This window comes from Pseudomonas sp. R5(2019) (assembly GCF_009905435.1).
GTDB lineage: Bacteria > Pseudomonadota > Gammaproteobacteria > Pseudomonadales > Pseudomonadaceae > Aquipseudomonas.
Genome location: NZ_JAAAMT010000016.1, coordinates 57,672 through 107,951, shown reverse-complemented (window position 1 = coordinate 107,951; position 50,280 = coordinate 57,672). Strand labels below are relative to the sequence as shown.

Here is a 50,280-nt window from a genome sequence, read left to right as displayed (position 1 = left end):
AGCTACCGCCCTACGAGCTGCCGAAACACAAGACACGGATGACCATCAAGAGCGCAACCCACAAGGGCAAGGGCTTCAACGAACTGCGCTTCGAGGATGAAGCCGGGCAGGAAGAAATTTATATCCATGCCCAGAAGGACCAGAACCTCCACGTCAATCATGACGAAACCACCTTCGTCGGTCATGACCGCAGCGAACAGGTCGAACACGATGAAACCCTCACCATCGGCCACGACCGCCAGGAGACCGTGGGTAACGATGAGCAAGTCCATATCGGCCAGGACCGCCGCCACGACATCGGTCAGGACGAATTCCTCACTATCGGCCGCAACCACAGCATCCGCACCGGCAAGGACCGCACCGAGGAGGTCGACAACAACCGTCGCGACAGCATCCAGGCCAATCACTGGGTAACCATCGGCGGCAACCTTGAGCAGACCGTCGCAGGCCATGCCGAAACACAAGCCGGACAGGCCATTCGGCAGCGGACGAAAGTCTACGAAATTCAGGCTTCAGACACTTTGTTCATCAAGGGGCCAGGAGGCAGCCTGCGCATCGATGACGCTGGCATCACCTTCGATGGTCTCTTGCTTCAGGTGAAAGGGCCCGTGACTGTTCAGGGCGGCAGCTCCAGCGCCATTGCGCCACCCGTGGCAGCTCTGGCAGAAGACCTGCCTTTTGATGTGCTGTGCACGAAACGCAGCGATGGCAGTTGCCCTCGAGCCGATTGCCCATGCGGCAACTTCCAGGGAGCCTGACCATGATTGAAGCCCTCGAACACCCCGAATTGCCGGAGGTGGAAGATGAATCACGCGCGACCTGGCTGCTGCTTGAAAGTGAAGTGCTTGAAGAATGGTTGTGCCAACAGCCCGACGCCGTCGAGAAGCCTTCGATCGCTTCCGAAGTACGCAAGACAGACTACGCCTGCTCTTTGAGTTGGGTGTGGAGTGAAACCGAGTACGACGGCCACGAAAGGCGCGGTCCCCTGCTGGTTCGGTATTACCCAGGCTCCGCTCTCGCAGCGCGCTTCCAGCATGACTGGTCCGAAACGGATGGTGCCGTATCTATCGCCTCTCAATCACCTCCCGAGCAAGTACTGGCGCACCTGCGAGCCATCCTCTTCGTCTTCATGCCCAACGGCAACCGGGCTCGATTTCGACTGCAGGACACGGCCGCCCTGGCCAGCGTGCTGCATGCATTGAGCCCATACCGCGCCGCTACGCTGTTGGGTCCCCTTGAACAATTGCAATGGCGCGAGAACCTGGGGCCGGCCCACCAATGGTGGCGCTATGTTCAGCCCCATGGCCCGCACCCGGTACAAGGCGAGTTCCAGTTCACCGACAGCGAAATGGCCCTGATCGATGCAGGTCAGATGGACCATCACCTTCGCAAGCAAGTCGCCCTGACACAGCAAGCTCCTCACAGCTTTCACGACGACGCTCGAATACAGACCAAGGTGTGGCTGCGCCAGCTCAGGCAATGGGGTATTCAGGCGCGTCCCCACCTGGACATCGGCCTGGAAGTCTTTCGCCACCCATCTTTCCGCACAAGGGCAATGGCGGTGATCGCCATCCTGGAAGCGGCTCACCTGTCCCCGGGTGCCCGCGTGACCCAGGCGCTGAATCATCTGATGACAGAGGACATTTGAACCATGACAGGAAGCACTCAATATTTCAGCGCCAATGAGGGTTGCCAACCGCGGATACCATTATTTCCCCTGCGTTATTCGGCCCACCCGCGCCCAAAGGGCGGTGGCGCTTACGCGTATGAGCAATCCGGTCTGAAGCTGCAACAAGGCTTCAGGAAGCTCGACCATGCCCAATACGGCCTGCGTTGTATCGGCGCTGGTTTCATCTATCTATTTGATGAAACCGAGGGCGATATCTTCGTCTGGCGCGTCAAGGAGAACGATGGTCAATTCATCGAAATGAAGTCCAGGTACCGCTCACTCGACAGCGCCATCAAGGGTTACATACCCGGCCATACCGTCCGCCACCTCTGGGCCAGGAAGTGCTCGCGGGTGCACCTGCTGCTGACCGACACGCTGCTGACCGAAAGAAAGATCCGCGAGATTCAGACAAACAAGGATGGCGTGCGCGACAGGCTGGCGACAACATTGGACATGAACACCTGGAATCCCGAAGCGCCCGCCGAACATACCTTTGCAGCTGAACACATCCATGAATGGGTGGAAGAATACAAAGGCACCGACCTTGACTTTTCCCCCTGGAAAATCAAGCCCACCCTCTCGGCCAATGCCTTGCTACAAAGCATGAGGGCTGTCGCCCCGGCGGCGCAGCTAGCGGTGGTCATGCAAGACCACATTGCTTTGGTTCAGGATCTTGGGGGCGTGTTCCAGGAGTCGCGCAAAGCCCTGGAGCACTACACCACCGCCCCAGACAAAACCCACAACAACACCGGCGCCACCCAGCGCTACCGCAAGAAGCTCATCGCCGATTTGATCGGACGAATCTATGAGTCGGAATATGCCGAAAATGCGGGCGTAGCCGGCCAGGGCGAGCAAGCGCTGGAAAAAAAGCTCAAACGCGACATGGACGTGCGAGAGCAGAACCGCCAGTTTCAGGCTTCCATCGCCACTCAGCAGACGGGAAAATATCGTCCCTCATCCTACCCTCTGACCACCCCACCCAGCTTGGCACCCGCCGACCCCATCGCCGCCCGCGCCGAAGCCCTGGCGGCATCAGCGCCTATCTACTCGCGGCATATCAAAGAAGCCGAACGGGTGAAATTTCTGCGTGACTTCGACAACGAGGTGACCAAACGACATGCCAGCGTGCTGGACCGCAAGAACGACCGCTGCCGCTGGCTGGAGAGTTACCTGGCCGCATCACCCTGCGACCTTGGCGCCGCCTTCATGCGCTACGACACCAGCGACCCGATGTCCTCGACCAGCCATGCCATCGCATTTATCGCCTGCACCGAGGGCATGATCTGGGGCACGGAAACAACGCCTTCCGGGAAAACCGACAAGGAACGCGAGCTATTCCAGTTGTGGTGGGAAATGCCCTGGCAGACCAACCCCATTCTGACCAACATCGACCACGACAAGGGCCTTGGCGACACGATCTGGGATAACAAGATGGACGTTACCCTGGATGCCGCGCTGAGCAAGGGCGCGGGGCAACTCCTTCGCTATGTGGCCGTGCATTTCCTGATGGAGCAGGTCAGCGTCTATACCCTGAGCCGCTTCCCGAACACCGGAAACGGCCGAGCCTGGCACGGGGCTGCGCGCGACGCGGTAGCCAACCGCATTCATCAACTGGCGGGGATGGGGACCGTGGAGGACGCGAATCGGCTGGTGCAGATGCTTGAGACCCGCTATCAGGACCGCCTCACGACAAGATCGCTTACCCCCATCGAAGCCGTCCAGGCACTGGAAGATGCTGCAGGGTTTCCACGTGGGACGGTGGCGGTGGGATCCCTTGCGTCGAATGCGGGGGATGTAATGGAAGTCTTCGAATGGTCGCGGTTGAAGCCGTTGATGCGGTCTGCGAGTCCGTTTTTGCAGGTGTTTGAACGGGGGGTGGCGGGTGGGGTGGCGTTTTTTAGTTTTCTGAATTTGAAGGCGGCGGTGGGTGCACTGACTGCATCGCCAAATTGGGAAACGGTGTCGAACTTCGCTGCAGCCTTAATGGGAGTGGGCAGCGCACTGAACGGAGTACTTGTTACCACAAGAGCATTAATGCCCCAGGTATATTTGCGTGTATCGATTTCTAGCATGATGTTGGAACGGCTCAGCAGAGTGTCCGCATTAGATCGTTGGTTTGGTTATGGCGGGGCGCTATTTGATGCCTTGACCAACTGGTTGAGAGCCACTGGACAGCGACGACTAGGAAATCATGACGCGGCCACCGCCTACGCTCTGGCTGCAGTTGGCTTGAGTCTGGGCGGGGCCGCAATGACTACTGGTGGGGCAGCGCTTGCATCAGGATTAGGCATCGCTGGTACTGTAGCCACGGTACCTGTTTGGGGATGGATTGCTGCAGGTGCAATTCTATTGGGGGTTGGTCTCTGGTGGCTGCTTGAGGCTGAACGGGGGCTATTTACCGCACTCAACTACTGGCTCAATGACGGCAGCTTTGGAAAGCATGAGTTACTTGGCCGGAAGGCCATAACCAAATACGTCAACCTTGATGATGAAAACAAAGCGTATGTTAGTGCCCTCTATGCGCCGCGATTGGTGGGAAACGAGTGGAAAGTTTTCGGTACCGAGCAGGCCCCCATACATCTACCGGGTAGAGGGGGGGTGGCAGTCAACTACGATCCTCGCTTCGTCATGCGCATTGCATATCCCTTGGCGGGCGAGGTAAAGCGGCCTGCTGCGACATACGAGAGCAAATCCTCCGACGCGCCGCCACCCAAATGGGTCGAAGAGGGTCCAGCAGAGCCTTTGAGTAGCGGGGGAAGCGTCCATACTTATGTAGTGACCGGTTTGAGCGAGAAAGCTGTAACGACCTTCACGCTACAGACCGCATACAAACCCACTCTTCTGGAAGAGTCTTTGGAAACCAACTTTCAAATCTCCGCCACAGACGCCCCGTTTTACTATGGAAAGTAAGTGAACATGTCTCAACATCACGTACCCAAAAAAGAACGCAGCATCTTCTACACCCGCGTCGAAGCCCTCCGCACGAACGCCCCACCATTGAACGTAGAGCCGGCTGCCGACAACAATGTAATGAAAGTCACCGAACACTCTCTGTTTATGCGCACCGCAAATGGCAGTATGTATGGAGGACGACACAGCATGAGTTGGTGGGCGGCGGCAACGACTCCGGTTATATTCGCTTTCTTTTCTTTAGGCGGATATTGGATCTATCTCCATGATCGCAACCAAAACGGCTATAGCGCAGGCGCGGTTTCCCATTATCTTGAGAGCTGGTACTACCCCATCTGCATAGCCGCTTTTTCACTTCTATCCTGTTTCTGGATGTTTATTCCGTGGCGTATGCAACTACCGATTATCTTCAATCGAAAAACCCGCCAAGTCACTTGTGTGATCCAAGGCAAGCTAGTCAGCCAGCACTGGGACCAGCTGGAAGCCTACATCAAGGACGTCACCAGTTTCGCAGTCGGAAGTGGCCCCATCAACGAAGGTGTACTCACCCTCGCATTTCCTTACGTTGACCCGGACAAACCCAATGGAGAGAAATGCCTGCGGGTTGGTATCTACGCCACGTTGGATCATCGGCAGGCTGTAGTAAATCGAGGTATATACGGTGCTGCCCAAGTCTGGGAGTACATTCGCCTGTACATGCGCGAGGGAGCTTGCGCTGTTCCTCCTTCGTCCGCACTTGATCGCTACGCCATAGCTAGTGCACGTGAAGCCGTTCAGCAATTCAACCCGCTAAAGGTACTTCGAGTTCAGCACCCGGGCTGGCTCGTCGTGGCCGTTCCATTCTTCTTGTTCATCGCACTGCCCATCGCGCCGCTTGTGATGCTGGGCGACATTTTCTACATGTGGCTCAACCGCATCCTGCCGCGCCGCAAATGGCCACAGCAACTGATCGACGCCTGCGACGGCGTATGGGACGGCAAGGGTGACTAAAGTTGGAACAGAATCTCCGTCCCCACAGGCCATGCATCGCAACCGCTAAGGTCTTTGCCCCACAAAATAATCCACATCCTGCTGCAGCAAGCGCTCACCCAACACACCCATGGCCTGCCGGCTGTCCTCCAGCAACAGGCAGAGGCAGTCGGCAACATGGGAAACGTCGCAGTCGTCTGTGTCTTCGAGTTTGATGCGGGAAAAGGTTTCGAGCAGATTTCGAGTGGCGTTCATGCGCCGGGTGATGAAGGTGTGCAAGGCCATGTCCGAGACAGCGGGATTGATCTGCAGGACTGATGTTTCGGTACGCACATCGGAATTTTGATTCAAGGTTCAAGCTCCTATTGATAGTGAGCCGACACCCTTGTCGCCAAACAATGGTGGCAGCTGTACGCAGGTTGGCGAACCAGGCAATAGGTACCCGGCAGATCCGAAGATCTCCCGCGCACAGCTGCCATAGCACAACCCTGTGACCGCCAAAGAGGTCTCATGGTGCTTATGTGCGCTGTCGCGCCTATTGCTGCGGGTCGCCAAACCCGGTCGTCCTGTGGGACGACGGGCGGACTATAGGATGAGGTTCAAGTCAGTGCAAGCAAGATATGGGCTGTTGACGTCCGCCTGAACCACACCGCCATCAATGGCCGAGCACAGATCCATGTAGGAGCTGGGCTTGCCCCAATGCCAGTCAGTTAAGGCGAGATCCATGTGGGAGCGGATTTACCGGATCGCCGGACCGCCGCGAATGAAGGCACCGCGCAATGCCAGAAAAACCGCGGTGTCTGGATTCGCGGATAAATCCGCTCCCACAGGTTTTCGGCGCTCCATTCCTTAACTGACTGGCATTGGGGCTTGCCCGCGATGGCACCAGCACGGTTCCTGCATGTGCACGAACAGCTGCGTCTACCTAGGCAAGATCTAGGGTGTATCTGCTGACGTCATCGCGAGCAAGCTCAGCTCCTACATCCTTGTACATCGCCATTTTTATGGCAGACATCTCACCGCTTGAACCGGTAAAACAAATTCGGCTCGCTCACCACATACACATTACCCACATCATCCATCGCCACGCCTTCGGCCTGCATCACGTCGGCCTTGAGGCCCTGGTGGCCGGCGCGCAGGGTCAGGGTGCTGACCGGGCGGCCGGATGTGTCCAGTTCGATCAGCACTTTGGACTCGTCCGAGAGCGCCAGCAGGTGCTGGGACGCCGGGTCGAACCAGAGGCTGGAGAGATCGGTCAGAAACAGCCGGGCGTCCCGCGCAGGGTTGCTGGTGACGTTCGGGTTCAGGGGTTCGATGCGCTCACCGAAGAAGCCGCTGATCTCGAGAATCTGCAGCGGATTTTTTTCCTTGGCCACATACAGGCGCTGGTGGGCCGGGTCATAGGCCAGGCCTTCGAAGCCCTTGTTCTCGGTGTCCTGGTCGCTCAGGCTCAACTGCCGGGCATTGAGCGGGTCGGCGATGTCGATGGATTCGGTGTCGGCACCAATGTGAATCTCAGTCAGGCGCTTGCGTCGCTCTTCGACCACCACGTAGGTGCCCGGGCGGATGTATTCGATGGCTTCCGGGTCCTCAAAACCAATCATCGGGATGCTGCGCAGCAACTTGCCATCCAGTGACAGTTCAATGAACTGCGGGTTCTGGTTGGTCAGGCTGACCAGCGTGCGCCGATCGCTGTCGAAAGACAGCGCCGAGAGGTTGTCGAAGCCGGTCAGTGGCAAGGCCTGCACGTCCGCCCGGTAGCGCGACAGCTTCACCCCGTCGGCGTTACTGCGCTCCACTCGGTCACGCTGGACCCAGTCAAACCAGATGCGTTCATATAGACGCTGCTGCTGCCCATTGACGGCCAGCACCAGCACCGCCATCCCTACGCATAACCAAAGCCCCTTGAGGGAAAGCGCCCGCTTCATTTTGTCTGCCCGTGTCCTGAGATCCTTGATCAGCCTAACGAGCGAACAGTGATTTTTGATGACGCTGGCAACGCCGCTTCCGTCGACACGACTTTCACTGCAAGAAACCGAGAGAGCACCCGCCGGACCATGGCGTAAACTCACGCCCTGCCCAAAGGATCTGGAGTCCACCGTGAGCCCCATCGCGCTGTTTCGTTTGTTGTTGCTCGCCGCCATCTGGGGGGCGAGCTTTTTGTTCATGCGCATTATTGCCCCGGAACTCGGCACGATCCCGACCGCGTTTTTTCGCGTGTCCATCGCCGCCATCGGCTTGCTGGTGATCCTCGCGCTGATGCGCATCGACTGGAATTTTCGCGGCAAATTCGGCGTATGCCTGGTGCTGGGCATGATCAACTCGGGCATACCGGCCACGATGTATTCGGTAGCCGCTCAGGTATTGCCGGCTGGCTATTCGGCGATTTTCAATGCCACCACACCGCTGATGGGCGTATTGATCGGTGCCCTGTTTTTTCGTGAACCGATGACCAAAGCCAAGCTGTGCGGCATATTCCTCGGCCTGCTCGGCGTCGCGGTGCTCAGCGGCGCCGGGCCGGTGGCGTTCGATGCCCAGTTGATGGGCGGCGCGCTCGCCTGCCTGGCCGCCACCGCCTGCTATGGCCTGGCTGGCTTTCTGGCCCGGCGCTGGCTGGACCAGCAAGGCGGCCTCGACAGCCGACTGTCCGCTTTGGGAAGCATGCTCGGTGCGACGCTGTTGCTGGTGCCGCTGTTCGGTTACAGCGCCCTGACACACCCGCCTGCCAGCTGGGGTGGCTGGCAGGTCTGGGCATCCTTGCTCGGCCTGGGACTGCTGTGCACCGCCTTCGCCTACATCCTGTATTTCCGTTTGCTCAGCGAAATCGGACCGATCAATTCCTCCACCGTGACTTTCATGATCCCGATCTTCGGTGTGCTCTGGGGCGCCTGGCTGCTGGATGAGCCGCTGTCGATGGGGCATGTGTACGGCGGCGTGCTGATCGCCCTGGCCGTGTGGCTGGTGCTCAAGCCGGCAGTGGTGGCCAACCCTGCACCGAGCCAAAGTGCAGACAAGGCCTGAGGACGACGGACAAGGTCACTCAGAACAGCGGCAAGGTGTAACTCAGAGTCAGGCGGTTCTGATCCTGATGACGCGAGGCCTCGCTGCGGGATACTCCGTTGCGCCAGGCAAAACCGACGCCTTTGAAGGTGCCGCCCTGAATCACGTAATCCAGCATCAGGTCACGCTCCCATTCCTTTTGCCGAGGACCGCTGAAGGTCTCGATCCGGTCGCCGTACAAGTACATGACCGAGGCCTTCAGGCCAGGGACGCCGAGGGCGGCGAAGTCGTAGGCGTACTGCCCAAACCGGGTGCGCTCGCCGGCACGGGTGAAGTTCTGGATCAGCCGGTCGGTATAAAGATAAGTACCGGCCCCCCCGGCGCCTTTATCGGCGAGGCTGCCCTGGTTCAACTGGACGAAATTGCTGTTGTCTGAAACCTGCTGATAGCCCAGCGTGAAGGCGTGCCCGCCGAGGCTGTAGATAAAGGCGGCGCTCCAGGTATCGTTGTCTATTTCGCCACGGCCACCGCGGCTGTAGCCCCCCACCTTGTAACCTTCGGCGCGCCCTGAAGCACTGGCATTGGCGCCGTCCGAATCGGTCTTGAAGTAACGCAGATCGGTTTTCAGCGAGCCGTATCCTCCCAGGGAAAGGTCATGGGTCAGGCCGGTGAAATGCTGGGTGTAGTAGTCCTCCAGATTGGCGTAGTAATACTGTGCGAGCAGCCGCTCGGTGACTTTGTAATCGCCGCCGGCAAAGTAGAAGTGATTGCTTTCCCGGGTGCCACCGCTGACCGCCAGCCCCGTTCGATCACTGGAGCCGCGACCGATTGCGTGCTCGATCAACCCGGCGGTCAAGGTCAGCCCATCGATCTCATTGGACACCACTTGCCCGCCTTCGAAGGTCTGCGGCAGCAGGCGCCCGTCAGTGGGCATCAGAATCGGCAGCTTGGGGATCAGGGTGCCGTAGCGCAGTTCAGTCCTGGATACCCGCATTTTTGCCGTCAGGCCCAGACGACCGAATGACTGCGCCGCCTCATCACCGTCATCGGGAAACATCGTACTGCCTACATGACGGCCCTGGCCGCTGTCCAGGCGAATGCCCAGTTGCGCGAGCACATCCACACCCAAACCCACGGTGCCATCGGTAAAACCCGATTGAGCATTGAGTATGAACGCCTGCCCCCACTCCTCGGTTTTCGAGGGCGCGGCGGAGCCGTCGCGGTTGTCGTTGTTGAAGTAGAAGTTACGCAGGTTCAGGCTGGCTTTACTGTCACCGATGAAATCGGCGCAGGCCCAGGGACTGGTCATCAGAGTACAAAGTCCGAAGGTTACAGCGGGGTGGTTAATCTTCATTCAAGCGCCTCTAGCCTTTCAAATGGGCGGCAGACCAAATAGCAACGGCATCGTTATTGTTTTAAGTGCAGCCGGCCGCTTGGCGACCGGCTGCGATACAGACTTCGGTCAGGCCTTGACCTGCAGCACCTGCTCCACCGGTTCGCCTGTACGCAGGCGTGCCAACAGCTCGGGTTCGGCAAGGTCAGAGGCCAGCGCACGATCGATGATCCCGCGCGCCACCGACGGGTCGAGCACCAGTACGCCGTTGTCGTCGGCCAGCACCAGATCGCCGGGGAACACCGTGACCCCACCACAACGGATGGGCTGGTTGATCGCACTGCTGCCTCGATCGACCAGCTTGGTGGTGAGCACGCTGGTGCCACGGGCGAACACCGGCAGCCCGGTTTCTCTCAGCTCCTTGATGTCGGTGACCACGCCATCGACCACAACGCCGCGGGCCCCACGACTCTGAGCGGCGCAGGCGGTGACCGCGCCGACACAGGCGTGCCGAGGGTCATTGCCGGTGTCGATGACCAGCACATCGCCCGGTTGCAGCAGCGCCAGCGCGCGGTTGACCGGGATCGCCTCGCCCTCGGCAATGCGCAGGGTCACCGCCCTGCCCACCAGCTTGATGTCCGGCACCATCGCGCGAATGCCCGGGTCGATAAAGCCGTCTTCAAGAAAGTGCCCAAGGGTCGGGAAGCTGACTTCCATCAAGCGCTCGATCAGGCCTGGCTCAAGAGCAGAATGCATCGTTGCTCTCCTGTTGACGGGGGATCAGTTCGGCGATGCAGTCGATCTCCAGCGCAACGCCCCAGAGCGCAACGCAGACGGTGGTGCGAGCCGGCGGCGCATGCCCGAGCACCTCGCGATAAACCCGATTGAACGGCTCCAGTTGAGCCACATCGGTCAGGTAGGCATTGAGCTTGACGATCTGGCTCAGGCTGGAGCCGGCCTCGAGCAGAATGGCTTCGAGGTTCATCAAGGTTTGCCGCACCTGCTCGGTAAAACTGGCCGGCTGCTCGTCGAGCGCGCCAACGGCCGGGATTTGCCCGGCGGTAAAGACCAGGTTGCCGCTGATCACGGCCTGTGAGTAAGGCCCCACGGGGCCAATGGTGCCTGGAGCTGCCTGAATTCTGAGCATGGCGTTGTCTCTGCGATTGAAAGGAAAAAGAGTCAGGCGCGGGCCGCGTTCGAAGCCCCGGAATTGACCTTGGCGATGTCTTTCTTGAAGGTTTCACTGAGCAGCAACAGCGCCAGCAATGACACGACCGCGCTGCCGATCAGGTACCAGGCCACGGACGAGCCCTTGCCGGTCGCCGACAACAAGGCGGTGGTGACAATCGGGGTCGCGGCGCTGCCCAACAGGCCGGAAAGCATGTAGCTGATCGACAGGCCCGAGTAGCGCACACCCGTGCCGAACAGCTCGGCGAGGAAGGTGGCGATGGGGCCGTAGTTGGCGGCAAAGGCGGTCATCAGCAAGCCGTAGCCGAGGATCACCAGCGGCAGCTCGCGTGTGTCCATCAGCCAGAACAGCGGGAAGGCCACCAACGCCTCGCCGACGATGCCGGCGATGATGATCGGCTTGCGTCCATAGCGGTCAGACAGCGCACCGAACACCGGCAGCAGCACCACGCACAAAGCGCACGACAACAACACCACAGTGAGCATGACGCTGCGGCTGAAACCCAGGGTCTGAGTGCCGTAAGTCAGGCCGAAGGCAACAATGATGTTGTACGAAGCACCGGTGGACATGGTTGCAATGCCGCCCAGCAACACCTGCTTCCAGTACTTGCGCATGACTTCGGCCAGCGGCAGTTTCACTTGCGTATCAGATTTTTTGACCTTGTCGAAAGCCGGCGTTTCGGTGATGTTCAGGCGGATGTACAGGCCCACGGCGATCAGCAGCACACTGGCCAGAAATGGCACTCGCCAGCCCCAGCTCAGCAGGTCTTCCTGTGGCAGCACGGCAGCGATCACCAGGAACGCCAGGTTGGCGATCATGGTCCCGGCCGGCACACCAATCTGTACCCACGAGCCGTAGAGCCCGCGCTGGTTGGCAGGCGCATGTTCGACGGCCATCAACACCGCCCCGCCCCACTCGCCACCCAGGGCCAGGCCCTGAATCACCCTTAAGGTCAGCAGCAGGATCGGTGCCCAGATACCGATGGTTGCGTAGTCCGGCAACAAGCCGATGGCGAACGTGGCCGCCCCCATCGTCAGCAATGACACTAACAACATCGACTTGCGCCCCAGTCGGTCACCGAAATGACCAAACAGTGCAGCGCCGATAATGCGGGCCACATACGCCGAGGCAAAAGTGCCGAACGCCAACAAAGTGCCAATCAAGGCATCGAAGTCGGGAAAGAAGATTTTGTTGAAGACCAGCGCCGAAGCAGTGGCAAACACAAACAAGTCATACCATTCAACGGTGGTGCCAATCACACTGGCAACCGCCACTTTCTTCATATTGACGGTTTGCTTGGGTTCAAGCGTATCACTGCAAGTAGTTGTGGAATGACTCATGGAGTTCTCCTGTGGGCGCGTTTAAATACGCGGCACGGTTTTAGTTATTGTGTTTACTTGGCAGTACTGAAATCGCAGGCAAGTTGGCCCTGACGCCTGTTTTCAGGCGCAAGCGCTCGCTGGCGCCGTTCAAACGGCGTCAGGGTGTTCACTTGTTATTGTTAAGCGTTGCTACTAACCGGCGATGTGTTCCGCTCGAGCCCATACGGCATTGAGCAAGACATCGGCGCCTTTGGCCACGTCATCGGGCAAGGCCATTTCCGCTTCGTTGTGGCTCAAGCCGCCAACGCAGGGAATAAATACCATGGTGGTCGGGCAATGCCGGGCCAGGTGAATGGCGTCGTGGCCGGCTCCACTGACGATATCCTGATGGTCATAGCCCAACCCTTCGACCGCCGTGCGCACCGCCTGGATACAGGCTGGGTCGAACGGTGTTGCCGGGCTGAACCAATGCCGGCTGACGGTCAAGTTCAGGCCGCGCTGTTCGGCGATGCTGACCAGCACCTCGCGCGCCGTGCGCTCCATGGCGTCGATCTGCGTGTCCAGGTGATGGCGCAGATCGACGGTGAAATTCACTTTCCCCGGGATGGTGTTGCGCGAGGAGCGGGCGATGTCCAGCTGGCCGACGGTCACCAGGCCTTTGGGGGCGAAATCGTCGGCCAGTTGCTCCAGTGCCGCGATCATCTGTGCCACCCCGAACAAGGCGTCCTTGCGCAGCGGCATCGGCGTGGTGCCGGCATGGGCGGGAATGCCATCAACCTGCACGTCCAACCAGCAGATGGCCTGGCCACCGGTGACCACACCGACCGGCACGCCGTTGTCTTCCAGAATCGGCCCTTGTTCGATATGCGCCTCGAAGTAGGCATCGAACGGGCGCCCCAATGGCTCGCTGCCGGCGTATCCGCTCCGTTCCAGCGCCTGGGCCACGCTGACACCGCTGGCATCACTGCAAGCCAGACCGGCGGCCAGTTCAAGGTTGCCGGTAAACACCGCCGAACCGAGCATGGCCGGGGTGAAACGGGCGCCTTCTTCGTTGGTCCAGACCGCGATTTCCAGTGGTTTTTGCGTCTGAATGTCGTCGTCGTTCAAACGGCGCACCACTTCAAGCCCCGCCAGCACGCCATAGATCCCGTCAAAACGCCCGCCCTTGGGTTGTGTGTCCAGATGGCTGCCCATCACCACCGGCAATGCCTCCGGGTCCAGGCCCGGGCGGCAGGCGAACAGGTTGCCGATACGGTCGACCTTGACACTCATTCCCGCCTCGCGGCACCAGCCGGCGAACAACTCACGTCCGGCACGGTCTTCCATCGACAGGGCCAGCCGGCAATTGCCGCCCTTTTCGGTTGGCGCCACCTTGGCCATTTCCATCAGGCTGTCCCACAGCCTGTGCGCATTGATTTTCAACATAGGTGTCACCTTGCTTGAACGAACGGGCTTGCGAACCAAGCCCGGTGTGGTTATCAGTAGCCCAGGGCAACACTGACGGTGTTGAGCAGCGGTTCGCCCTGGCTCAAGCGTCGGACGTTTTCCGCGACCTGGCGGGCAATGCAGTCATGGCTGGCGGCTGAAGCCATGTGCGGGGTCACGATGACGCCGGGCAAGGTCCAGAGCGGATGCTCGGCCGCCAGCGGCTCTTTTTCGAACACATCGAGCATCGCGCCCCGTAACTGACCGCAGGCCAGGGCTTGGGCAAGATCGTCGGCCAGCACATGCTGGCCGCGACCGCAGTTGACGATGGCCGCGCCAGGCGCCAGTGCCGCGAAGGTTTCACGACACAAAATGCCCCGAGTGGCGTCGGTCAGCGGCAGCAGGTTGACCAGCAGATCGAGCCCATCGAGAAACGCTGCAAAATCCTCCTGGCCCTTGTAGGTGGTGACCTTTTCCAGATGCTTGCCGGTGCGCGCCCAACCACGAACGGTGTAGCCGGCGCCGGCCAAATCGCTGGCTATCGCACTGCCCAGCGAGCCCAACCCCATGACGCCGACCTTGAAGCTGGCCGCTGCGCGCTGAACCGGCCGCTGCCATTGCTGTTCCCGGTGCTGGCGCAGGACCTGGTCAAAACCCCGGTGATAGTGAATCACCGCCCAACGCACGTACTCGGTCATGCCCTGGCGATGGCCCGGATCGACCACGCGACACACCGGCAACGCCGGGCGTTGCGGGTCGTGCTGCAGGTGATCGATACCGGCCGCGACCGAATGAATCAGTTTCAGGTTCGGCAACCGCGCCAGGCTGCCGGCAGGCGGAAACCAGCAGGCGGCGACCTCGGCACGCTGTGCACCCGGCTCATCGGCCAGTACCACTTCAAGTTCCGGCGCTTCGCGTTGGAAAGAGCGCTTGAGCGAGGCCAGCAAACCCTCATCGGTCGCCAACAGGACCACAGTGTTCATGAGCAGTACGACTCGCGTTGGGATTGGATCAGGGTCAGTGCGGCTTCCCAGCTCAACGCGACGATTTCTTCGGCATCGTCACGCTCGAATTGCTCGGCGGTATGACGGCAGACGCTTTCGCTCGGGTAGTGCAACTCGCTTCCCCCCGCCAACGCCTGGACCTGGGCCTGGCAGGCACGCTCCAGAAAGTGGATCTCATGGAAGGCCTCGGCGACGCTCCTGCCGCCCACGAGCAGCCCGTGGTTGCGCAAAATCATGGCCTTGTGCGGGCCGAGATCGGCGATCAACCGCTCACGTTCCTCCAGCGATAGGGCGATGCCTTCATAGGTGTGATACGCCAACTTGCCATAGAACTTCAGCGCATGCTGGCTGATCGGCAACAGCCCCTGCTTCTGGGCGGCCACTGCCATACCGGCGGCGGTGTGGGTATGGATCACGCAGTTCAGGTCCGGGCGCGCCATATGGATGGCAGAGTGGATGACGAAACCTGCGGCGTTCACCCGTTGCTCACCACCGTGACTGTCGATCACCCGGCCCTGCTGGTCGATGCGGACCAGATCCGAGGCTTTCATGCGGTCGAAAATGACCCCGTAGCGGTTGATCAGGAAATGATGCTCCGGCCCCGGAATACGCAGGGTGATGTGCGTATCGATCAGGTCGGTCATGCGAAAGTGCGCAATCATCCGGTACAGGGCTGCCAGTTCGCAGCGGGCCTGCCATTCGGTATCGCTGAAGGTGTACGGCTTGCTCATGGAAACTCCTGTTTTAGTGTGCGATGGCGGGACGGGCTGCAGGCGCCGCGTTGCCACGCAGGCGGGCCAGGCCACAAATCCCGATCAGGGAAAGTACCGAAAGGAAGGTGAAGAACACCGCCAGCGGTAACCATTGACCTTCAAAGCGGGTGGCCAGCAAGGTGCCGATCAAGGGGGTTGAGCCGCCGGCAAGGGTGCTGATCAACTGATAGGACATCGAGATCCCCGAGTAACGCAGCCGGGTCGGAAAGGCTTCGCACATGTAACCGGCAATCACTGCATACAGCGCCGACAAGGTCACGACCGCCATGGCGATACCGAGGGTCATCAACACCAGGTTCTGGGTGCCGACCAGCATGAACATCGGGTAAGGCACGAGCATGCACAACAGCGCCACACACTTGAGAAAGCGCTCGGTGCCGACTCGCTCGGCGAGCAACGCCGCCAGTGGCTGGGAGAGAAACTGCAAGACAGTCACCAGAAACAGACAGTCGAGAATCGTCGAGCGAGCGATGCCCTGATATTGGGTGACATAGGTGATCATGAAGGTGTTGGTGAAAAAGAACCCCGCCGAGCCGATGGTCACCGCCAGGGCGGCGAAAACGATCTGCCGCCAGCAGGTACGCACCACTTCCAGCACCGGGTATTTCGCCGTCTGATCCTGTTCGCGGACCGCCTTGAACTCGGGCGACTCCTCGACCCCGAAGCGAATCGCCAGACCCACCAGCATCAACAGGCCGCTGACCAGGAACGGCAGGCGCCAGCCCCAGTCGAGAAAATCAGCCTGATCGAGTGAAGACACCAGCCGAAAGGCGATCAAGGCCAACAGCAAACCCGCCGGGCTGCCCAATTGGGCAAAGGAGGCGTAGAAAGTCTTGCGCTTGGCCGGCGCATGTTCGCTGGCCATCAACACCGCACCGCCCCATTCGCCGCCCACGGAAATGCCCTGAACGATACGCAGCGCTACCAGCCCGATCGGGGCCCAGATGCCGGCGCTGGCATAGCTGGGCAACAGGCCGATGCAGGTGGTGGCCAGGCCCATCAGCACCATGGTGAACAGGAGCATTTTCTTGCGCCCCAGACGATCGCCCAGATGGCCGAAAACCATGCCGGCCATGGGCCGGGCGATAAAGCCCACGGCGAAGGTGCCGAATGCCGCGAGGGTGCTGACCCCTGGAACTGTGCTTGGGAAAAACACCTGGCCCAATACCAGTGCCGCCGCCATGGCGTAGATATAGAAATCGTAGAACTCGATGGTGGTGCCAATAAAGGCAGCCGCCGCCGCTCGGCGTGGCTGGTTGGAAGACGTGTGCATCGCAGGGCCCTTTTTCGATTACTTGTAAAGGCAGTCAGAACTTGGCTAGTCCGGTTGCGCTCTGATGGCGCTCTTGCGTCTTTATCGCGCCCGGCCAATAATTAGTCAATTTTCTAATTCTTATGCACTATATTAGCCACGCTAATATTCATAAACCTCAACTCAGGCGTTGGCTAAAAGCTGACGGACTGATCAACCGGCAAAAACCGCCAGGCAGGCCGGCGGTGCAGCCTCCATCAACGTTTTTCAGTCGTTATTCGCCTTCCCCGAACAGGACCGATTCAATGAGCCAGACACCCGCACCCTCGGAGCCTCAAGCCGCAAAATGGGACAGCCGGCGCTTTCTCAATGACCGACTGGACTGGAACCTGCTGCGCACCTATCTGGTGATCGGCCAGGAAGGCAGCATCAGCCGGGCAGCGGCACGCCTGCACATCACCCAGTCCGCGGTGAGCCAGGCCCTCAAGCGGCTGGAAGAACAACTGGAGTGCACACTGATCCAGCGTCGCGGGCCGCGCTTTGACCTGACCGAAGCCGGTGATGAGGTGTATCGGATCGCCTCGGATATCTATGGCAACGTCTCGCGCCTCAGTGCCGCCATCGAGACCCGGCAGGACGATGTGATCGGCAAGATTCGGCTGCTGACCATCAGCTGCGTGCAGTCGACGCGCTACGACGATTTTCTCGCCGAGTTCCACCACCGCCACCCACGCGTGGAGTTCGAGATAGAGGTCATGCGCAGCTCCGACATCATCAGTTCGCTGCTGCAAAAAACCGCAACGCTGGGGGTGGGCCTGTGTCGAATTCCGCAACCGAAGCTGGAACAACGCTGCCTGTTGCACGAGCGCTATGCCTTTTTCTGCGGGCAACGGCACCGCTTTTTCGGGCGCAAGGATTTGACCCTGGAGTCGCTGCAGGGTGAGAACTTCGTCAGCTTTACCAGCGATCAGATCGGTGGAAACCTTTCACCACTGGCCATGTTTCGCGATCAGCAAGGCTTTACCGGCAAGATCGTCGCCTCCTCCTCAAGCTTTGAAGAGATTCGAAGGCTGGTGTATGCCGGTTTCGGTATCGGTTGCCTGCCCGACCATGCGGTCGAGGCGGAGGTACAAAGCGGACAACTCTGGCGCCTGCCGCCCGAGGAAGGGATCGTCGACGTGGACATTCATCTGCTCTGGAACCGCGACCAGAGAATGACCCACGCCGAAACGATATTTCTCGAGAGTTTCCAGCATGCACTGGCTACTCCCGAAACCTGATGGATGCGACGCCAAGCGCTTAGCCGAACAGCCAGCGACCGATCACATAGAGGACGATGACCGCCAGGACCGGCCGCAGAATCCGATACAACCTGGGATTGGCGCGCTTGAATTGCTTGACCTGGTCGCTGACACCGTTGCTGAAGTTCTTGCTCCAGGCGTAGGCCTGGTTGATGCCGCCAACGCGTTCGTCATCCAGGTTCTGCGGCGCCGTGGCACGACCCAGGAAGGCGCTGACACGGCGGTTGATGCGGGTCATGAAGCCGTTGCTCAGCGGCCGCTCGATGTCGCAGAACAGGATCACGCGGGTGTGTTCGGTTTCGTTCTTGACCCAGTGCACGTAGGTTTCATCGAACATCACGTCTTCGCCATCTCGCCAGGCGTAGACCTGGCCGTCGACGTAGATGCGGCAGTCATCGGAGTTGGGCGTGGACAGCCCCAGGTGATAACGCAGGGAACCGGCAAAGGGGTCGCGGTGTGGGTTCAGGTGGCTGCCACCGGGCAGCAGCGCGAACATGGCACCCTTGACGTTGGGAATGCTGCTGACCAATTCGACGGTTTTCGGGCACAGCAGGTTGGCCGAAGGCAGGGGCTTGTCGTACCACTTGAGGTAGAAACGCTTCCAGCCTTTCTTGAAGAACGAACCGAAACCGGCGTCGTTGTTCTTCTGCGCTGCGCGAATATAGCCCTCGTCGAACAGGTGCATGGCCTCTTCGCGGATGACTTCCCAGTTGTCCTTGAGCAGGTCCAGCTCAGGGAATTTGCTGCGGTCCAGATAGGGCTTGGATGGCACGCCGGAGAACAGGTACATCAGGGCGTTGTAGGGGGCGAACAAGGCAGAATGGTTGACGAACTGCCGCAGCAGCGGCAAACGCGCCTTGCCGCGCAAATGCACATAGAGCGTACTGCCGAGAAACAGGAGTAGAACCGAGGCCTTGGCTACAAAAGAAAGGGTCATGCAACAACACTCCTTGATGAGCAATTGGCCATGATAAACCCTTCCCGTATCAGTAAAAACCGATGGGATCCAACATTGTGAGTTGAGGATTATGTAACAAACAGTCGGGAGTGTTATTGCCGCGGATCATCTGGCGAGCAAGCCACATGACCCGCGCTTGAGCCCTTACTGCTGGTTTTCCTGTTCAGTGAACAGGTCACTGAACAACATGCTCGACAGGTACCGCTCACCCGAGTCCGGCAGAATCACCACGATGGTCTTGCCCTGCATCTCCGGTTTCTCGGCCAGGCGCACCGCCACGGCCATGGCCGCGCCGCAGGAAATACCACTGAGAATCCCCTCCTCCTGCATCAGCCGCAACGCCATGGTCTTGGACTCCTCGTCACTGACCAGCTCCACCTGGTCGACCATCGACAAGTCGAGGTTCTTTGGCACAAAACCGGCGCCGATGCCCTGGATCTTGTGCGGGCTTGGCTTGATTTCTTCACCGGCCAGTGCCTGGGTGATCACCGGCGAGGTGAGCGGCTCAACCGCCACCGACAGGATCGGTTTGCCCCGGGTCTTCTTGATGTAGCGCGACACGCCGGTGATGGTGCCACCGGTACCGACCCCGGCCACCAGCACGTCGACCGCGCCATCGGTGTCGTTCCAGATTTCCGGGCCAGTGGTTTTTTCGTGGATCGCCGGGTTGGCCGGGTTATCGAACTGCTGCGGCATGAAGTAGTTGGCCTTATCGCTGGCAACGATTTCAGCGGCTTTCTCAATTGCGCCTTTCATGCCCTGGGCCGGGTCGGTCAACACCAGTTCGGCACCCAGCGCCTTGAGCACCTTGCGCCGTTCGATGCTCATCGACGCCGGCATGGTCAGCATCAGTTTGTAGCCTCGTGCAGCGGCCACAAAGGCCAGGCCGATGCCGGTATTGCCGGAGGTTGGCTCGACAATGGTCATGCCGGGCTTGAGCCGACCGCTGCTTTCGGCGTCCCAGATCATGTTCGCGCCGATCCGGCATTTCACCGAGTAGCCCGGGTTGCGCCCTTCGATCTTGGCCAGCACGGTCACGCCACGGGGGGCAATGCGGTTGATCTGCACCAGCGGCGTGTTGCCGATGGAGTGGGCGTTGTCAGCAAAAATACGGCTCATGAAGGGTCCTTTGCACACCATCTGAAAACTTCAAGGGTAAGCCTGCCCCCTCGGCCAGTCCACCCCCGTCGAACCCCTGCGCGCCCTGGCAGTCAACACTGTATAGACCGTTTGGGACCAAACCCATGAAGTGTCGTTACCGTTGGCCATTGATCAGCCTGGCAGCCCTGATCGTCGTGCTGCTCGCCATCCACCTGACCCTGCCGTGGATGGTGCGCAACTACCTCAATGAGCGCCTGGCTGACATGGGCGACTACCGGGGCCAGATCGTCGATGTGGACCTGGCCTGGTGGCGTGGCGCCTACAAAATCAATGGCCTGAAGATCGTCAAGGTGAACGGCAAGGTCCCGGTGCCATTTCTCGATGCGCCGCTGATCGACCTGTCGGTCAGCTGGCATTCACTCTGGTATGACCATGCCGTGGTGGCCGAGGTGGCGTTCTTCGAGCCCGAACTGAACTTTGTCGATGGCAAAAGCAAACAGACCACCCAAACCGGTCAGGGCACTGACTGGCGCGCCCAGCTCGGCAAGCTGTTGCCGATTACCCTCAACGAAGTGCAAATCGACAACGGCATCATCACTTTCCGTAATTTCAGCTCAAAACCACCGGTGAACTTGAAGGCCACCCGGGTCAACGCGAGCATTTTCAACCTGACCAACGTGGTCGACCTCAAGGGCCGTCGCGATGCCCGCTTCGAGGGTAAGGCGCTGCTGCTGGGGCACGCGCCGCTGGAAAGCACAGCAACCTTCGACCCTCTGGGCAATTTCGAGGATTTCGAGTTTCGCATGCGCACCACCGGCATCGAACTGCGCAAACTCAACGATTTTGCCAGTGCCTATGGCAAGTTCGACTTCAATTCCGGCAGCGGTGACGTGGTGATCGAGGCCGAGGCCAACAAAGGCAAGCTCAGCGGCTATATCAAGCCACTGCTGCACGATGTGGACGTGTTCAACTTGCAGCAGGACGCTGAAAACAAGAACGAGGGGGTCTTGCGTTCGATCTGGGAAGCGCTGGTCGGTACCACCGAAAACGTCCTGAAAAACCAGCGCAAAAATCAGTTCGCCACCCGGGTGGCGCTCAGCGGCAACGTGCACCAAAGTGATATCAGCGCATTCGAGGCGTTTTTGCAGATCTTGCGCAACGGCTTTATCCAGGCCTTCAACGCCCACTATGAACAGCCGCCGCCCAAGTCTGACTGAGTCAAACCATGACGCCCCATTCAGAGACTGAATGGGCCGTCTGCGTTCCCAGTCGACTGGGGCCCGCGTTATAGTCGCGCATGACATTTTTCCGCCCGCAGCCTTTGTGCGGCGAACGATCGAGGATTGGCAGATGAAGTTCGAAGGTACCAGCGCATACGTCGCCACAGACGACCTCAAGCTTGCGGTCAACGCCGCCATCACCCTGCAACGGCCGCTGCTGGTCAAGGGTGAGCCCGGCACCGGCAAGACCATGCTGGCCGAGCAACTGGCCGCATCCGCAGGTGCACGGCTGATTACCTGGCACATCAAATCCACCACCAAGGCCCACCAGGGCCTCTACGAGTACGATGCGGTCAGCCGCTTGCGCGACTCGCAGCTGGGCGTGGACAAGGTCCACGATGTGCGCAACTACCTGAAAAAAGGCAAGCTGTGGGAAGCCTTCGAGGCCGATGAACGCGTCATTCTGCTGATCGACGAAATCGACAAGGCCGACATCGAGTTCCCCAACGACTTGTTGCAGGAACTCGACAAAATGGAGTTCTACGTCTACGAGACGGATCAAACCATCAAGGCCAGGCATCGCCCGATCATCATCATTACCTCCAACAACGAAAAAGAACTGCCGGACGCCTTCCTGCGCCGCTGCTTCTTCCACTACATCGCCTTCCCCGACCGCGTCACCATGCAGCGCATCGTCGACGTGCACTACCCCGACATCAAGAAAGACCTGGTCAACGAGGCGCTCGAAGTGTTTTTCGACGTGCGCAAGGTGCCAGGCCTGAAGAAAAAACCCTCCACCTCCGAACTGGTCGACTGGCTCAAGTTGCTGATGGCTGATGACATTGGCGAAGCGGTATTGCGCGAGCGCGATCCGACCAAAGCCATTCCACCGCTGGCCGGTGCCCTGGTGAAAAACGAGCAGGACGTGCAGTTGCTTGAACGCCTGGCGTTCATGAGCCGCCGCGGTAACCGCTGATCAACCCGCTTGCCCGGAGGGACGACGGCCATGCTGCTCAACCTGTTCAATGAAATGCGTGCAGCCAAGGTGCCGGTGTCGGTGCGCGAGCTGCTCGACTTGATCAACGCCCTCAAGCAGGGCGTGACCTTCGCCGACATGGACGAGTTCTATTACCTGTCTCGGGCCATTCTGGTGAAGGACGAACGCCATTTCGACAAGTTCGACCGGGCGTTCTCGGCCTATTTCAACGGCCTGGAAAAACTCGATGACCTGCTCCAGGCGCTGATCCCCGAAGACTGGCTGCGCAAGGAGTTCGAGCGTTCGCTCAGTGACGAAGAACGCGCCCAGATCCAGTCCCTCGGTGGGCTGGACAAGCTGATTGAAGAATTCAAGAAGCGCCTTGAGGAGCAGAAGGAACGCCATGCCGGCGGCAACAAGTGGATCGGCACCGGCGGCACCAGCCCGTTCGGCTCGGGCGGCTTCAACCCGGAAGGCATTCGCGTCGGTGACGCCGGCAAGCGCCAGGGCAAGGCGGTCAAGGTCTGGGACCAGCGCGAATACAGGAATCTCGACGATCAGGTCGAACTGGGCACCCGCAACATCAAGGTCGCCCTGCGCCGCCTGCGCAAGTTCGCGCGCCAGGGTGCGCCGGACGAGCTGGACATCGACGGGACCATCGACCACACCGCCCGCGATGCGGGCCTGTTGAACATCCAGATGCGCCCGGAACGGCGCAACAGCGTGAAGCTGCTGTTGCTGTTTGATATCGGCGGCTCGATGGACGCCCACGTGAAGATCTGCGAGGAACTGTTCTCGGCCTGCAAGACCGAGTTCAAGCACCTGGAGTACTTCTACTTCCACAACTTTGTCTATGAGTCGGTGTGGAAGAACAACCTGCGCCGCACTTCCGAACGCACCTCGACCATGGACCTGCTGCACAAATATGGCGCCGACTACAAAGTGGTGTTTGTCGGCGATGCGGCCATGGCCCCCTACGAAATCACCCAACCGGGTGGCAGCGTCGAGCACTGGAACGAAGAAGCCGGCTACGTCTGGATGCAACGGTTCATGGAGAAGTACAAAAAGCTTATCTGGATCAACCCCTACCCCAAGGACACCTGGCACTACACCGCCTCGACCAACATCGTGCGCGAGCTGATCGAGGACAGGATGTTTGCGCTGACCTTGAATGGGTTGGAGGAAGGGATGCGGTTTCTTTCCAAATAATCTGGGGTGCTCCGGCAAGCACACCGTCCTGTAGGAGCTGGGCTTGCCCGCGAATGAGGGCACCGCGGTTTTTCAGTGGGTGCGCGTCATCGTTCATCGCGGGCAAGCCCGGCTCCTACACAGGAGATACGCGCAGCCGGGCTTGTCGGACCGCAGCGGCCCTAAATTACAAACCGCTGCAAATACCGCCGATGCTGCTCATGGGCCGTGTCCTGCACCACCGGCGCCAACCGCACCACCGCGCCCGGCAGGCATTGCGCCAGCCGCGCCAGCGCCAACGGCGTCAACGCCCCCAAACGCGGATAGCCGCCAATGGTTTGCCGGTCATTGAGCAACACGATCGGCTGCCCATCCGGCGGTACCTGCACCGCGCCCAAGGGGATGCCTTCGGAAATCATCGGGTGGCCCAGATACCTCAATGCCGGGCCCAGCAGGCGAATCCCCATACGGTCAGCACGGGTGTCCATAGTCCAGTCGCTGTTGAATGCATCAAACAGACTTTGGCCGCTGAAATCGCCAATTTGCGCGCCCAGCACCAGGTCGAGCGGCGCCGTGCAGGTGAAATCCGGAATACAGTCCACCGGCATCGACCTGACAGCGCTCACCTCTCCCGCAGCACTCAAGCGATCGCCCTTGGCCAGCGCCGACCCCAGCCCATCCAGCCCGCCCAGCGCCTCGCGCATCACGCTGGCGCAACTGCCCAGTACCTGAGGCGCCGCAAAGCCGCCTGGCGCAGCCAGATAGGCTCGCGCCCCGTCCTGCGCCTGGGTAAAGCGCAAACGCTGACCGGCCTTGAGCTTGAACACCTGCCAGGGCGACAACGGCTGCCCGTCGACCTGAGCGCCCAGGTCTGCGCCCGCCAGCGCCAGGTGGCAATCACGCTCTGCCAGCACGCCGAAACCGCCCAGGGTGATTTCCACCACGGCCGCCTCCAGTGCATTGCCCAGCAGCCAGTTGGCCCAGGACATCGATACCCAGTCCAGCGCCCCCCCCTGGGTCACACCCAGGTGCCGGACACCAAATCGCCCGGCATCCTGCAGCAGGCACAGCGGGTTGCTCGCCTCGATCAACAACTGACTCATGCCAAGGCCTCCAAGGGGGTGTCGTCGCCGCCAAGACGAATGAACGCAGCATGGTCGATCGCCACGAAGCGCACTCGATCGCCCGGCTGCAACAGGCTGTAGCCTTTCCGCTCACGGTCAAACAATCGGCTTGGGGTGCGCCCGATCAGGTTCCAGCCACCCGGCGAAACCGCCGGGTAAGCCGCCGTCTGGCGCTCGGCGATGCCGACGCTGCCGGCCGCCACGCGCTTGCGCGGGGTATCCAGCCGTGGTGCAGCCAAGGATTCGTCCACCAATCCCATAAAGGCGAAACCGGGTGCAAAGCCCAAGGCAAAGACCTGATAGTCGCGGCCGCTGTGGCGGCTGATCACCTGTTCGATCGTGCTGTCGCTGCGCTCGGCCAACAAGGCCAGCTCCGGGCCGACGCTCAGGTCGTACCACACCGGGATTTCATGAGTGCGCCCCGCGCCACCGGCATCCGGTTCAAGCCGCTCCAGCGCTTCGGTGATGCAGGCGCGCGCCTGGCTGGGTGCCATATGCCTCAGGTCGTACTGCACCATCAAGGTGGTGTACGACGGCACAAGATCGATCAGGCGCGGGCCGAAGCCTGCGCGCAGGCGTTGGCTGGCCGCCAGCAGCCACGGCATGTTGGCCTCATCAATGCGGTCGAACAGGCGCACCATCAGGCAGTCGATGCCCACCACTTCTATGCGCGGCGTCATGGCGTCGACAGCCTGTCGAGCGCTTCACGGATCCGCTGCACGGCTGCGACGGAACTTGCATTGTCGCCATGCACGCAGAGGGTGTTCGCGGTCAGGATAAGCTCGCTGCCATCGCTGGCGATCAAGGCCTTGCCGCTGGCCAGTGCCAGGGCCTGGGCGATCACCTGTTCGGGGTCATGGTGGACGGCGCCCGGCAATTGCCGCGAGACCAGACGCCCAGCCTCATCGTAGGCCCGGTCGGCAAAGGCTTCGAACCACAGGGTCAAACCGAACGCTTCGCCCATGGCCTGGGCAGCGCTGTTGTCGCGGGTCGCCATCAGCATCAGCGGCAATCGCTTGTCATAGGCCGCCACCGCCTGCATCACCGCTCGCAGAATCTGTGGGTTGGCCATCATGTCGTTGTACAGCGCGCCATGGGGTTTGACGTAGCTGACGCGCCCGCCCTTGGCACGGCAGATGCCGTCCAGCGCACCGATCTGGTAGTGCAGCAGGTCCTGGATTTCCTGGGCGGAACAGGCCATCGAGCGACGTCCGAAACCGACCAGGTCCGGGTAGGCCGGGTGCGCGCCAATGGTCACACCATGGCTGAGCGCCAGGGCTACGGTCTTGGCCATGATGCTCGGGTCGCCGGCATGAAAACCGCAGGCGATGTTGGCGCAGTCGATAAAGGGCATGACTTCGGCATCCAGGCCCATAGTCCAGTTGCCAAAACTCTCGCCGATGTCGCAGTTCAGTAGCAGCCGGCTCATGACCGCGGCTCCTTGTGTGATCTGGAAAAATGGTGGCGCATCATAGCGTCAGCAGTGGGTGCCAAGGCCATGGTCTCAGTTCGCGTCCAGTTGCTTGCCACGGGTTTCCGGCAGGCTCAGCGCCGCCACAATCACCACCCCGTAGGACACCGCGGCAAACGCACCAATCCCCAGGCCCAGCGGCACTTTCTGGCTGAGCAAGCCGATCAGCAGCGGAAACAGCGCCGCGATCGCCCGGCCGATGTTGTAGCAGAAACCCTGCCCGGAACCACGAATCCGGGTAGGAAACAACTCGGTCAGGAACGCTCCCATGCCACTGAAAATACCCGAGGCGAAAAACCCCAGGGGGAAGCCGAGCCAGAGCATCACCCCATCGCTGACCTGCATCTGGGTGTAGAGCAGCACGATGATGAAAGAGCCCACCGCGAACAGGATGAAGTTCTTTTTGCGCCCCAACAGGTCAGTCAGGTACGCGCTGATCACATAGCCCACGTACGAGCCGAAGATCACCATCGCCAGGTAGCCGCCGGTGCCCAGCACGCTCAGGCCACGCTCATTCTTGAGAAAAGTCGGCAGCCATGAAGTGATCGCGTAATAACCGCCCAGGGCGCCGGTGGTCAGCACCGAGGCGCGAAAGGTGGTGAACCACATGCCCGGGGCGAAGATTTCGTAGAATTTGGACGGTGCTTCGGTCTGCTCGATCGCCTTGGCAGCCTTGTAGATCTCCGGGTCCTTGACCAATCGACGGACGAAAATCACAAACACCGCTGGCACGATACCCAGCAGAAACAGCGCCCGCCAGGCGGTTTCCGGTGGCAGCCAGGAAAACAACAGCGCATACAGAATCGCGGTAATGCCCCAGCCCAGCGCCCAACCGGACTGCACCATGCCAACCGCCTTGCCACGGTCCTTGGCGCGGATCACTTCACCGATCAAGACTGCACCTGCCGTCCATTCGCCGCCAAAGCCGAAGCCCATCAGGGTGCGGGCAATCAACAGTTGTTCATAGGTCTGGGCAAAGCCGCAGAGGAAGGTAAAAAACGCGAACCAGAGCACGGTCAGCTGCAAGGTCCGTACGCGGCCGATGCGGTCGGAAAGAATCCCGGCGATCCAGCCGCCCAGCGCCGAGGCGATCAGGGTAGTGGTGTGAATCAGCCCGGCTTCGCCGGTGGTGATGCCCCACATCGCGATCAATGTCGGGATCACGAAGCTGAGCATTTGTGTGTCCATGCCGTCCAGGCCGTAGCCGATCTTGCAGCTCCAGAATGTGCGGCGCTCCTGTTTGCCGATGTTGCGATACCAGGTAAAGGGGCCTGCGCGCTCACCGGCTGCGACTTGCTCCAGGGTGCCCGACTTATTCATGGGACTCTCCGCATCAACTTTATTGGTATTGTTTTAGCGACGACGATGATTGTCGTGGCCTGGAACGCATTTTTGGACCGCACGCCGAAAGCGTCCAACGAATAAAACCGGGTGTCTGGCATAAGAAAAATTTGATTACCCCGCACCGAGCATCGCCACCATGAACCTCAAATTCCTCGAAACCTTTGTCTGGGTCGCCCGCCTGAAAAGCTTTCGCCTGACCGCCGAAAAACTCTTCACCACCCAGGCCTCGATCTCCAGCCGCATTGCGGTGCTGGAAGGCGAATTGGGGGTCAAACTGTTTTTGCGCGATTCGCGCGGGGTCAGCCTGACGCCCGAAGGCGTCAAGGTGCTGGACTACGCCGAACGCATGCTCGACACCGCCAAGGCGCTCAAACAATCGCTGGACGGTGACCGGCGCAAGGTCGGGCGCATCCGCCTGGGGGTCATGGACAGCGTTATCCACACCTGGCTCAGCCCGCTGGTGTCGGAATTGATGGAGCAGTATCCGCAGGTGGAAATCGAGTTGGTCGCCGATACTTCGCTGAACCTCTGCGATCAGCTGCAAAAGGGCTTTCTGGACCTGATCCTGCAAACTGACCTGATCCGCCAGGCCTCCATCCGCAGCCTGGCCCTTGCCAGCTACCCCATGGGCTGGATCGTCGCCAGCGACTCGATCTACAACCGCGAGTACAGCTCACTGGCAGAGCTGGCCAGAGAGCGCATCGTGACCTTCTCGAAAAACTCACGGCCTCACCAGGAAGTCTTGAGCCTGTTGCAAGCCCACGGCGTGGATACGCCGCGGTTGAACTGCGTGAACTCGGTCTCGGCCATCACCCGCCTGCTGCGCGACGGTTTCGGCATCGGCGCCCTGCCGCCGGTGCTGGTCAGCGAGGAACTGGCCCGGGGCGAGCTGACCTTGCTTGCGCTGGCACCGCAACCGCCCAGCGTTGAGGTGGTGGTGTCGTGGCAACTGGGGGTGGAATGGTGTGATGAGGTGGTGGCGCTGTGCAAGTCGGTGTTGGTGAGGTATGCGCAGAAGGTCAGCGCGGGGCAGATTGTGTTGGCGATTGAATGATAAGGCACTGACTGTCTCTGACCCACCGCGCTGAATTCATCGCGGGCAAGCCTCAATGCCGGTCAGTTAAGGCGAGATCCATGTGGGAGCGGATTTACCGGATCGCCGGACCGCCGCGAATGAAGGCACCGCGCAATGCCAGAAAAACCGCGGTGTCTGGATTCGCGGATAAATCCGCTCCCACAGGTTTTCGGCGCTCCATTCCTTAACTGACCGGCATTGGGGCAAGCCTTGCTCCCACATTCCCCGCTCAGCATTTTGTGTAAGGGCTGTTGTGGGAGCAGAGCTTGCTAGCGATGAGGCCAACTCAAGCGACAAAAAACTTGCCGGGGTAGACGCTGCCTACACAGCACGCTCTTGCCGTCGGCCGGGCAGCAGCCAGCCGACCATCACCACCACGCTCTCCACCACCCAGGCAAACACCAGCGCAAACCCCAGCCCCCAGGCGATCGCCGACGGTGCCAGTAGAATCTGGTAGCTGTAGCCATTGAGGGTTTCGTCGCGCAGTTGCGGGTCCGGTACGGCCAGCACATGCCAGGCGCGGACATACCAGGGGCCTTGCAAGGCCAGCCATTCGCGCTCCAGGGTCTGAAAGCGGCCCAACAGGCTGGCAATGCTGATGGCATCGCTGCGGAACACCGGGTCGTCGCTGTTACGGTAATGGGCCACCAGCGCCTGCAAATCACCGTCGAAGAAGCGCCGCGCCGTTTCGTTGAAACCCTTGAGGCCTTCCAGCGCCTCGTTGCGGTGCGCTTCGACGCGCTGGCTGTAGTCGTTGATCAGGCCGGGCACTTGCACACCCACCAGCAGCCCAAAGGTGAACAATACCAATCGCAGGTAGCTTCGCAGCATAACGCTCTTCCCTAGTCTGTGCGGCCCTCGCTGACCCGTTCCCCCCGGCGCCAGAGGCTCCATTGACCGGGTTCGTAGCGGTTCCAGGTCTCGTTTTCGGTCAACGGCTCGGTGGCGATCACGGTGACCACGTCATCCGGCGTGGTTTCGGCCTGGAAATCGACGATCACATCGACATCCTTCAATCGGGCCGGACCGAACGGAGCGCGCCGGGTGATATGTGCCAGTTTGGTCGAGCAAAAGCAGAACAGCCAGTCGCCATCACTGAGCAGGCAATTGAAAACGCCCTGGTGACGGTATTGGGCACAGGCCGCAACCAATTCCGGCAACAACACTTCGACCTCGACCGGCTCGGGAAATGCCGTGCGAATGCGATTGAGCAAATCGCAGAACGCCGCCTCGCTATCGGTATCTCCCACCGGGCGGTAGAACGTGGCCTGGGGATCGAAACCCGCCAGCTGGCCGTTGTGGGCAAAGCACCAGTTACGGCCCCACAGCTCACGGACAAAAGGGTGGGTATTGGAGAGGCAGACCTTGCCGACGTTGGCCTGGCGAATATGGCCGATCACCACTTCACTCTTGATCGGGTAGCGCTGCACCAGCTGCGCGACTTCCGACTCGCTGCTGGCGGCCGGGTCCTGGAACAGGCGCAAGCCGCGCCCCTCGTAGAAGCCGATGCCCCAACCGTCGCGGTGCGGGCCGGTACGGCCGCCGCGTTGCATCAGCCCGGTAAAGCTGAAGACGATATCGGTCGGCACGTTGGCGCTCATGCCCAGCAGTTCACACATGGCTTGGTTCTCGCTTCAGGCGACAGGCTTACAGGCGCGGTTCGATCCGGGCATGCCCGGCCGGCGCCGGCGGTGCGGGCGGGGTACGCCCGTAGCGGTCGTCACGGTCGGCGGAAAAAGGCCCGTCCGGCATCGGCGGCTCAGCGCCCTGCTGGGCGGCGACCTGCTCGCGGCGGGCAGCAGCGCGGCGCTCCAGCGGCCAGCGCGCCAGCACGAACAACAGATAAAGGCCAAAGGCGATCATGCCGTACATGGCGAGGTCGGAAATCGCCCGCCAGGCGTTGTTGCCGACCTTGAACATCAAGTCCAGGGCGGTAATGGCGATGGCGGGGGCGAATTTTTCCTTGACCGGGTCGATAATGGTTGGCGTCAGCAGCAACACGGCCATCAACAGGCGCATTGGCTCACGCAACCAGCGCCACATCCAGCGGGTCAGGCGCAGCCATACCAACAGGCAGCCCAGGGCGGCAAAGGCATAAAGGCCCCAGGCGAGCAGATAATCGTTCTCGGTCATGGCTTCCGTGGCAAGGTAGGCAAACAGGCGCTTATGATAACGACTTTTGAGCGTCTCGGCGCGCCCAACCCGCATGCCCTGCCGAACGCACACCCTGCCCCGTCAAAGAGAGCCGCGCATGTCCGCATCCCTCACCGCCCCAATCGCCCGCAAAGCCCAAGGCCCCGATCCCTATGCCTGGCTGCAGGAGCGCGACGACAAAGACGTGCTTGACTACCTCAAGGCCGAGAACGCCTACCAGGAAGCGCAACTGGCCGACCAGGCCGCTTTGCGCGAGCAGCTGTTCGAGGAGATCAAGGGCCGCATTCTCGAGACCGACCTGTCGCTGCCCTCGCCGTGGGGGCCGCACCTGTATTACACCCGCACCACCGCGGGCGACGAATATGCCCGTCACTACCGCTGCCCGCGCCCGGCCGACGACAGCCTGGGCGTCGATGAAAGCCAGGAACAGCTGCTGCTCGACCCCAACGAGCTGGCCGCCGGTGGTTTCCTGTCGCTGGGGACCTTCAACGTCAGCCCCGACCATCAGCGCCTGGCGTACAGCCTGGACACCACGGGCGACGAGGTCTATCGCCTGTACGTCAAGGAGCTGGCGACTGGCGTGATCCAGGAGCTGCCGTTCGATGATTGCGACGGCAGCATGACCTGGGCCAACGACAGCCAGACCGTGTTTTTCACCGAGCTGGATGACACCCACCGGCCGCACATGCTCTACCGCCATACCCTGGGCAGCGGGACCGCCGACAAGGTTTTCGAAGAGACCGACGGGCGTTTCTTCCTGCACTGCTACCGCTCAAGCTCCGAGCGCCAACTGGTGCTGCTGCTCAACAGCAAGACCACCAGCGAAGCCTGGGTGCTCGATGCCGACCAGCCACAACAGCCCTTCGCCTGCCTGGCGCCACGGGTTGAGGGCCACGAGTACTACCCCGATCACGGCCAGCTCGATGGCGCCTGGCGCTGGTTTATCCGCACCAATCAGGACGGCATCAATTTCGCCCTGTACACCGCCCCCGACCAAGGCGTGCCGACTCGCGAGCGGTGGCTACCGCTGATCGCCCACCGCAACGCCATCATGCTCGAAGGGGTCAGCCTGAACGCCGAAGGTGTGACCTTGAGCCTGCGCGAACGCGGCTTGTCGATCATCGAGGTGCACCCACGCGTCGGCAAGCCTTACCAGGTGGAACTGCCTGACGTGGTCTACAGCTTGCATGTGCAAGACACCCTGGAGTTCGCCAGCGCGCAGATTCGCCTGCGCTACGAATCGCTCAATCGACCGGCCCAGGTTCGTCAGCTGACACTGGCAGACGGCGCCCAGAAAGTGCTGAAAGAGACCCCAGTACTCGGCACCTTCGCCGCCGACGATTATGTCAGCCAGCGCCTGTGGGCCACCGCCCCGGACGGCACCCGGGTGCCGATCAGCCTGGTCCAGCGCCGCAAGGACCAGGGCCAGCCGGTCCCGCTTTACCTGTATGGTTATGGCGCCTACGGCGAGAGCCTCGACCCGTGGTTCTCCCATGCCCGCCTGAGCCTGCTCGAACGCGGCGTGGCCTTCGCCATTGCCCACGTGCGCGGCGGCGGCGAGCTGGGCGAAGCCTGGTACCGGGCCGGCAAGCAGGAACACAAGACCAACACCTTCAACGACTTTATCGCCTGCGCCGAACACCTGATCGCCGAAGGCCATACGCGTGCCGATCAGCTGGCGATCAGCGGTGGCAGCGCCGGTGGCCTGTTGATCGGCGCGGTGCTGAATCAGCGCCCGGAGCTGTTCGCCGCCGCCATCACCGAAGTGCCGTTCGTCGACGTGCTGAACACCATGCTCGACCCGGACCTGCCGCTGACTGTCACCGAGTACGACGAGTGGGGCAACCCTGAAGCGCCCGACGTGTACGAGCGGATCAAGAGCTACGCGCCTTACGAAAACGTGCGTGCCCAGGCTTACCCGGCCATGTTGGTGATCGCCGGCTATAACGACAGCCGGGTTCAGTATTGGGAGGCGGCAAAGTGGGTGGCGAAGTTGCGCACCCTCAAGACAGACGACAATCTGCTGCTGCTCAGGACCGAGCTGGGCGCCGGCCATGGCGGCATGAGCGGACGCTATCAGGGGCTGCGCGATGTGGCGCTGGAGTACGGCTTCGTGTTCAAGGCTTTGGGGCTGGCTTGACTCGTGACTCGTCGTCCGACAGCCGTTCATCGTCCGGGCTCAGCCCGGGCAACGGCTGATCCTTGGGCGGCGGCCCTGGCACCTTGATCGGCGGCAGCAGCGGCGCATGGGGGCCGCTGATGCCACCTGCCCTGGGCACACTGGGGACCACCACCTGGGGATAAGGTGTAGGCGTCGCGGTACCGGGCGCCCCGGGCGACGGGATGGTCACCGGCCGAGGTTGCAGATCCTCGGCGCCGACCCCGCAACTGACCCACATACTGGCCAATGCACTGGCCGCTATCAGCCACAACATTGCACGCATCGATTAGCCTCTCTCGCCAGAGACACCTGGCACTCCTTAGGCTACTCCAAAGCCTGGAAGTTGCCTGCCCGAAACCCTAATGAACGCGCTAGACTTGAGCCATAACCGTGATCCAAGACTCAAAGGTGAGACCATGAGCACCGCAACACCGCCCTCCAACACCGCCAAGCTCGATCGCATCCTGGCCGATGCCCAGCGCGACCGCGAGATGGGTTACCGCGACAAAGCCCTGAAAATGTACCCGCACGTCTGCGGCCGCTGCGCTCGTGAGTTTTCCGGCAAGCGCCTGAGCGAGCTGACCGTGCACCATCGCGACCACAACCACGACAACAACCCCCAGGACGGTTCCAACTGGGAGCTGCTGTGCCTGTATTGCCACGATAACGAACACGCCCGTTATACCGATCAGCAGTACTACGCCGAAGGCTCGCTGAGCACGCCCAAGGCCGCCAAGGTCACGCACAACCCGTTTGCCGCGCTGGCCGAACTGATGAAGAAAGACTGATCGTTCGCCACTCAGTCCGTATAATCGCCCTTTTTCGAAAGGGCCAGGCTTGTGGCGAATAAACGGTATAGCTGCATCGGTCTGTTCAACCCCAAATCAGCGGAGAACGTCGGCTCGGTCATGCGCGCCGCCGGTTGCTACGGTGTGAACTCGGTGTTCTACACCGGCAAGCGCTATGAACGCGCCCGTGACTTCGTGACCGATACCAAGCGGGTGCATTACGACATCCCGCTGATCGGCATCGATGATCTGCAAAAAATCATCCCGCTGGGCTGCACGCCGGTCGCGGTGGAACTGGTCGAGGGCGCCCGCCCGCTGCCCGAGTACACCCACCCCGACCGTGCCATCTACATCTTCGGCCCCGAAGATGGCACGCTGGACCAGAGCGTTCGCGACTGGTGTGAAGAGACCATCTACATCCCCACCACCGGTTGCATGAACCTGGCGGCCACCGTCAACGTGGTGCTCTACGATCGTATGGCCAAAGGCCTCAACACCCGCTCGGGGCCCAAGTTCAAGTGAGAAAACGCCAGGTCCGATGGAACAGCGCTGGGGCTGGGCAGTCAGTTGAATATCACCCTTAGCAGCACTGCCCAGGAGATTGACCATGCGCGACCGCAATCCTGTGGACCTTATCGAGGCCACCCCCTTCCAGAGCAAGCCTGAACACAACGTGCACGGCTGGGAACGTGCCAGCTCCGTCGCCGGCGGCGTGATCATGGTCGGCAAGGGCCTGCGCCGAGGTGGCCTGTTCGGCCTGGTGCAGATCGCCATCGGCGGCGTGGCCCTGGCCCGCGGCCTGACCGGCCACAGCGCGACCAAGAGCCTGCTGGAGAAAAATCGCCGGGATTTCGATGCAGCGCGTACGCGGATTGAGCGGGCGGGGGAAGAGCTGGGGATGTTGAAATCCAGTGCCCAGGCGGCAACGGGCACGGCGACTGTGACGGGGAATGATTCGCTGGAGAATCCGAAGGTTTCTTGAACCTGAGGGGCCTACAATCTTCGCATTAGTTGTGAGAGCGTGCTTTTGTGGGTGCAGTGCTTGCCTGCCATGCTTTTGATCTAGTAGGAGCCGGGCTTGCCCCAATGCCAGTCAGTTAAGGATCGGAACACAGACGTCCATGTAGGAGCGGACCCGGCCGCGATGGGCTGCGAAGCGGCCCCGGCGACTCTGAAACCACCCGCACTCCCAGGGCTTGTCGTTGATATCACCGGCCTCGGGGGCTGCTGCGCAGCCCATCGCGGCCAGGTCCGCTCCTACAAGGGTTTCGTCGTTCTATTCCTTAACTGACCGGCATTGGGGCTTGCCCGCGATGAACGATGACGCGCAACCACTGAAAAACTGCGGTGTCCTCATTCGCGGCGGTCCGGTGTGCCAGAAATACCGTGGTGCCTGCATCGCGACGGTTCGGCGCCCCGACAAGCTCGGCTCCTACACCAAAAAAATGGCAGTCAACCATAGAATCTCCCATAGGGTGATGGTTCAGCTGCGCGGTGCCTGCGAACATCGAATCTTGCACAAACTGCTCAGCCAGCGCGGAAAATCAGGTAATCCTCCCAATCGTCCTCAGGCACTGCTTCTTCACTGAGCATGCGGCCAGACTGGGAAATACGCTTTTTGTGGACTTGCTTGCGGTCGCCGCTGACCAGATGGTGCCAGCCTGGCAGGTCCTTGCCCTCGCTGACCAGGCGGTAGCCGCAGGTGGGCGGCAGCCACTTGAACTGATCGGCTTTGCCGGGCGTGAGCTGGATGCAATCGGGCACTTTTTCCATGCGATGGCTGTAGTCGCTGCACTGGCAGGTCTTCAGGTCCAGCAACTTGCAGGCGATGCGGGTGTAGTAGACGCTGTTGTCGTCTTCGTCCTCAAGCTTTTGCAGGCAGCACAGGCCGCACCCATCGCAGAGCGACTCCCACTCGGTGGGGTTGAGTTGCTCGAGGGTCTTGCGCAGCCAGAAGGGTTCGACATTAACGGTCATGGTAGGTAAATCCTGATTCAAAGTTGACGCTGCAACAGCGCTGTGGCGCACCGCCAGCGCTTTTTCAGTAGCCCCGGGAAAAATCCACTTCGCCACGCAACGCGCTGCCCTGGCGCCAGGCCTGCAGGTTTTCCACGAACAACTGCACCATCGCCGTCGGCGAGGTGGGTGCCGAACTGTGGCCGGTCAACAACAGGCCCCAGGCCGTCCAGAACGGATGCTGTTGCGGCAGTGGCTCCTGGCGGCAGACGTCGATCACCGCGCCCGCCAGATGGCCCAGTTTCAGCGCCTCGACCAGGGCGCCATCGACCACGGCAACACCGCGCCCGGCATTGATGAACAACGCATCGGGGTTGAAACGGGCAAACAGCGCGGCGTCGTACAGGTCGTGAGTCGCAGGCGTATCCGGCAACAGGTTGATCACGTAATCCACCTCCCCTGCCAGACGGCCCAGCTCGTCAAGCCCGGCCACTTCGATAAACGGCGCCTGCTCGCGAGCTTCGCTGGCGATGCCGTAAACCTTGACGCCAAAGGGCTGCAGAAACTCGGCCACGCACTGGCCGATATCACCCGTGCCGACAATCAGCGCCCGCCGCCCGGCAAGGCCCGGCCCCGTGCGGTTATCCCACTTGCGCTCGACCTGGCTGACCAACCGCGCCAGCACTTCGCGCTCGTGGCCAAGCATGTAGGTCAGCACGTATTCGGCCATGACCTGGCCAAAGATCCCGACCGCCCGGGTCAGGCGATAGTCACGCTGCAGCCCTTCAGCCAGCAACGGCGTGATGCCCGCCCAGGTCGACTGCAGCCATTGCGGCTGATGGCCCTGTCGCAGCAGGGTGGCCAAGAGATCCGGCTGCCCCAGCCAGACCGGGCAATCGCTCGCCAGCTGCGAGAGCACCGCCGAATCGCCGCTGGTCATGATGTCCAGGTCCGGTGCAGCCTCGCCCAGCAAGGTGGCGTAGAGGGCGTAATCCTGTTCAGCGATCAAAACACGCATGGTGTGTAAAAACCTTCCCAAAAACCAAGGCCGCGGCCAGCCGCGGTGTGTTCCGCTGTGCTGGCCACGGCCTGAAATACCTGACGGGTGTGCCTGGCTGCCAGGTCTCAGACCGGGTCGTTGCGACGCAACAGTTCTTCAGGCAAATGCTCGATGTACTCGTCTTCGGCAGGCGGCATTTGCAGGTGGTAGCCCTGCTTTTCCAGGTTGGCCAACACCACCTCGATGTCTTCACGAGCCAGTTTACGCTCGGGCGAGAGCACCAGGTCGAAGGTGTGACGAGGGGTGCCAAAGGCCACCAGCAGGCCTTCGGGCACATGCTTGAGGGCATCGGCCTTGCGCACGTAGAGGTACATTTCGTTCTTGCGCGGGCTTTTGTAGATGGAGCAAATCTGTTTCATGCTTGTTCTCCAGCGCTGGCGAGACTGTCGAGCAGCGCCTGACCCATCAGCTCACGGCGCCAGCCGCGCAGCGAATCGGGCAATTGATAGGGACCATTGGGGAAGCCGGTCTTGAGCAAGGCTTCCAGGGTTTTCTTGCGCAGCATCAGCTCAGGCGCGATGTGCAGGCGCTCGGCTTCGGCCTGGCCGATGCTGCGCAATTGCTTGAGCACCGCCGAGGCTTCGATCGGCAAGGGCTCGGGCAAGGCCGGTGGCCAGTCGGCGGGCGGGATGGCGGCGGCCTGCTTGATCAGGCCCAACAGGAACTCACCGTCCTGGCGCACCGTGCGCGGGTGCATGTCTTCGATTTTCGCCAGTGCCGCCAGATTGTCCGGCTGGGTGCGGGCCAATGGCCACAGGGCGTTTTCGCGGATGATGCGGTTACGTGGCAGGTCGCGGGCACGAGCCTCGCGCTCGCGCCAGGCGCAGAGTTCGCGCAACACCGCCAACTGCGCGCGGGAAAGCTTCCAGGCAAGCTTGGCGTCGCGGTACAGCTCGTTCGGGTCGATTTCGCGGCGCAGTTGCGCCACCAGCTCGGCGCCATCTTCCAGCACCCAGGCAAATTTCTCCTCGGACAACTTGGGGCGCAGCTGCTCGTAGACCTCGGCCAGGTGCACTGCATCTTCGGCGGCGTAGCTGATCTGGGTCTCGGACAGTGGGCGCTGCAACCAGTCAGAGCGGGTCTCGCCCTTGGGCAGCTCAATGCTCAGCACCTCCTGCACCAGGCGCGAGTAACCCATCGAGAAACCCAGGTTCAGGTAGGCGGCGGCCAACTGGGTATCGAACAAGGGCTCGGGCAGGCTGCCGATCAGGCGCAGCAACACCTCGAGGTCTTCACTGCACGCATGCAGCACTTTGATCAGGGCCGGGTTTTCCAGCAAGGCGGCAAGCGGCTGCCAGTCATTGATCGTCAACGGATCGATCAGGAAGGCGCGCTGGCCATCCCCAACCTGGATCAAGCCGGCGATCGGGTAGAAGGTGTCGACCCGCATGAACTCGGTGTCGAGTGCGATGTAAGGCAAATGCTGCCATTGCGCGCAATGGCTGGCGAGGCTGGCGTCGTCGCGAATCCAGTGAATGTCGATGGCCACGAGGCTCTCCTTGAACAATGGCGCGCAGTATATATCGGCGCCGGGCATTGCTGGGCATCGACTCGACAGGAGCACCTGCGAGCCAGTCTCACGCCCCGGAGCCGATGAACGAGGTCTTGGTATACGAATCCCGATCAATATCCAGCACCTCGACACACAGCTGGATCTCCAGCGCCTCTGGCCACTGCAGCGACTCCGTGAGCACCGCCAGCAGGCTTTCGGACACCTGTTTTTTTACCTCGGGCGAACGCCCGCTGAGGATCGCCAGCTTCACGTGGATAAACGCACGTTCCTCGGGACGGGTACCCACCCTGAAACACTCCAGTTTGACGGCCCGGCTCTTGATATCGGCCTCATTGCCGAACTGGCCACTGGCGACGAGCGCGTGGTTGAGTCGCTGCAATATCGAATCGGCGTTTAATTGCGGCAGGTTATCGGTGTACTCCAGATGCAGATGAGGCATGGTGTTCCTGCTGGGGTCAGAGGGCGAACCCGGAGGGTAGCGCAATGAGCCGACCGTCTGAAGCGCGGAACCGCCCAATCAGAGCTATTCTCATAAGTTCATGACTCCAGCACTCAATACGGAGAGGTGACGAGATGCCAGTGCCACACAATCTGCTTGCAGACCTTAAGCTGACACAGGAGGAAGTCGACCAACGCAAGAAAGACGACCCCAGACTCAGTTCGCTGTTTGATAAATATAAAAAGATCGATGCGACGGTGGTGGAGGCAGAGTCGAATTACACGCATGACGACGTTGTCAAGAAACACAAAGAAGCGCGGCTGCAGGTCAAGGATGAGATTGTCCGGCATCTGGGAAATCCCGGGGCACGCTAGCAGCCAAGAATTTCCACAGGCTGAACAGCCAAAAGGCTCCGCTGCCGTGCAGGCAGCGGAGCCTTTTTAAAAAAGGCCAGCGGCAAACTGATGCAGGTCGCCAGCAAGGTCGCCAGGAACGCCATCTCGAAGGTTTCCAGCAACTTCACGCCCAACTGCGGCAGGTAGCTCCAGTCAGGTATGGCGAACAGCTTGCAGGCGAAGTCCCACATGTCGTCCAGCGAGCGAACGATCTTCGCCGGGTTCATTTCGGCCAAGGGCGCGCTGGCGAGCAGCAACAGGATGATGATCGCCGCGCACACCAGCGGCCCGCGTGGCGCCCGCCCGTCAGGCGTAGGCCAGCATAGCGTCGAGGTGCTGCGCATGATCGACTCCTTCACGGTGATAGATACGGCCCAGAGCAGCCCGGTCCAGCTCGGCCGGGGTGCCATCGAAGACCACCTGCCCGGCATTCACGCCGATGATCCGGTGGGCAAAGCGCTGGGCCAGTTCCACCTGATGCAGGTTCAAAATCAAGGTGATGCCATCGCGCCGATTGATGTCGGCGAGCATGTTCATCACGTCTTCGGTGGCCATCGGGTCGAGACTGGCGACCGGAAAGCTTGTCGGCCCGGCGCCAGGCCTGATCGCTCAAGCCAACCCGCGCCAGCAGCCGCTGCGCCAGCACGAGGTCGTCGCGCCGCCACAGGTGCAGCAGGCTGCCCAACCTCGAGCGCTCGGCCAGCCGACCGGTCAGCACGTTGGTCAGCACCGACAGGCGCCCGACCAGGTTGAAATGCTGGAACACCATGGCCACGCCGCTGCGCACCTGCCGCAAGGTGGCAGGCCTGACGTCGATACCGTCGAACAGAATCTGCCCGCCCTGAATGCTTTCCAGCCCATTAAGGGTACGCAGCAAGGTCGACTTGCCCGCCCCGGACGGCCCGAGGATCGCGACAAAACTTCCGGCCTCGATGTGCAGAGAGATGTCCTTGAGGGCTTCATGGCCGTTGTCATAGCGCTTGCAGACGTGGTTGAGCTCAAACATCGCCATCGTCGTCCCCTTACTTGAGCAGCGCATCGCGGCCAAGGCCCAGGGTGCTGATCATGTCGCGGATCGGTTGGTAATCCGCGGGCTTTGCCGCGGTGTAACGGACGAACTTGCCGTAGCCGCTGACCTGGATTTCCTTGTGCGCCTCATAGAAGGCTTCACGAATCTTCTGTTTGAGCGCTGGATCCAGGTCCTGGCGATAGGTCAGCGGCGAGTCGGGAATCGGCGCCGAGGTTTCGAGGATGCGGTTGCTCTGCTCGCTGATCATGCCTTTGGCCAGCAAGTTCTTGTACGAGATGTCATTGGCGGCGATGGCGTCGACGGCGTGGTTCTTCACCGCCATCTGCGCGGCATCGTGGGAGCCGGCATAGGTGAACTTGCCGAAGAACTGCGCAGGCGTCTGGCCAGTGCGCTGCTTGAGCATGAAGCTTGGGACCAGGTTGCCGCTCGTGGACGCTGGCTCAACAAAGGCAACGGACTTGCCCTTGAGGTCTTCCAGGGTGCGTGCCGGTGAATCCTGGGGCACCACATAAATGCTCCGGTAGGTCGAGCTGCCATCGGTGTTCACCCCCACCGCAAAGGCTTCGGCGCCCGCCTCTTTCTCGGCAAGGATGTACGACAGCGGCCCGAGCCAGGCGATGTCGAGACGCTTCTTGCGCATGGCTTCGATCACACCGGCGTAGTCGGTGGCGGTGAACATTTTCACTTTGACCCCCAACTTGTGCTCAAGGTGAGCACGCATCGGCTCGAAGTGCTTGATCAGTTCTTCATTGTTCTCGGCCGGGATCAAGCCCATGACCAGGTCGCGGGCACTGGCCGCGCCAGTGATGCAGGTGAGGCAGGCCGCCAGGCAGAGTTTTTTCAGCAAGGGCTTCATCGCGTCGTCTCTCAGCAGGTGATGAGGGAAATACTGAAGCGGCGATATGACAACTGATGCATGAATTTGATAGCTATGGATGGCACAGTCCATAGCCTCAAGGAATGACTCATGATTTATGCACAATTGCGGGCCTTTCTGGCGGCGGCTCGCTGCGGCAGCTTTTCCGAAGGCGCACGGGTGTTGAAAATCACCCAGCCCTCGATCTCCAAGCAAATCCGCGACCTGGAGGAGCGCTGTGGCGAACCGCTGTTCGACCGGATCGGCCGGCAGGTACGGCTGACGCCGCTGGGCCTGCAGGTGATGACCATCGCTCGGCGCATGATCGATGCCGAACTCGATGCCTTGCAGGTGCTGACCGACGTCAAGGCCGTCGCCAGCGGGCATCTGCGCATTGCCGCCGTGGGGCCTTATCACCTGATGGAAATTCTCTCGGCCTTCAATCGCCGCTATCCGCGGGTGCGCGTCAGTATTGAATTTGGCCACTCGCGCCATGTGGAAGAGGCCGTCAACAGCTTCGACGCTGACCTGGGCGTACTGGCCCGCCAGCACCGAGTCGATGGGCTGGCCAGCCTGTGCTATCGCCAATGCCCGTTGCTGTTGAGCGTGCCCAGGGGGCATCGGCTGGCCAGTTGCGCGGTCATCCATTTTGACCAATTGGAAAGCGAATGGGTGATCCACCGCGAGTCGGGCTCGTCCAGCCGACAGATCTTCGAAGCCGCCTGCCGCGCCGCCGGGGTGCCGATTCACAGCGTGCTGGAAATCGGCAGCCGCGAAGCCATCCGGATTGCCGTCGCCAACGGTTTGGGTGTGAGCTATGTGTCACGGGATGAGGCGGTCACCCATGACACGATTGTTTACGTGCCCTTCGCCGACCCGGGCGCAGTGATGACCAACGCCACCCTGATCTGGCGCAAGGACCGGCAGGCCAACACCTTGATCGAGGCGTTCCTGGACACCGCCCAGGGCCTGCTGCAGACACCGCAGGCGGTAGGCGCCTGAACCCCTGTCAGCGCCCTGGCGGCCAGCTTCGCTCGCCACCGCCCGGCGCCTCGGTAAAGGCCTGCAGGGTGCGGGTCGGCAGGTCAAAGTAGTCACGGGTCCGGGCATAGCCATGCCCGCCCATACGGCCGATCGCATCCAGCCCCAGCTGGTCGATGTAGAGGGTTTTCGGGTCAATCAGCTCATCGCGCACATGGGCCATGACCACTTCACCGAGGATGATTTCCCGCGACTGACCGATCGACAGCGCCATCATCCGCCGACACTCCAGCGCCACCGGGGCCTCACCGATGCGCGGGCATTTGACCCGGGTGCCGGGAATCGCCGTCAGCCCGGCCGCCGTCAGTTCATCGAAGCCGGGCGCAAAGGGCACGGCGCAGACGTTCATGGCTTCCACCAGTGCATCGGAGACGATATTGACGGTGAATTCCTGGTTGAGCTGGATATTGCGCGTGGTGTCTTTCGGGCTTTGATCGCTGTAGTTCTCGACCCCGAGCGCGAGGATCGGCGGATCGGCCGAAAGTGCATTGAAGAAGCTGAACGGCGCGGCATTGACCCGGCCTTCAGCATCGAGGGTAGTCACCAGCGCGATCGGACGCGGGACCACGCTGCCGATCAGGATCTTGTATTTCTCTCGGGCGTTCAGCTGGCTGAAATCGAAGCTGTGCATGGCAGTGTTCTCAACAAAAGGTCAGACGTGGGAAGCGCACAGCGGAGTGTCGGCACTGTACGCATCGGCATAGGGAATCGCCGGTTTGAACAGGCTGCGCCAGTCCGGCCGGCCGAACGCGCGGTCGGCATGGCTGCGCATCAGGGTGTGGAACTGTGCCTGGGCCTGCTGCTGCAAGGCGTGGTAATCGACACCCTGCACCTGCCCGTCCTGCATGACGCAGCGCCCGTCGATAAAGCTGGCGATGCAGTCATCACCACGACCGGCAAGCATCAGGTTTTTCAACGGATCGAACAGCGGCCCCAGGTGCAGGCCGCGCAGGCTGAACACGGTGATGTCGGCTTTGGCTCCCGGCGCCAGGCGTCCGAGGTCTTCCCGCCCCAGGGCCTGGGCGCCGCCGAGGGTCGCGGCGTTGTAGAGGTCCAGGGCGCGGGTGTGTTCGCTGCCCTGCTCCATCACCCGGGCGATGTTCAGGCCCTGGCGCATGTTGTCCAGCAGGTCCGCAGGCCAGGTGTCGGTGCCCAGCGCCAGGTTAATGCCCCTGGCCCGGTAGCGACCAAAGGAATTCAGGGCTTCGCCGTCGCGGGCAAACACCACCGGGCAATGCACCAGGCTGGCAGCGCTATCGACCAGCCGCTGAAGGTCGTCATCGCCGCTGGTGTAGATGCCGTGGGGCAGCACGCTACGCGGGCCGAGCAGGTCCAGCTGTTGCAACCAGGCCAACGGCGAGCAGCCGCGCAACTGCCGGACCATGGCAAATTCACTGGGCGACTGACAGCAGTGCAGGCGCATCGGTGCCTTGAGTTCTTGGCTCAAGGCGGCCGTGCGCTGCAACAGTGCCGGGGTGCAGGTCTGGATGCGATCAGGCAACAGCGCGCCACGGATCAACCCGGCATAGGCGCCATCGAAATCCCGATAGAAGCGCTCGGCCGCATCCAGTCCAGCCAGGCCACGGGCCTCGTCCCAATGGTGCGCGAGGCTGCCGTCCGCGCGCCAATAACTCATGCCGCTCATGTAGCAGGGCCCCAGGTACGTACGCAGGCCCAACTCGGCGGCCACGCCAGCGACCTGGGCAAATTCCTCGTAGCCTTGCGCCCATTCGCGGTAGTACATGGAGGTGATCGGCATCGCCGTGGTGATGCCGTTGCGAATCAGCTGGGTGAAGGCGTAGCGGTACTTGAACACTTCCTGCTCGGGGCTGTAGCTCTCGCGCGAGCCGGCCGCCAGGTAGTCCTCGGACCACATGCGCCCCATCTGGCGCTCATCGCCGTTGTCCAGGGTCAACACCGTGGAGTCGAGGTCGCCAAGCGCGTCCAGGTCGATAAAGCCCGGGCCGATCAGGGCATTGCCATAGTCGATCCATTGATCGACCGGCCCGGCAAAGCCACGACCGACAAAGACAATCTTCGAGGCTTCGAAGACCACCTCGCCGTCGCGCCAGAGCACATGCTGGCGACCGTCGAAGCCGACCACGCAACTGGCCTTCAGGCCCACGCGCCGGGCACCGCTCACAGGCGGCTTTCTAGCAGACGGCCCTGCTCGGCAATCAAATTGCCCGCGCGGTAGACCTGCCGTGCGGGCCGGGCCACCACGGCTTCGCCAAGGGTCTGCACCGGCATCAGCAGGAAGTCAGCGGGCTGGCCGACCTCCACACTCACTTCATCGATGCCCAAGGCTCGAGCACCATTCACCGTGGCCGCTTCAAAGGCGGCGGCCAGCTCCTCGTCCTTGTTCAGATCAAACCGGAACGCCAACAGGAAAGCCCGCTCAAGCATGTCGCCATTGCCCATGGGCGACCAGGCATCGCGAATACCATCAGAGCCCAGACACAGGTTGACTCCGGCAGCACGCAATTCGAGAAACGGCGGCACCGCGCAATCGGCCGGGGCTGAACTCATCAACGAAATGCCCTGCGCCGCCAGGCGTTCGGCCAGCGGCCGGACCTGCGCCCAGGGCGCCATGCCCAGGCAGTAGGCGTGGCTGATCATCACCCGCCCCTGGCGCTGATAACGCTCGGTGTAATCGGCAATCCGGGCGATCTGCCACAGGCCCAGTTCGCCCTTGTCATGCAGGTGAATGTCGATGCCGCGGTCAAATTCCACGGCCAATTTAAAGATGAAATCCAGCTGGGCGATGGGGTCGTTGTCGATGCCGCACGGGTCCAGCCCGCCAACGTTCTCGACGCCCATCTGCAGCGCCTCGCGCATCAACCCGGCGGTGCCGGGGCGGCTGATCAGGCCGGTTTGCGGGAACACCACCAACTGCAAGTCGATCAAGTCCCGGTAGCGCTCGCGCACCTCTTGCATGGCCTCCACATGATGCAAGCCGAACTCCGGGTCAATGTCCACGTGGCAGCGCATGCGCAAGGAACCGCGGGCGATGCAGTTTTCCAGCAAGGCACCGGCACGGGCGGCGATGGGGGCATCGATTTCGCGCAGCACGCGGCGCTCGTTGAGGATGTAGTCCTTGAGCGTCGGTCCGGCGCTGTTGGGGCGCCAGGGTTGGCCAAACAGGGTCTTGTCCAGGTGCACATGGCTTTCCACCAGCACGGGGGTCAGCAGTTGCTGGCAACCATTGATATCCCTCTTCGCCACGGGTGCCGCGCTGGCAGGGCGGCGCTCGGCGATTCGGCCGGCGTCAATGCGAAAATCTTCGGCAACGCCGCCATAGGGGCGAACATTGCGCAGCCAGTAAGTTTGATTCATGGCAGCTCTCTCATGACGGTTCTCTCGATCAGTTGAGCGGCCGCTGCCAGCGGCCGCCCTGGCGCTTAACCCTTGAGGCGGGACCAGATGCGGTCCTGCAGCTCGCGCGCCTTGTTGCTGCACTCTTTTTCCGGGCGCAGGCGCGAGGCGTATTGCTCGGGCATGTTGATGGCGTCCATGACCTTCCATTTCGGATCCAGCAAGTTGTCGCTCTGAACGCCATTAGCGTAGGCGATGGCGTTGGAAACGGCGGCGGCGTTTTCGGGCTTCATCATCCAGTTGATGAAGACCTTGGCGTTTTCCGGGTGAGGCGCGCTTCTGGGAACGGCGAAGTTGTCCTGGAACATGGCCAGCCCTTCACGCGGGTACACGTACTTGATGGTGCTTTTTTGCAGCGTGGCGCGGGCGGTGGAGCCGTTCCAGTTCTGCATCATGATCACTTCACCAGAGGCCATGCGGTCGACGGTGTTGTCGGAGCTGTACATCTTCAGGTGCGGCTTCTGCTGCTGGAGCAACTCAAGGATGCGCTTGGCGTCCTGGGGGTTTTCGCTGCACTCGTCCACGCCCAGGTAATGGCTGGCGGCATTGATGACCGAGCTTGAGGTGTCCAGTGCCGCAAGCTGACCGCTAACCTCCGGGCGCGGCTCGAAAAACTCCTTCCAGGAGTCGTCCAGCTTACCGCCCGGCACCCTAGCGCTGTCGTAGGAGAAGCCGGTCGAGCCCCACAGGTACGGCGCGGAAAACTTGCGCCCCGGGTCAAAACTCGGGTCACGAAAGGCCGGTTTGACGTTGACGAAATTGGCCAGTGTCGGCGCATCGATCTGCAGCAGCAGGTTCTGTTCGATCAAGGTGCGCATGATCGACTGCGATGGCACGATCACGTCATAGGCGGCGCCACCGGCCTGCAACTTGGCCAGCAGGGTTTCATTACTGTCGTAGCCGTCCATGGTGACCTTGATGCCGGTCTCCTTTTCGAACTTGCCCAACAGTTCGACCGGGTAATAATCGGTCCAGTTGTAGAAGAACAATTGCTTGGGCTCATCGGCCTGGACCTGAAGGCTGGCCAGACAGCCGAGGGCCAGGGCGGCCCCCGCACAACGCAGTGCTTTGAACATCATCGTCTTATGCTCCTGGGATCGTGCAACGGAAGAACTACCGATTGAAAACCTCATTCGCTGTCCGCCTTGCCGCGCTGGCCGAGCCAGAAGGCGAGCACCACCAACACAATGGAAATCAACAGCATCAGGGTCGAGATGGCATTGATTTCCGGGGTGACGCCGGACTTGATGGCGGAGAAGATGTACACCGGCAGCGTGGTGGAACCGGGGCCGGCGACGAAGAAGGTCATGATGAAATCATCCAGGCTGACCACAAACGCCAGCACCGCCCCCGACAGCACCGCCGGCCACAGCAACGGCAGGGTCACCCGCCGAAAGCACTGCCACGGGTTGGCATACAAGTCGTTGGCGGCCTCCAGCAGGCTCTTGTCCAGATCGTTCAAGCGCGCCCGGATCGGCAAGTAGGCGAAGGGAATGCAGAAACCGATATGGGCCACGATCACCGTCAGCAATCCCAACTTGATCCCCAGTGCCATGAACAGCAGCAGCGTGGCCACCGCCGTGACGATCTCCGGCAGGATCAACGGCAGGTTGATACCGCCTTCGACCATCTTCTGCCCATAGAACGGGCGATAGGTGGCCAACGCCGCCAGCAGTGCGATGGTGGTGGCGCACACCGTGGCAATGCCGGCAACGATGATCGAGTTCAGAGCTGCCGTCTGGATCGACGGGTTGGCAAGAATGCGTCCGTACCAGGCGAAGGAAAACTCGGTCCACACCGTGGCGGAGCGGTTGGCGTTGAAGCTGTAGGCGATCAGCACAAAGATCGGCAAATACAGGTAGGCCAGGATCAGCAGGCTGGTTTCGCGGGTCAGTGGCAGTTTTTTCAGGTGCAGGGCGATCATGCGGCAGCTCCCCGGCGGACGGTGTTGGCAGCCTTGCGGCTGTAGAGGGCGTAGAGCACCAGCGAAAGCATCAGGATGCCCAGCAGCAGGAACGACAACGAACTGCCCAGCGGCCAGTTGCGCGCGGTGCCGAATTGCTGCTGGATCAGGTTGCCAATCATCAGCGTCTTGCCGCCGCCGAGAATCGCCGGGGTGATAAACGCTCCCAGGCTTGGGACGAACACCAGCAGCGCGCCGGCAATCACCCCCGGCATGCTCAAGGGCAAGATCACCCGGCGCAGTGCCAGCCAGCGGTTGGCACCCAGGTCATAGGCGGCCTCGACCAGCCGCCAGTCGAGCTTCTCCAGGGTCGAGTAGATCGGCAGGATCATGAACGGCAGAAAGCTGTAGACCAGCCCGACGCTGACGGCGAAGTCGTTGTACAGCAGGGTGATGCCACCGGCCTGGGGGAACAGCGCGTTAAGGGTCTGGGCGACCCAGCCCTGCTCGCGCAGGATGATCAGCCAGGCATAGTTGCGGATCAGCAGGTTGGTCCAGAACGGAATGGTGATCAGCAGCACCATCAGGTTGCGCTGGCGCGGCTTGAGGCTGGTCATCCACAACGCCACCGGGAAGCCGAACATAAAGCACAGCAAGGTGGTGCCAGCGGCCTGCCCCACCGAGCGCAACAGCGCCTGGGCATAGACCCAGTTCAGCTCCAGCGTGCCGTCGAAGCCTTCCTGGAAAAACAGCTGCACGTAACTTTGCAATTGCCAGTTGGCCTGCCAGTCGACGCCGCCGTAAAGGTTGCGCGGCAACAGGCTGATATAGCCCATGATGCCCAGCGGAATGGCGATCAGCGCCAGCAGCGTCACCACTACAGGGCTGAGCAACAGCAGGCGACTGAGCGCGGGCGAGGCAGTGCTTACGCTCATCTCAAGCCTCCATCAGCAGGCAGGCCTGCGGCGGCAGGTGCACGGCAACCGGCTCGCCGACGGCACGCACGGCATTCAGGCCTTCGTTGCTTTCGCGCAGCATGACCTTGACGTCGTTGCTCAAGCGGCATTGGTAAAGGGTGGCCGTGCCGACATACAGCACCGCCTCGATCACGCCGCGCAGGTGATGGGGTTGGGTCGGCTCGACCAGTTGCGAACGCTCCGGGCGAAACGCCAGCTGCACGTTGGCGCTGGCCAGCGGCTGTGGTGGGTTGCAAGGGATCTGTACCGGCAGGCCGGTGGGCTGGAACACGCTTTCATTCTGCGGCCCGCGTGCCAGCTTGCCGGGCAGGAAGTTGATGTCGCCAATGAACTGCGCGACAAACTGATGAGCCGGACGCTCGTAAATGGCGCTGGGGCCGCCGATCTGCAAAATCTTGCCGGCCGACATCACCGCGATTCGATCCGAGAGGGTCAGCGCCTCTTCCTGATCGTGGGTGACGAAGATAAAGGTGATGCCGGCTTGCTGCTGGACCCGCTTGAGTTCGACCTGCATTTCCTTGCGCAACTTGAGGTCCAGCGCCGACAGGGGCTCATCGAGCAACAATACGTCCGGCCTTGGCGCCAACGCCCGGGCCAGGGCCACGCGCTGCTGCTGGCCGCCGGACAACTCAGCCGGTTTGCGCCGCGCCAGATGCTCCATCTGCACCAGCGCCAGCATCTCCTTGACCCGGGCCGGAATGGCTTTTTTCTCAAGGCCCTGCATCTCGAGGCCGAAGGCGATATTCTCCGCCACGCTCATGTGCGGAAACAGCGCATAGCTTTGGAATACAGTATTGACCCGGCGCTTGAACGGCGGCAGGTCATTGACCCGTTGTCCGCCGATCAAAATGTCGCCGGAGCTGACGTGCTCGAAACCGGCGATGGTCCGCAGCAACGTGGTCTTGCCGCAACCGGAGGGGCCCAACAAGGTGAAAAACTCATTATGTGCGATGTTGACCGAGACCTCGTCGAGCGCCGGCGCGACATCAGGGTCATCGGTGTACCGCTTTGAAACGCACTGCACTTCCACAGAAGCATTGTGTTCCATAATGGTGCATTCCTCTTTGTTTTTGTATGCATAAATTGGATGCAACTTAGAAATACCCGGATTATTCTGACCGCGCAACCTGCTTTTCACCGGCAGCGCTCTGCCCGCAGGTCGGTTGTTTATTGAGCAAGGAGTTTTTGAATGGCTGACAAAAAGCTGGAAACCACGGTAGACCGTGTCTACCAAGGGGTTTACGCGGCGATCAGCAAGCGGTCATTGCGACCCGGCATGAAGTTGGGGGAAGCCTCCCTGGCCGAGCTTTTCGACGTCAGCCGCACGTCGGTTCGAGCAGCGCTCAAGCAATTGGAAGCCGAGGGGTTGGTCTCGATCGAGCCCAACAAAGGTGCCTGGGTGTCATTGCCCAGCGATGAGGAGATTCGCTCCCTGTTCGAAACCCGGCGGCTGATCGAGATTGGCATCGTCAGCGAACTGTGCCGCCGCCGCGACAACGCCGCCACGCAGGATTTGCGCGACCATCTGCTACTGGAAGATGAAGCGGCGCGGGAAGGCGATCATGAGCGGCTGATTCACCTGCTGGGCGAATTCCATATCAAGTTGGCGGCCACGCTGAACAACCCGGTGCTGCTGGACTGGTTCCGCAAACTGATCTCCCGCGCCTCGCTGTACGCCGCCGCGCTGGACGACGACAGCCACGACGCCTGCCGCGACAACGAGCATTTGCGCCTGATCGAATTTATCGAGTCGGGCAATCAAAGCGCGGCCATTGAACTGACCTGCATTCACTTGAACGGGATCGAGAAGGCCATACTGGATGTGGCGGCGACGTTGAAGCCTTCGTATAACCCGCTCAAGCATTTGATTGAAACCTGAGCGCTCAGCGAGGCTTTGGTCGCTTCACTGGCCTCATCGCGACGGTTCGGCGCCCCGACAAGCTCGGCTCCTACACATCGATGTTGAACGGGGTGCTTTTTGTAGGAGCAGAGCTTGCTCGCGAAGCGTCCGTACAGACGACAAAGATC

The 50,280-nt window shown here is 61.1% G+C and carries 50 protein-coding genes and 3 pseudogenes; 17 read left to right on the top strand and 36 right to left on the bottom strand.

Going from position 1 to position 50,280, the window contains the following annotated elements:
- From GUY40_RS13260 to GUY40_RS13245, 4 genes and pseudogenes are all read left to right on the top strand, one after another.
- A pseudogene (locus GUY40_RS13260) lies at positions 1-758 on the top strand (type VI secretion system tip protein VgrG); the annotation flags it as partial.
- Between the two features lie 2 nt (positions 759-760).
- Positions 761-1,648: a DUF4123 domain-containing protein gene (locus GUY40_RS13255; RefSeq protein ID WP_166569398.1), complete on the top strand. Its 888-nt coding sequence runs from the start codon at positions 761-763 to the stop codon at positions 1,646-1,648.
- Between the two features lie 3 nt (positions 1,649-1,651).
- Positions 1,652-4,579: a toxin VasX gene (locus tag GUY40_RS13250; protein ID WP_166569397.1), complete on the top strand. Its 2,928-nt coding sequence runs from the start codon at positions 1,652-1,654 to the stop codon at positions 4,577-4,579.
- A 6-nt stretch (positions 4,580-4,585) separates the two neighbouring features.
- Entirely contained in the window at positions 4,586-5,569 is a 984-nt protein-coding gene (locus tag GUY40_RS13245; RefSeq protein ID WP_166569396.1) for a DUF6708 domain-containing protein, read from the top strand.
- 45 nt (positions 5,570-5,614) lie between these two features.
- On the opposite strand, the gene GUY40_RS13240 is transcribed toward GUY40_RS13245, so the two are convergent.
- Both GUY40_RS13240 and GUY40_RS13235 read right to left on the bottom strand, forming a co-directional pair.
- The gene (locus GUY40_RS13240; protein ID WP_166569395.1) at positions 5,615-5,899 is read right to left on the bottom strand and encodes a hypothetical protein; all 285 of its coding nucleotides are present in this window, start codon (positions 5,897-5,899) and stop codon (positions 5,615-5,617) included.
- Between the two features lie 665 nt (positions 5,900-6,564).
- Positions 6,565-7,476, bottom strand: coding sequence for an SdiA-regulated domain-containing protein (locus GUY40_RS13235; RefSeq protein WP_166569394.1), 912 nt, complete (start codon positions 7,474-7,476; stop codon positions 6,565-6,567).
- Positions 7,477-7,648: 172 nt separating this feature from the next.
- On the opposite strand from GUY40_RS13235, the gene GUY40_RS13230 reads away from it, so the two are divergent.
- Positions 7,649-8,569, top strand: coding sequence for a DMT family transporter (locus tag GUY40_RS13230; protein WP_166569393.1), 921 nt, complete (start codon positions 7,649-7,651; stop codon positions 8,567-8,569).
- Positions 8,570-8,588: 19 nt separating this feature from the next.
- Here the strand turns inward: GUY40_RS13230 and GUY40_RS13225 are convergent, their stop codons facing one another.
- The 8 genes from GUY40_RS13225 to GUY40_RS13190 all read right to left on the bottom strand — a co-directional run bounded on the left by GUY40_RS13225 (position 8,589) and on the right by GUY40_RS13190 (position 16,867).
- Positions 8,589-9,902: an OprD family porin gene (locus tag GUY40_RS13225; protein ID WP_166569392.1), complete on the bottom strand. Its 1,314-nt coding sequence runs from the start codon at positions 9,900-9,902 to the stop codon at positions 8,589-8,591.
- Positions 9,903-10,010: 108 nt separating this feature from the next.
- Positions 10,011-10,637: an RraA family protein gene (locus GUY40_RS13220; protein WP_166569391.1), complete on the bottom strand. Its 627-nt coding sequence runs from the start codon at positions 10,635-10,637 to the stop codon at positions 10,011-10,013.
- On the bottom strand, positions 10,621-11,028 hold the full coding sequence (locus GUY40_RS13215) for a RidA family protein (RefSeq protein WP_166569390.1): 408 nt from the start codon (positions 11,026-11,028) through the stop codon (positions 10,621-10,623). Before GUY40_RS13215 ends, GUY40_RS13220 begins: the two co-directional genes overlap by 17 nt.
- A gap of 32 nt (positions 11,029-11,060) precedes the next feature.
- Positions 11,061-12,410, bottom strand: a complete 1,350-nt coding sequence (locus tag GUY40_RS13210) for an MFS transporter (RefSeq protein WP_166569389.1) — start codon at positions 12,408-12,410, stop codon at positions 11,061-11,063.
- A gap of 174 nt (positions 12,411-12,584) precedes the next feature.
- Positions 12,585-13,817 (bottom strand): Zn-dependent hydrolase, encoded by a 1,233-nt coding sequence (locus GUY40_RS13205; RefSeq protein WP_166569388.1) that lies wholly within the window; start codon positions 13,815-13,817, stop codon positions 12,585-12,587.
- A gap of 53 nt (positions 13,818-13,870) precedes the next feature.
- Positions 13,871-14,800: a glyoxylate/hydroxypyruvate reductase A gene (locus tag GUY40_RS13200; protein ID WP_166569387.1), complete on the bottom strand. Its 930-nt coding sequence runs from the start codon at positions 14,798-14,800 to the stop codon at positions 13,871-13,873.
- Entirely contained in the window at positions 14,797-15,552 is a 756-nt protein-coding gene (locus GUY40_RS13195) for a class II aldolase/adducin family protein (RefSeq protein ID WP_166569386.1), read from the bottom strand. The genes GUY40_RS13200 and GUY40_RS13195 overlap by 4 nt, the downstream gene beginning before the upstream one ends.
- A 13-nt stretch (positions 15,553-15,565) precedes the next feature.
- Complete coding sequence (locus tag GUY40_RS13190) at positions 15,566-16,867, bottom strand: MFS transporter (protein ID WP_166569385.1); 1,302 nt, start codon at positions 16,865-16,867, stop codon at positions 15,566-15,568.
- 284 nt (positions 16,868-17,151) lie between these two features.
- Here GUY40_RS13190 and GUY40_RS13185 point away from each other — a divergent pair, with 284 nt between their 5' ends.
- Positions 17,152-18,126, top strand: coding sequence for a LysR family transcriptional regulator (locus GUY40_RS13185; RefSeq protein ID WP_166569384.1), 975 nt, complete (start codon positions 17,152-17,154; stop codon positions 18,124-18,126).
- 19 nt (positions 18,127-18,145) lie between these two features.
- On the opposite strand, the gene GUY40_RS13180 is transcribed toward GUY40_RS13185, so the two are convergent.
- Both GUY40_RS13180 and cysK read right to left on the bottom strand, forming a co-directional pair.
- Positions 18,146-19,084 (bottom strand): aspartyl/asparaginyl beta-hydroxylase domain-containing protein, encoded by a 939-nt coding sequence (locus GUY40_RS13180; RefSeq protein WP_166569383.1) that lies wholly within the window; start codon positions 19,082-19,084, stop codon positions 18,146-18,148.
- Positions 19,085-19,249: 165 nt separating this feature from the next.
- The gene (gene cysK / locus GUY40_RS13175; protein ID WP_166569382.1) at positions 19,250-20,224 is read right to left on the bottom strand and encodes a cysteine synthase A; all 975 of its coding nucleotides are present in this window, start codon (positions 20,222-20,224) and stop codon (positions 19,250-19,252) included.
- Positions 20,225-20,349: 125 nt separating this feature from the next.
- Here cysK and GUY40_RS13170 point away from each other — a divergent pair, with 125 nt between their 5' ends.
- From GUY40_RS13170 to GUY40_RS13160, 3 genes are all read left to right on the top strand, one after another.
- On the top strand, positions 20,350-21,423 hold the full coding sequence (locus GUY40_RS13170) for a DUF748 domain-containing protein (RefSeq protein ID WP_166569381.1): 1,074 nt from the start codon (positions 20,350-20,352) through the stop codon (positions 21,421-21,423).
- 133 nt (positions 21,424-21,556) lie between these two features.
- Positions 21,557-22,402 carry a MoxR family ATPase gene (locus GUY40_RS13165; protein ID WP_166569380.1) on the top strand — a complete coding sequence of 282 codons (846 nt, stop codon included), beginning with the start codon at positions 21,557-21,559 and terminating at the stop codon, positions 22,400-22,402.
- A 30-nt stretch (positions 22,403-22,432) separates the two neighbouring features.
- Positions 22,433-23,611 (top strand): VWA domain-containing protein, encoded by a 1,179-nt coding sequence (locus GUY40_RS13160; RefSeq protein ID WP_166569379.1) that lies wholly within the window; start codon positions 22,433-22,435, stop codon positions 23,609-23,611.
- A gap of 161 nt (positions 23,612-23,772) precedes the next feature.
- Here the strand turns inward: GUY40_RS13160 and GUY40_RS13155 are convergent, their stop codons facing one another.
- The 4 genes from GUY40_RS13155 to GUY40_RS13140 all read right to left on the bottom strand — a co-directional run bounded on the left by GUY40_RS13155 (position 23,773) and on the right by GUY40_RS13140 (position 27,505).
- Positions 23,773-24,693, bottom strand: coding sequence for a biotin-dependent carboxyltransferase family protein (locus GUY40_RS13155; RefSeq protein WP_166569378.1), 921 nt, complete (start codon positions 24,691-24,693; stop codon positions 23,773-23,775).
- Positions 24,690-25,394 (bottom strand): 5-oxoprolinase subunit PxpB, encoded by a 705-nt coding sequence (gene pxpB / locus GUY40_RS13150; RefSeq protein ID WP_166569377.1) that lies wholly within the window; start codon positions 25,392-25,394, stop codon positions 24,690-24,692. The genes GUY40_RS13155 and pxpB overlap by 4 nt, the downstream gene beginning before the upstream one ends.
- Complete coding sequence (locus tag GUY40_RS13145; protein WP_166569376.1) at positions 25,391-26,143, bottom strand: 5-oxoprolinase subunit PxpA; 753 nt, start codon at positions 26,141-26,143, stop codon at positions 25,391-25,393. Before GUY40_RS13145 ends, pxpB begins: the two co-directional genes overlap by 4 nt.
- A 75-nt stretch (positions 26,144-26,218) precedes the next feature.
- Positions 26,219-27,505, bottom strand: a complete 1,287-nt coding sequence (locus tag GUY40_RS13140; RefSeq protein ID WP_166569375.1) for an MFS transporter — start codon at positions 27,503-27,505, stop codon at positions 26,219-26,221.
- Between the two features lie 160 nt (positions 27,506-27,665).
- On the opposite strand from GUY40_RS13140, the gene GUY40_RS13135 reads away from it, so the two are divergent.
- A complete protein-coding gene (locus GUY40_RS13135) occupies positions 27,666-28,583 on the top strand; it encodes a LysR family transcriptional regulator (protein WP_166569374.1) in 918 nt (305 codons plus the stop codon).
- Positions 28,584-28,925: 342 nt separating this feature from the next.
- Here GUY40_RS13135 and GUY40_RS13130 read toward each other — a convergent pair whose 3' ends face one another.
- The 3 genes from GUY40_RS13130 to GUY40_RS13120 are packed head-to-tail and all read right to left on the bottom strand — an operon-like array spanning position 28,926 to position 30,737.
- The gene (locus GUY40_RS13130; protein WP_166569373.1) at positions 28,926-29,435 is read right to left on the bottom strand and encodes a DUF2937 family protein; all 510 of its coding nucleotides are present in this window, start codon (positions 29,433-29,435) and stop codon (positions 28,926-28,928) included.
- Between the two features lie 11 nt (positions 29,436-29,446).
- Complete coding sequence (locus GUY40_RS13125; protein ID WP_166569372.1) at positions 29,447-30,223, bottom strand: class II glutamine amidotransferase; 777 nt, start codon at positions 30,221-30,223, stop codon at positions 29,447-29,449.
- A gap of 28 nt (positions 30,224-30,251) precedes the next feature.
- Positions 30,252-30,737, bottom strand: coding sequence for an MFS transporter (locus GUY40_RS13120; protein WP_256675730.1), 486 nt, complete (start codon positions 30,735-30,737; stop codon positions 30,252-30,254).
- A gap of 122 nt (positions 30,738-30,859) precedes the next feature.
- On the opposite strand from GUY40_RS13120, the pseudogene GUY40_RS13115 reads away from it, so the two are divergent.
- Positions 30,860-32,898: pseudogene (locus tag GUY40_RS13115) on the top strand (S9 family peptidase); the annotation flags it as partial.
- Here the strand turns inward: GUY40_RS13115 and GUY40_RS13110 are convergent.
- Positions 32,876-33,193 carry a hypothetical protein gene (locus tag GUY40_RS13110; protein ID WP_178117817.1) on the bottom strand — a complete coding sequence of 106 codons (318 nt, stop codon included), beginning with the start codon at positions 33,191-33,193 and terminating at the stop codon, positions 32,876-32,878. The pseudogene GUY40_RS13115 and the gene GUY40_RS13110 overlap by 23 nt on opposite strands.
- A 142-nt stretch (positions 33,194-33,335) precedes the next feature.
- On the opposite strand from GUY40_RS13110, the gene GUY40_RS13105 reads away from it, so the two are divergent.
- The 3 genes from GUY40_RS13105 (at position 33,336) to GUY40_RS13095 (ending at position 34,689) form a co-directional block, all read left to right on the top strand.
- A complete protein-coding gene (locus GUY40_RS13105) occupies positions 33,336-33,707 on the top strand; it encodes a YajD family HNH nuclease (RefSeq protein ID WP_166569368.1) in 372 nt (123 codons plus the stop codon).
- A 51-nt stretch (positions 33,708-33,758) separates the two neighbouring features.
- Positions 33,759-34,229 carry an RNA methyltransferase gene (locus GUY40_RS13100; protein ID WP_166569367.1) on the top strand — a complete coding sequence of 157 codons (471 nt, stop codon included), beginning with the start codon at positions 33,759-33,761 and terminating at the stop codon, positions 34,227-34,229.
- Positions 34,230-34,314: 85 nt separating this feature from the next.
- Positions 34,315-34,689 (top strand): DUF2892 domain-containing protein, encoded by a 375-nt coding sequence (locus GUY40_RS13095; protein ID WP_166569366.1) that lies wholly within the window; start codon positions 34,315-34,317, stop codon positions 34,687-34,689.
- 545 nt (positions 34,690-35,234) lie between these two features.
- Here GUY40_RS13095 and GUY40_RS13090 read toward each other — a convergent pair.
- From GUY40_RS13090 to GUY40_RS13070, 5 genes are all read right to left on the bottom strand, one after another.
- The gene (locus tag GUY40_RS13090) at positions 35,235-35,684 is read right to left on the bottom strand and encodes a YcgN family cysteine cluster protein (RefSeq protein ID WP_166569365.1); all 450 of its coding nucleotides are present in this window, start codon (positions 35,682-35,684) and stop codon (positions 35,235-35,237) included.
- 64 nt (positions 35,685-35,748) lie between these two features.
- Entirely contained in the window at positions 35,749-36,681 is a 933-nt protein-coding gene (locus GUY40_RS13085) for a D-2-hydroxyacid dehydrogenase (RefSeq protein WP_166569364.1), read from the bottom strand.
- A 107-nt stretch (positions 36,682-36,788) separates the two neighbouring features.
- Positions 36,789-37,082 carry a YcgL domain-containing protein gene (locus GUY40_RS13080; RefSeq protein WP_166569363.1) on the bottom strand — a complete coding sequence of 98 codons (294 nt, stop codon included), beginning with the start codon at positions 37,080-37,082 and terminating at the stop codon, positions 36,789-36,791.
- A complete protein-coding gene (gene rnd, locus GUY40_RS13075; protein ID WP_166569362.1) occupies positions 37,079-38,212 on the bottom strand; it encodes a ribonuclease D in 1,134 nt (377 codons plus the stop codon). The genes GUY40_RS13080 and rnd overlap by 4 nt, the downstream gene beginning before the upstream one ends.
- 88 nt (positions 38,213-38,300) lie before the next feature.
- Positions 38,301-38,675 (bottom strand): 5-carboxymethyl-2-hydroxymuconate Delta-isomerase, encoded by a 375-nt coding sequence (locus GUY40_RS13070; RefSeq protein WP_166569361.1) that lies wholly within the window; start codon positions 38,673-38,675, stop codon positions 38,301-38,303.
- A gap of 134 nt (positions 38,676-38,809) precedes the next feature.
- Between GUY40_RS13070 and GUY40_RS13065 the strand changes: the two genes are divergently transcribed.
- On the top strand, positions 38,810-39,049 hold the full coding sequence (locus GUY40_RS13065) for a hypothetical protein (RefSeq protein ID WP_166569360.1): 240 nt from the start codon (positions 38,810-38,812) through the stop codon (positions 39,047-39,049).
- On the opposite strand, the gene GUY40_RS13060 is transcribed toward GUY40_RS13065, so the two are convergent.
- From GUY40_RS13060 to phnD, 4 genes and pseudogenes are all read right to left on the bottom strand, one after another.
- A complete protein-coding gene (locus GUY40_RS13060) occupies positions 39,046-39,414 on the bottom strand; it encodes an ABC transporter permease (RefSeq protein WP_166569359.1) in 369 nt (122 codons plus the stop codon). The genes GUY40_RS13065 and GUY40_RS13060 overlap by 4 nt on opposite strands.
- The gene (locus GUY40_RS28305) at positions 39,377-39,607 is read right to left on the bottom strand and encodes a hypothetical protein (protein ID WP_256675729.1); all 231 of its coding nucleotides are present in this window, start codon (positions 39,605-39,607) and stop codon (positions 39,377-39,379) included. Before GUY40_RS28305 ends, GUY40_RS13060 begins: the two co-directional genes overlap by 38 nt.
- 88 nt (positions 39,608-39,695) lie before the next feature.
- Positions 39,696-40,076: pseudogene (locus tag GUY40_RS28780) on the bottom strand (ATP-binding cassette domain-containing protein); the annotation flags it as partial.
- 16 nt (positions 40,077-40,092) lie between these two features.
- Complete coding sequence (phnD, locus tag GUY40_RS13050) at positions 40,093-40,956, bottom strand: phosphonate ABC transporter substrate-binding protein (protein WP_166569358.1); 864 nt, start codon at positions 40,954-40,956, stop codon at positions 40,093-40,095.
- A gap of 111 nt (positions 40,957-41,067) precedes the next feature.
- Between phnD and GUY40_RS13045 the strand changes: the two genes are divergently transcribed.
- Positions 41,068-41,958: a LysR substrate-binding domain-containing protein gene (locus tag GUY40_RS13045; RefSeq protein ID WP_166569357.1), complete on the top strand. Its 891-nt coding sequence runs from the start codon at positions 41,068-41,070 to the stop codon at positions 41,956-41,958.
- 7 nt (positions 41,959-41,965) lie between these two features.
- On the opposite strand, the gene GUY40_RS13040 is transcribed toward GUY40_RS13045, so the two are convergent.
- From GUY40_RS13040 to GUY40_RS13010, 7 genes are all read right to left on the bottom strand, one after another.
- A complete protein-coding gene (locus tag GUY40_RS13040; RefSeq protein WP_166569356.1) occupies positions 41,966-42,628 on the bottom strand; it encodes a flavin reductase family protein in 663 nt (220 codons plus the stop codon).
- A 21-nt stretch (positions 42,629-42,649) separates the two neighbouring features.
- Complete coding sequence (locus GUY40_RS13035; RefSeq protein ID WP_166569355.1) at positions 42,650-44,140, bottom strand: amidohydrolase family protein; 1,491 nt, start codon at positions 44,138-44,140, stop codon at positions 42,650-42,652.
- Entirely contained in the window at positions 44,137-45,333 is a 1,197-nt protein-coding gene (locus GUY40_RS13030) for an amidohydrolase family protein (RefSeq protein WP_166569354.1), read from the bottom strand. Before GUY40_RS13030 ends, GUY40_RS13035 begins: the two co-directional genes overlap by 4 nt.
- 65 nt (positions 45,334-45,398) lie before the next feature.
- Entirely contained in the window at positions 45,399-46,451 is a 1,053-nt protein-coding gene (locus GUY40_RS13025) for an extracellular solute-binding protein (RefSeq protein WP_166569353.1), read from the bottom strand.
- A gap of 50 nt (positions 46,452-46,501) precedes the next feature.
- The gene (locus tag GUY40_RS13020; protein WP_166569352.1) at positions 46,502-47,296 is read right to left on the bottom strand and encodes an ABC transporter permease; all 795 of its coding nucleotides are present in this window, start codon (positions 47,294-47,296) and stop codon (positions 46,502-46,504) included.
- Positions 47,293-48,210, bottom strand: coding sequence for an ABC transporter permease (locus GUY40_RS13015; RefSeq protein WP_166569351.1), 918 nt, complete (start codon positions 48,208-48,210; stop codon positions 47,293-47,295). The genes GUY40_RS13020 and GUY40_RS13015 overlap by 4 nt, the downstream gene beginning before the upstream one ends.
- A gap of 1 nt (position 48,211) precedes the next feature.
- A complete protein-coding gene (locus GUY40_RS13010) occupies positions 48,212-49,300 on the bottom strand; it encodes an ABC transporter ATP-binding protein (protein WP_166569350.1) in 1,089 nt (362 codons plus the stop codon).
- Between the two features lie 141 nt (positions 49,301-49,441).
- Between GUY40_RS13010 and GUY40_RS13005 the strand changes: the two genes are divergently transcribed.
- Complete coding sequence (locus tag GUY40_RS13005; protein ID WP_166569349.1) at positions 49,442-50,131, top strand: GntR family transcriptional regulator; 690 nt, start codon at positions 49,442-49,444, stop codon at positions 50,129-50,131.
- Positions 50,132-50,280: the final 149 nt, after the last annotated feature.

Excerpts from the sequence above, each read along its gene's own strand:
- GUY40_RS13255 (WP_166569398.1), top strand. The coding sequence starts at position 761 with ATGATTGAAGCCCTCGAACACCCCGAATTGCCGGAGGTGGAAGATGAA.
- GUY40_RS13250 (WP_166569397.1), top strand. The coding sequence starts at position 1,652 with ATGACAGGAAGCACTCAATATTTCAGCGCCAATGAGGGTTGCCAACCG.
- GUY40_RS13245 (WP_166569396.1), top strand. The coding sequence starts at position 4,586 with ATGTCTCAACATCACGTACCCAAAAAAGAACGCAGCATCTTCTACACC.
- GUY40_RS13235 (WP_166569394.1), bottom strand. The coding sequence starts at position 7,476 with ATGAAGCGGGCGCTTTCCCTCAAGGGGCTTTGGTTATGCGTAGGGATG.
- GUY40_RS13225 (WP_166569392.1), bottom strand. The coding sequence starts at position 9,902 with ATGAAGATTAACCACCCCGCTGTAACCTTCGGACTTTGTACTCTGATG.
- GUY40_RS13220 (WP_166569391.1), bottom strand. The coding sequence starts at position 10,637 with ATGCATTCTGCTCTTGAGCCAGGCCTGATCGAGCGCTTGATGGAAGTC.
- GUY40_RS13215 (WP_166569390.1), bottom strand. The coding sequence starts at position 11,028 with ATGCTCAGAATTCAGGCAGCTCCAGGCACCATTGGCCCCGTGGGGCCT.
- GUY40_RS13210 (WP_166569389.1), bottom strand. The coding sequence starts at position 12,410 with ATGAGTCATTCCACAACTACTTGCAGTGATACGCTTGAACCCAAGCAA.
- GUY40_RS13205 (WP_166569388.1), bottom strand. The coding sequence starts at position 13,817 with ATGTTGAAAATCAATGCGCACAGGCTGTGGGACAGCCTGATGGAAATG.
- GUY40_RS13200 (WP_166569387.1), bottom strand. The coding sequence starts at position 14,800 with ATGAACACTGTGGTCCTGTTGGCGACCGATGAGGGTTTGCTGGCCTCG.
- GUY40_RS13195 (WP_166569386.1), bottom strand. The coding sequence starts at position 15,552 with ATGAGCAAGCCGTACACCTTCAGCGATACCGAATGGCAGGCCCGCTGC.
- GUY40_RS13190 (WP_166569385.1), bottom strand. The coding sequence starts at position 16,867 with ATGCACACGTCTTCCAACCAGCCACGCCGAGCGGCGGCGGCTGCCTTT.
- GUY40_RS13185 (WP_166569384.1), top strand. The coding sequence starts at position 17,152 with ATGAGCCAGACACCCGCACCCTCGGAGCCTCAAGCCGCAAAATGGGAC.
- GUY40_RS13180 (WP_166569383.1), bottom strand. The coding sequence starts at position 19,084 with ATGACCCTTTCTTTTGTAGCCAAGGCCTCGGTTCTACTCCTGTTTCTC.
- cysK (WP_166569382.1), bottom strand. The coding sequence starts at position 20,224 with ATGAGCCGTATTTTTGCTGACAACGCCCACTCCATCGGCAACACGCCG.
- GUY40_RS13170 (WP_166569381.1), top strand. The coding sequence starts at position 20,350 with ATGAAGTGTCGTTACCGTTGGCCATTGATCAGCCTGGCAGCCCTGATC.
- GUY40_RS13165 (WP_166569380.1), top strand. The coding sequence starts at position 21,557 with ATGAAGTTCGAAGGTACCAGCGCATACGTCGCCACAGACGACCTCAAG.
- GUY40_RS13160 (WP_166569379.1), top strand. The coding sequence starts at position 22,433 with ATGCTGCTCAACCTGTTCAATGAAATGCGTGCAGCCAAGGTGCCGGTG.
- GUY40_RS13155 (WP_166569378.1), bottom strand. The coding sequence starts at position 24,693 with ATGAGTCAGTTGTTGATCGAGGCGAGCAACCCGCTGTGCCTGCTGCAG.
- pxpB (WP_166569377.1), bottom strand. The coding sequence starts at position 25,394 with ATGACGCCGCGCATAGAAGTGGTGGGCATCGACTGCCTGATGGTGCGC.
- GUY40_RS13145 (WP_166569376.1), bottom strand. The coding sequence starts at position 26,143 with ATGAGCCGGCTGCTACTGAACTGCGACATCGGCGAGAGTTTTGGCAAC.
- GUY40_RS13140 (WP_166569375.1), bottom strand. The coding sequence starts at position 27,505 with ATGAATAAGTCGGGCACCCTGGAGCAAGTCGCAGCCGGTGAGCGCGCA.
- GUY40_RS13135 (WP_166569374.1), top strand. The coding sequence starts at position 27,666 with ATGAACCTCAAATTCCTCGAAACCTTTGTCTGGGTCGCCCGCCTGAAA.
- GUY40_RS13130 (WP_166569373.1), bottom strand. The coding sequence starts at position 29,435 with ATGCTGCGAAGCTACCTGCGATTGGTATTGTTCACCTTTGGGCTGCTG.
- GUY40_RS13125 (WP_166569372.1), bottom strand. The coding sequence starts at position 30,223 with ATGTGTGAACTGCTGGGCATGAGCGCCAACGTGCCGACCGATATCGTC.
- GUY40_RS13120 (WP_256675730.1), bottom strand. The coding sequence starts at position 30,737 with ATGACCGAGAACGATTATCTGCTCGCCTGGGGCCTTTATGCCTTTGCC.
- GUY40_RS13110 (WP_178117817.1), bottom strand. The coding sequence starts at position 33,193 with ATGTTGTGGCTGATAGCGGCCAGTGCATTGGCCAGTATGTGGGTCAGT.
- GUY40_RS13105 (WP_166569368.1), top strand. The coding sequence starts at position 33,336 with ATGAGCACCGCAACACCGCCCTCCAACACCGCCAAGCTCGATCGCATC.
- GUY40_RS13095 (WP_166569366.1), top strand. The coding sequence starts at position 34,315 with ATGCGCGACCGCAATCCTGTGGACCTTATCGAGGCCACCCCCTTCCAG.
- GUY40_RS13090 (WP_166569365.1), bottom strand. The coding sequence starts at position 35,684 with ATGACCGTTAATGTCGAACCCTTCTGGCTGCGCAAGACCCTCGAGCAA.
- GUY40_RS13085 (WP_166569364.1), bottom strand. The coding sequence starts at position 36,681 with ATGCGTGTTTTGATCGCTGAACAGGATTACGCCCTCTACGCCACCTTG.
- GUY40_RS13080 (WP_166569363.1), bottom strand. The coding sequence starts at position 37,082 with ATGAAACAGATTTGCTCCATCTACAAAAGCCCGCGCAAGAACGAAATG.
- GUY40_RS13070 (WP_166569361.1), bottom strand. The coding sequence starts at position 38,675 with ATGCCTCATCTGCATCTGGAGTACACCGATAACCTGCCGCAATTAAAC.
- GUY40_RS13065 (WP_166569360.1), top strand. The coding sequence starts at position 38,810 with ATGCCAGTGCCACACAATCTGCTTGCAGACCTTAAGCTGACACAGGAG.
- GUY40_RS13060 (WP_166569359.1), bottom strand. The coding sequence starts at position 39,414 with ATGCGCAGCACCTCGACGCTATGCTGGCCTACGCCTGACGGGCGGGCG.
- GUY40_RS28305 (WP_256675729.1), bottom strand. The coding sequence starts at position 39,607 with ATGAACATGCTCGCCGACATCAATCGGCGCGATGGCATCACCTTGATT.
- phnD (WP_166569358.1), bottom strand. The coding sequence starts at position 40,956 with ATGAAGCCCTTGCTGAAAAAACTCTGCCTGGCGGCCTGCCTCACCTGC.
- GUY40_RS13045 (WP_166569357.1), top strand. The coding sequence starts at position 41,068 with ATGATTTATGCACAATTGCGGGCCTTTCTGGCGGCGGCTCGCTGCGGC.
- GUY40_RS13040 (WP_166569356.1), bottom strand. The coding sequence starts at position 42,628 with ATGCACAGCTTCGATTTCAGCCAGCTGAACGCCCGAGAGAAATACAAG.
- GUY40_RS13030 (WP_166569354.1), bottom strand. The coding sequence starts at position 45,333 with ATGAATCAAACTTACTGGCTGCGCAATGTTCGCCCCTATGGCGGCGTT.
- GUY40_RS13025 (WP_166569353.1), bottom strand. The coding sequence starts at position 46,451 with ATGATGTTCAAAGCACTGCGTTGTGCGGGGGCCGCCCTGGCCCTCGGC.
- GUY40_RS13020 (WP_166569352.1), bottom strand. The coding sequence starts at position 47,296 with ATGATCGCCCTGCACCTGAAAAAACTGCCACTGACCCGCGAAACCAGC.
- GUY40_RS13015 (WP_166569351.1), bottom strand. The coding sequence starts at position 48,210 with ATGAGCGTAAGCACTGCCTCGCCCGCGCTCAGTCGCCTGCTGTTGCTC.
- GUY40_RS13010 (WP_166569350.1), bottom strand. The coding sequence starts at position 49,300 with ATGGAACACAATGCTTCTGTGGAAGTGCAGTGCGTTTCAAAGCGGTAC.
- GUY40_RS13005 (WP_166569349.1), top strand. The coding sequence starts at position 49,442 with ATGGCTGACAAAAAGCTGGAAACCACGGTAGACCGTGTCTACCAAGGG.